The organism is Marinobacterium profundum, assembly GCF_001528745.1.
Classification (GTDB): domain Bacteria; phylum Pseudomonadota; class Gammaproteobacteria; order Pseudomonadales; family Balneatricaceae; genus Marinobacterium_A; species Marinobacterium_A profundum.
In genome coordinates this window covers 1-56741 of record NZ_BCNS01000080.1, presented here as the reverse complement: position 1 = coordinate 56741, position 56741 = coordinate 1, and the positions used below count along the sequence as shown (strand labels likewise).

Sequence of the window (56741 nt, the reverse complement as noted above, 5' to 3'; positions counted from 1 at the left end):
GCATCAAATATTCTACTGTTTGTTTTTGTGGTTGTACTTTGCCATCCGCCCATTCTGTTAATTGTTGGACCGAACATCCCGTAATATCTGAAGCGGATCTAAAGTCTCCCTCAAAATACTCATCAATTAAGTATTTAACTAGAATGTTCCTGGCTTCCATTTTTAAAATCTCATGATATTTTATTAATGATATAATCGAGCCGTAGATCAGGATTAAGAACGAATCCCAACATGCTCGGCGTCGTTGAGCTTTTTGTCACTCTCCAAACTGATCAGTCGGATTAAATATGATCCTTCTCCCCAGTCGACTGATAATAATCCTTCGATCACATAGTGATGAAAACTTGAGTATGGCCAGTCTCGGCAACGTTCTACGTAACCATGCTTTACGGGGTTATAGTGAATGTAATCTATATGGGCCCGGTAATCGTTGTCATCTCTAATCATGTGCTCCCAATACCGGCGTTGCCATATACCACGTTTACCATTTTTGTATCGGATTTTTGAGACACGCTCACCTTTTGGCAATGCTAGCGAAAAGGACGATTTAATAAGCCGCCATCGTTTCGCGTATTCCGCATCATCTTTTTGCATAGTTAAAACAGTATGGAGGTGATCGGGCAGGATAACAATGGCATCTATATTAAACGGATGCCGCTGCTTCACAAGGCGAAACGCTGAACGGAGCACTTCGATATGTGTAACCAACAGATCCTGCTTCCGTTCAGCGATATTGATGGTAAAGAAGTAAGTTCCCACAGCGTGCTGTGAGCGGCGATAGTTCATATCACCTTCATATGATACGCAGTCATTTTGGGCTTTTTCTTTAATGTTGGGATTCGTTCCTCATCCCAACCTACGTGCTTCAGCCCTTAGCTGCTACAAATTTTTAAAATAATACATCTTTAAACAAAATGGAGAGGCTCGTTATTGTAGGTATAAGCACTGCCAGCAAGCCAATAAACATATCTTTATATAAATAAATAATGCTCACTGTTTTTCTTTTTAAAAAAGAGTAGCTGTGTGTTTCTTTATATTCTTTTGAGTGGCTCGCTATAAAAAACTGATCATCTATTAGGTCATGATTTGTCGAAAATTTTTGAAGTAAATCATCGTAGGTATCAGATATATTTAGTAAGTCGGCAATGTTTCCGGAAGTAAATATGCGTTTATATACTCGGTCGATTTCAATGCCGCAACGATGATGAACTTCTGATAATAGCCCGTAGTTTTTACCGCCTTCGACTAGTCCATATACTAAAATAACGATTGAAACAATAATGGAGGAAAATGATATAAGACTATCTTGGCGTTCTGTTATTAATAAAACATTTGAAATTTGTAGGATTGACAGCGATATGAGATGAATGGATGATACGCTTGTAACAAAAACCACTAGGTTTTGTTTTTTATTCAAGCGTCTATGAGCATTAAATCTAGCTCCTTTAGTTCGCCATATTTTATCGTCAAGTTCCTTGCGAAGTTTTTTAAAATTATCATCCATGTATTATTTTCCAGCCTTAAAGAAGTCGCCCTTTAAAATCATAAGTAATCAATTCTGAAAATCTAAAGTTATCCAGATTAGAAACAGCTAGGCTGAGTGGTTACCAAAGCCAGTCATCTTGAGATGGTGACTAATGTACTCATTCTTAAAGAATAAGCACAGGGCGACTTCAAGAGATATTACCAACATCTAGCTCTAACTTCAATAGTTTTGATTTTTTTGCAGATATAAAAATTTTTTCTATTTCCTCATCGGAAAATGACTTGTCATCATAGTGAGCTATATATCCAAACTTAACAAGATAAGACAGTTTTTCAGCTCTGGTTTCATAAATGCTATAGTTGTGAATATATCCACCAAATAGGTCATGTCTTATGGCGTAATAGGTTCGCAATAAGCTGCAGAGCCCATTTATATTTTTTTTGCTTCTGTTTTCTGGTGCTTTTTTGGAAAATAAACTCAATCTACCGAATTGCTTTTTGATAATTCCATCAATTTTGTGAAGTAAATATATGTCGTTGATTTCGACAAAGTAGAACATCCATCCATATTTTTTATTCTCACTAATTGCTCCTGTGATTTTTTCATTAAGTTCGAGAATGAATATTTCTTTAATCTGCTCAATGTTTAAGAATTTTGATTCTTTCTCGCGGCGCTCAGCATTATTTTTGAAATTAGTAAACATAGAAATTATGGATTCAATATATCTATTAACTGTTGTATTTTTTACGGTAATGGAGGATGAGTTTATTTCATAACCCAAATATTGAAAGTTGTCTTTTATGCTCCCTTTTTCACTCTTCCTACTTCCGTCGTCATAATCATGACTATTTAAATCAATATCTGATAGTTTAGAGTAGATCTCTCCTTCAATTTTTTCTATTTCGTTAATGTCGGAAAATATTAATATATCATCGACGTATCTAAAGTAGCCTGTTCCCTTTTTTGAAAAGTGATCATCGAATTCTTTCATATATATTTCAGCAAGGATATTAGATATAGATAATCCTTGTGGAACTCCGGTTGCCGTCTTATATTTATGAGAATCCTTTTTATTATAACCTTTAGGTACCGTTTTGTTTAATAAAGCTCGTCTTACTAATGTAACGAATTCATCGTTCCCAGAAATTCCCTTTAAATTTAATAGGATTTTTTCTCTATTTAAATTATCATAAAATCCTTTTATATCTATTTTTAAGTATGCTGTTTTTTCGCAATCAATAATTTTAAATTTTTCTTTTATGTTTCTAATGTATGTGTTGGGTAACTTGTTAGGGATGCTGTCTGGAAAAAGTTTGTGTAGCTCTTCTTTTATTGCAAATAACACCAACTTGTCTTTGACTGTTGGTTTGGAAATTATTCTTGGTGTCTTTCCTCTTCCTTTAGATTTAATAACCTCGAGGTAAGGGGTATATCTATATTTTTGAGTGAAAACCTTGCTTGATATTGATTCTAATTTCTCTGGTAAATTTTCAGAAAAAGTTAATCCATTAACACCATCTATACCTCTGCCGGCAGATGTGCGTATGTTGTCTTGAAAGTAGGTGGTAAGTGTTTCTACTGAAAATGCAGTGTGCAAACTAACGGTTGGCATCGAAAGTCCTTTCAATAAGATAGTTATAAGCTTGTGTTTCGGACGCAGATGTACGAAAGGCGCGGGGTCATGTCTTTTGCTTTCTGCCACAATAGGAGGGTCAGACCATGCATCACTACTTTCCACCTGCCGAAAAACCACGCTACCGCCCGCACTGTTATGGAATGCTAGAGGCGCTGGGCGCGGGTCAGGGAGTTTGGAAGGGAAGTGGGGTGATGTACACCTGGCCTGGCTTCCGTGCTCGGCTGACGATTGTCGGTGGTGCTATTGCCGGGGCGCCTGCTCTTGTTACCGGTGCGCCTGGCGGTGTTTTGTGGCAGGGCGCATCCGCTGCGATGCCTGCTGACCGTCTACATCCTGGTTACTGAATGAGGACGGATTGACCGATGTTACAACAGAGACTGCTCTGTGCACAGATTTAGTACCGCTTGGCAACGAAATATCAGAGTGGCTCCGAATCCCCTTTGAACAGACAATTTATCCTGCATTTTCTGACTACAGGAGGCCATTCCTGGCCATAAGCTGGCGAAGACTGTACTCTTTCGGCGAATTGGCCCGGAGTAAATAACCGCAGATCGATCAGAACGCCTCCATATGATACGAGGTCATCTTGGTTTTTATGTAATGTTGGGATTCGTTCCTAATCCTGACCTACGTGCTGGAGTAAAATACAAGACTTTATTCTTGAAAACTGCCATTAATTTTTCTTATTCGTTGAAAGCTTATGATTTAATCACATTGTCTAATTCAAACTTGAACGGCTCAGCAGCGCTGCCAGGCCCACCACCGGTAACAACAATATCGGCAGACTTAATTCCCAATAAAGATATTTCAGAAGGCTTCGACGAAACGGCCGCAGATTCTATAGTATTACCTTCCTGAATATGTGAAACAGCACTTATATTAATTATCGGATTTAATTCAAATGTGACTTTTTGGTCTGGAGCCAAACTTGGGCTTGAGTTAAATAGCTTTGCATCTTTGTAAATCTTCGCTTTTATGGAGCCTTGCTCAAGGCGATTTTCGACCTTGAATGCATTTCCATAATTTTCTGTCCCTACATGTTGTATGACGTCACCAGTTTCATCCTTGATCATGGCAAATAGGTATCCCGGGTTTGCTCTCAACTGTGGCGTGTAATTTCCATAGCTATCTTCGACAGAAACGAAAAAATCGCTTGAATATACAAAAGAGTGAGTATCATCTTGACCAAGATTTCGAATCACCTTCCATGCAACTGATCTGTTATCAGAACCGCCGAAAGTATTCTTGGAAAATATTACAAATTCAGAGTTGTTTTGATCATTGGATTTATTGATGACGTTGAGTGTTATGTCCGACATTCTCTGCTCCCTATGGCAACAATATCGTGGGTCATTCGGCCAGGTCGTGTCTTTTGCCTTCTGCACAATGATAGGGCCAGGTCACGCATCACCACTTGCCACCAAACCGAAAAACCACGCTACCGCCCGCACTGTTATGGAATGCTAGAGGCGCTAGGCGCGGGTCAGGGAGTTTGGAAGGGGGAGTGAGGTGATGTATCACTTGGCCTGGCTTCCGTGCTCGGCTGACGATTGTGGTGGTGCTTGTGTCTGTATTACTGGGCGCGGGGCTCTTGTTGCCGGTGCGCCTGGCGGTGTTTTGTGGCAGGGCGCATCCGCTGCGATGCCTGCTGACCGTCTACTGCCTGTTACTAAAGGGAGACGGATCGACCGATGGTACAACAGGGACTCCTCAGTGCACAGGCTTAGTAACGTCAACGATGGACTTGCGACCAACTTTTGAACGGCTCTTATCCCCTAAGCAGCCGACGTGCACCGGGATTTTGCTCCGATCAGACCCGAAGGGAGTAGATCACAGCAGATCGATCAGAACGGCTCCCATCCCCTTATGAAGCCGGCGAGCACTGAGGCCATTCTGTGAATAGGCCCGAAGGGGCGATACAGGGACTGTATCGACGCCGATTCGCACATGGATGTGCGTTAGCGGCGCCCGCAGAATGGGCGTAGAGCGCAGCGAAAAGGCTTCATCGGGGGCGTGTTTCCTTTGCCTACTTTCCTTGTCACGTTACAAGGAAAGTAGGTCGCCGGGAGGCGAAATACGTGCTTCACGAAAACTACATATCTTCCCGTTTACTGACATGCCATCAACGGCAGCCCTCGCACTCTGAACTCTGAACGCGGCGAAAAGGCTTCGTCGCGGGGCGTGACTCCTACGGCCATCGCAAGCTTTCGCAGGGAGTCAGGCTGCGCAGGTTTCATTAAATCGCTCAAACTATCAGAACGGCTTTCATCCCCCTCAGCAGCCGACGAGCACTGGGATTTTGCTCCGATCAGACCCGAAGGGGCGAGACAGGGACTGTCGAGCCGCAGATTAGGCACAGGATGTGCCGTTAGCTGCGTCCGGAGCAAAGTTCCGGCGCGCAGTGAAGCCGTAGGCCGGCTGATGGGTGGCGTGCTTCCTTTGCCTACTTTCCTTGTCACGTTACAAGGAAAGTAGGTCGCCGGGAGGCGAAATACGCACTTCACCAAAGCCACATATCGACCTGTGTACCGATAATCATTCAAATAGCCGCTAAATCTGGATACCGAAACGGCAAACATTCGTTACCGACCAGACCCTGCCAAGTGAACCAATCCCCCCTGCGCATCCGTATAGCCCTCCCATGAAACCTGTAATTTTCTATGATGGCAGCTGCGGTCTGTGTCGCCGCGAGATTGCGCACTACCGGCGCCTGGACAGCCAGCACCGGATCGAGTGGGTCGACATAGTTGCGCAGCCACAGCGGCTGGCGTCGGTGGGGGTGGACTATCTGGCGGCGATGGCCCTGCTACATGGGCTGGATGAAAACGGGCGTCTGGTGACGGGCGTGGCCACATTCATGCTGATTTGGCAGCGGCTGCCGGGCTATCGGTGGCTGGCTAGCAGCCTGTCAGACTTGACCAATCTTAGCGAGGGAAAGTCCGTTTTGAGGCAGTTTTTGAGCTCTTTTGAGACGAATAGTGGTTCTATTTAACGAAAAAGAGCGCGAAAAATGACCAAAATCGGCTTTTTCGCAGTAGATTAGTGTTCAGTCCGACAGGCTGCCAGGTTACTGGTTTTTTTGCATCTGTTGCCAGCGTTGCAATGGGCGTATCTGCAGTTTGCCCGCTGGCGTTTTCACCGACGCATGGGCGCTGGCTGTCAACTACCGTAGGACGGGTTATGGAACATAGATTCAGTGTGGTCACGGCGCTCAAGGCGTTCAATGTCATTACGCAGCACGGCGAGAAAAGCGCAGAGGGTTATGTGCTGGATGGCATCACGGCCAGGGCCGAATATGATGGCTATACGGTATCCATGACCGATGGCCGGGTGACGCTTTATATCTATTTTCACAACAAGCACAAGTTTGATTTCGAACGTAGCGATGATCTGGACCGATTTATGGCAACCTTAGAGCGCTTGGGTGAGTGACGTTCTGCTGTGGCTAAGCCAGGCGCGGCGCTGCCTGATGTGCAGGGTCATGGGGCGGCTAGCTGCAACGGAGAGATTTTAACTCCGGCAGGGGCCTGCTTTGCAGGCACCGGACCGACCGTTTTCGCCACTTCAGACCGCGTCGGTGGGCCTGGCTGACGGGTGAAATACACGCTCGGAAAGGGTGTCTCAGGGGTACGGAAATTGCTTTGAAAACGAGGGTAAAAAGAGGATTTTTCCCTGGCTAGAATATTTTTGCGATCTTTGCAACTATTTCTGTTTTTGGCTATTGACGCACTGCACAAAAACTCTATAATCGCGCGCCTCAAGTCGTGACACGCCTCGCTCCAGACGGCATTTGCCGCCCTCAGTTCGTAGCTCCGACCTTCTTAAATTTAACTGTAACCGACAGGACTAAAAGGCCTCATGGCACACATGCAGCACCCATTTCACCTGGATATCGAACTCGTGGAAAAGCTTATTTACGGTGCAACTCTTATTACGTTTGGCATGATGCTGGTTCGCTGAAAGGCGCTACCTCCGTGCAGCTGTACCTCTGAGTATTCTTCGGTGTATCCGCCCCTGACGCTAGTTGGCAGCCTGTCGGACTTAACACTGATCTACTGCGGCAAAGCCGAATGTGGTTATTTTTCGTTCTCTTTTTTGTTAAATAGAACCACTATTTGCCTCAAAAGAGCTCAAAAACTAACTCAAATCGACCTTTCCCTCGCTACGACCGGTCAAGCCCGACAGGCTGCTGCTAGCGTCATCGGCGCCGCTGTCTGTTCTGACGCTGTCCGCGTTTTGCCGGTTTGTCGCCTGTCCGTTGAGTGCAGCTTGACCTGGATGGCCGAGCTGCGCTTTGCTAATCGCCTGTTACTGCAAGCCTGAGTATTGCGTTTCGCCCATGTCTGGTGAATGCTTGCGGCATCCTGATGCAGTCTGCGAGCGCTTTGATTCATGACCCTGTGGATACATATAGTTGCGGCACTCTGGGTGCTGCTTGCAGGCCTGGTACAGCTGTTGTTGCCCAAGGGCACCAGGCGGCATCGGGCGTTGGGCTGGTCCTGGATGTTGGCGATGCTTGTGGTGTCGCTGTCGTCCTTCGGAATACAGGGTTTTGTGGACTGGTTTTATGGCTATGGCCCCATTCACCTGCTGTCGATCTGGGTGCTGATTTGCGTGGCCGTATCCGTGGCCTCGGCGCGCCTTGGCAGTATACGCCGGCACAGGGCTTTTGCGCTGGGGGCTTATCTGGGTACGCTGGGTGCTGCCCTGGGCGCACTGCTGGTGCCGGGGCGCTTGCTGCATGGGTTGGTCTTCGGCTGATGGATGTTGGTGCGGGTGAATCGTGAGTCGTTATTGGTAACGCGTTAGCAGGCTTGCGCCTGCAATCCTGCTTAAGCATGAAGCTTCCCTGCTTCATCTGGTCGATTGTAATAATCGATCTGCTATCTGCTATCTGCTATCTGCTGTCTGCTGTCTGCTGTCTGATTAATAGGCGCCGGCGCCGTAGATCAGTTCATAGCTGTGGCTGTAGATTTCCAGAATGTTTCCAAACGGGTCTTCCATATAGATCATGCGGTAGGGCTTTTCGCCAGGGTAGTAGTAGCGCGGTTTTTCCATGCGCTTTTTGCCGCCGGCGGCGACGATGCGCTCGGCCAGTTCTTCGACATTCGGGTCCTGCACGCAGAAGTGGAATATGCCGGTCTTCCAGTATTCAAAATTGTTTTCAGGGTTAACCTGACCCTTGAATTCAAACAGTTCCACGCCTATGCGATCACCGGTTGAAAGGTGGGCGATGCGGAATCTGTCCCAGTTGCTGCCGAATACATCGGTGCACATCTCACCGATGGGGCTGTCGTCTTCAACGATTTCGGTGGGTTTCATAATCAGATACCAGCCCATCACCTGGGTATAAAACTCGACAGCTTTTTCGAGATCCGGTACGGAGATGCCGATATGGGAGAAATTGCGCGGGTAAACATTACTCATGGGATGCTTCCTGTTTTGAGTTCCAGCACAGGTTACAAATACCGATTGATTATGTAAAATTATCAAATATTATAATTTGAGTATTTTATGTAATGATTAATCCCGTCTGGCTTAACAGTTTCTGCCGCCTGGTTGAGGTCGGGCATTTCACCCGTACGGCCGATCAGCTGCACATGACGCAGTCGGGCGTGAGTCAGCATGTACGCAAGCTCGAAGAGCAGCTGGGGCGCCCGCTGCTGCTGCGCCAGGGCAAGCAGTTCACCCTGACCGACGAAGGGGAGCGGCTCTATCATGAAGGTCGCAGCATTATTCGTTCGCTGTCCGATCTGGAAGAGCTGGTCTGTGCCGATTCGGCGCACGAAGGGCTGGTAAAGCTCATATCGCCGGGCAGCGTGGGGCTCAAGCTCTATCCCCATTTGCTTGAGTTGCAGCGCCGCCACCCTGGGCTATCCATCGATTATCGCTTCGGGCCCAATTCCGGCGTTGAAACGGCCATCGCGGGTTTTGAGGTGCATATAGGTTTTATGACGCGGCCATCGTCTCTGGGGGAGGTCAGCAGTACCGCCGTTGGGCGCGAAGCCCTGTTGCTGGTAACGCCCGCCGAGGTAGAGATGCCCAGCTGGGATGCATTGCTGGCGCTGGGGTTTATAGACCATCCCGATGGCGCCCATCACGCCGCTTTGCTGCTGGGCGCCAACTACCCGGAATTTCAGCACACCGAGCAGTTCCGCCAGAGCGGCTTTTCAAATCAGATCAACCTGATCCTGGAGCCGGTGTGTCTGGGGCTGGGCTTTACCGTGTTGCCGGCGCACGCGGTGGATGCTTTCCAAAAACCGGAACAGATTCGGGTGCACCCGCTCGCCAACCCGGTAAATGAAACCCTCTACCTGTGTTATCACCGCAAGAAGCCAATCCCCAACCGTGCCAGAACGGTGATAGCTGAAGCAGAAAAGTGGATTTAACGGCGGCTAATGCAGGCGACACAACCCCCTGTGGGAGCCCGCTCCGCGGGCGAATAGGTTCGTAGGATGGGTGGAGCCGCCATCCGCGGGTATCGCCGAATAGCGACCTGGTTTGGGGCGGTGTAACCCATCTTGGGTGGAACGGGTTTTGGTGGCTGAGGCGCAGGCGACTGTTGGCCGGTATTTTTTGATGGGTTTCACCGCCATAAACTCCGGTGCCAGACGGTGATGCACGTCACTTGGGCGGTTCCACCGCATCCTACCCATTCCCGCCAAACCGCGGCTAATAAAAAGCCCGGCATCATGGCCGGGCTGTACGTATAAAGCCTACTGACTGTATCAGGCGGGCGCCTTGGCGCGGGACTTGTATTCGCCGGTACGGGTGTCGATTTCGATCCAGTCGTCGGTGTCGCAGAAGTCCGCGACCTTGATTTCGGTGCCGTTGGACAGCTTGGCAACTTTCATCACCTTGCCAGAGGTGTCGCCACGGGCGGAGCCTTCGGTGTAAGTGAGCTGGCGCACTATGTTGGTGGGCAGGTCGACGGAAATGACCTTGCCTTCAAAGAAGACGGCGGCGCAGGTGTCGGTCATGCCTTCAACGATAAAGGGCAGCACAGTTTCCAGGTCGTCGGCATTGAGCTCGTACTGGTTGTAGTCTTCGTCCATAAAGACATAAACCGAATCGCTGGAGTAGGAGTAGGTTACATCGACGCGATCGAGTATCACCTGCTCCATTTTGTCGTCTGCCTTGTACACGGTCTCGGTGGACGAGCCGGTCAGCAGGTTTTTCAGCTTCATTTTTACAATGGCGCTGTTACGACCCGATTTGGTGAATTCGGCCTTTTGTATCAGCCAGGGCTGGCTGTCGATCAGAGCCACACTATTGGGTTTCATTTCTTGTGCGGTTTTCATGGGAATGTCCAGGACAAAGGGGGTGGAGATAATTCAAGAAACCGCATCATAGCCATTTTCGAAAAAACTGCACTAGGGCCGTGGAAATATTTATCTGGGTACTTAGCTGGGTACACCAGGCATCGCTATGGGCTTCCAGCTCAGGCCAGACTTGCTGTAATTCCTGTTCGCTTTGCGCCATGTTCTGGCCGCTGTTCCAGGCGTGCCACTGGGCCCGCAGCGCGCTGCCTGCGGCCGGGCTCAGGTTCTGGCAGTAGAGCTTCAGGAAAGCATCGAGCTTTTCCAGATGGGCGTCATCCTGCTGTGGATAGATATGCCAGAGCAGCGGTTTTGCCGCCCACTGGGCGCGAACAAAAGAATCTTCGCCGCGCACAACATTTAAATCACAGCTCCAGAGCAGGCGATCGTAATCCGGCTGGCTTAAAAAAGGCAGCAGCTGCACTTTTAAAGCTCCACGTTGATGCAGATCCTTTTTCGATAATTGTTTTATACCGAGCCATTCTTGCAGCTCGGCAACAATACGACCCTGGGGTACCAGCAGGTGAGTGGGTTGGATGCCAGCTTCCAGAGTATCCAGCCAGCTAAACAGGCTTTTGTTTTCATAAGAGAAAAGCGACACCAGGCGGCTGTTGTCTTGCGGGAAGACACCCAGTGCATTTAAAAAGTGCTGGCGCGCAGCCGGGCTCTGCTGAAAGCGTCGGCGCTGTTCAATTAGCCTGGCTTCACGCAGAAGCCCACCGGTACCCTGGGTGAAGCCTGGGAAGAAGAAGTATTTTTGCAGCCCGCGGGACTGTAGCGAGGGCAGGCCATGACAAGCGGCGACCCAGTCTTCAGCGCTGAGGTATTCCAGGTTCAGCCAGAGTGAGGGCCGGGCACGCTGCACCATGGCCTCTATATAGTCGTCGGGCAGCTGGCAGCCAAACGCCTCTATCACCACATCCGCTGCCGTTACAGGTGGCGTGCCCTGGGGGGAAGGACTCTGCTGTGCTGGATTCTCTTGTAGCGAGCCATGCACCCAGTGCTGCACCAGTACGCCCTGGTGAGTCTGCTGCGCATCCCTGTTATTCGCTTCTGGGCACAGGCGACAGAAGCTCTCCAGATCATCGACCCACAGACGCACGCTCTGGTCGTGCTCGACCACCAGTTGTCGCGCCAGGCGCCAGCTAACACCTATATCACCGAAGTTGTCTATAACGCTGCAAAATATGTCCCAGCTCGCGCGCATGCCGAATCCGCCGTCAAAGGCTCAATGAATGGGCGTCATTATGCCTGATGCGTTGCTGCAGGGCTTAGAGCAGATTGACGGGGACCTTTATGTAACTGACACCGTTATCCTCAGGCGGAGGAAAGGCCCCGGCGCGGATATTGATCTGTACCGCAGGCACCATAAGCTTTGGCGTGGGCAGTGTCTTGTCACGGGCATTGCGCATCTGCACGAAGTCAGCTTCGCTGATGCCGTCTCGAGCGTGGATATTGCTGTGCCTTTGCTCCGCGACGGTGCTTTCCCAGCAAATGCTGTTGCGCCCATCAGGCAGGTAATCGTGATTAAGAAATATGCGGGTGTCTGGCGGCAGGGCGAAGACCTTATGGATAGAGCGGTACAGCGCCTGGGCATCGCCGCCGGGGAAGTCCGCCCGGGCGGTGCCATAGTCGGGCATAAAGAGGGTGTCGCCGACGAAGGCTGCATCGGCGATAAGATGGGTCATGCAGGCCGGTGTATGGCCTGGCGTATGCAAGGCCCTGGCCTCCAGTGAGCCGACCCTGTAGCTCTCGCCATCCCTGAAAAGGTGATCAAACTGGCTGCCGTCGATACGAAAGGCGGCTTCAGCATTAAAGAGTTTGGCGAATATCTTCTGTACCTGGGTGATCTGCTCGCCAATACCGGTGCGCCCGCCCAGTTTTGTCTTCAGGTAGTGGGCTGCAGACAGGTGATCGGCGTGTACATGGGTGTCGATAATCCACTGGGTTGTGAGGCCCTGGGCTTTCACATGGGCGATCAGCTTGTCGGCGGAGGCTGTTGAGGTGCGGCCGGAAGCGGCGTCATAGTCGAGCAGTGAGTCAATAATCGCGCATTTGCGGCTGTCGGGGTCTGTGACTATGTGGCTGACATTGTTGGTGGCTTCATCAAAAAAGGAAGTGATATCAGGCTTTTTCACGGGAACATCCTTTTGTAAATCCAGTGGGCTGCGCAGCAAGTAGCAGGCAGCCAAGTCTCAAGAACGCTGCAGCATGCGGGTTGCAAGCATGCCTGCCAGCATGGCGACGACGAAGATTGCAGCCTGCCCTGGGGCTGCGCCAAGCGCCGCGATGGCAGGGCCCGGGCACAAACCGACCAGGCCCCAGCCGATACCGAAAAGGATGGCGCCACTCACGAGCTTGCGGTCAATGACTGAGCCCTTTGGCAGGGAAAAGCTGGCCTCGAACAGGGGTTTTGGGCGCTTAAGAACAAAGCGCAAGCCGATGCCATATACAAGCACGGCTAAGGCCATAACGAAGGCCAGAGACGGATCCCAGTCGCCGAAAATATCCAGAAAGCCGATTACCTTGGCCGGGTTGATCATGCCGGAAATCATCAGGCCAGCGCTAAATAGCGCACCTGTGAGGAAGACCATTAACAGGCGCATGAGTTAATTCCCCAGAAGCTGTTTGCTGATGGTAACGGTCACAATGGCGCTGGCCATAAAGAGTCCCGTTGCAACCAGTGAGCGTTTAGACAGGCGTGAAACCCCGCAGACGCCATGGCCGGAGGTACAGCCATTGCCCAGGGTCGTACCCAGGCCAACGATGGCGCCGGCGATGATCAGCATGGGGGTGCTGGCGCTGATCTCTATGGCGGGCATGGGGCCGGACACTGCGCGCCAGGCCAGAGGCGCGGCGATAATGCCGGCGACGAAAGCTAGGCGCCATTGCCAGTCGCTGGCCAGCGGAGGCAGCAAGCGGCTGACAATGCCACTGATGCCCATGATCTTGCCGTGGCTGGCCATCAGGAGCAGGGCGGCGGCGCCGATCAGGATGCCGCCTATAGAGGCGGCTATATAGTCATGCATGGGTCAGGCTCCGGTTATATCCTGGCAAAAGGTGCTGTAGAGAAACGTCATGATTTGCCTGACGTCTTCGTCGACGATGCTGTAGTAGATAGTCTGGCCATCCCGGCGTGCCGCAATGGCACCCTCGCGGCGCAGTATGGCCAGCTGTTGCGACATGGCCGGCGGCTTCATGCCCACGGCATCACAGAGCGCCCCCACGGATTTTTCGCCCTCCACCAGGTGGCAGAGCGTCATGAGTCGCTGTCGCGTTGACAGCAGTTTCAAAAGTCCGGCGACGCGGTCGGCGGTTTGTTCCATCTGAGTAATTTGCATATTTCATAATATACGCAAGTATTGAAATAAATGCCAAGCGGAATAAGTGACGGCTTATATGCATGGCCGTTTGCTGAGAAGAAGGGAGTGGATGGGGGAATACTTGAGTGCGAACGCCAAGTTCGCACCTCGGCACTTGTATCTTTGGTCGCCAACTCTTACATTGCCGTCTCTTTCTACTTATATTGCTGGCGCCCCATGAATCGACGCAAAAAAATCAATCAGATCCTCGGTAAAAAGGCCAAGAAGGCCAACTTGAGGGAGAACCCGAGCCATCACAGGCCGCCTTATATATCCAAGGCCGAGCGTGAAAAGGCGCTGGCGGCGGAATCTGCTGAATCGACTGAAGTATCGCAGGATGCGGGTGTTGAAAACGCTGAGGTTGCAGAGGCGGGTGCTTCAGAGACTAGAGTTACAGACGCTGGCGCCAAAGGCTAAAAGCCCGCGTTGTTTGAGCGCCAGAGCAGGCATAGGGCGGTGCCAGGGCTCTGGCTGGCAGAGCCCGCTGTGTTTTAAGTTTTAGACGGCCTTCCTGAGTTTCAGTGCATTCACCGCGCAGTCGCCGGTGTGGCGCACGTGTTCCAGCATAATCTCGCCAGCTTTCACGCTGTCTTTCGCCTGCAGTGCTTCGAGCAGTGCCTGGTGTTCCTGTACCGACTCCTCCCAGCGATCTTCAGTGCCTATCGCCATGTAGCGACCGCGGCTGGCGCGCATCAGCAGCTGTTCGTGCAGGCTGGTGAGGGTGCTGTTGCGGGACATTGCAATGATCATGCGGTGGATGTCCTGGTTCAGCTCAAAGTAGTTGTGGCGATCTCCTGCGCTGTACAACGACTCCAGACGGGTCTGCATCTGTGCCAGCTTTTTCAGTTCGCTGTCGGTGGCGCGGCTCGCCGCCAGTTCTGCTGCCATGCGCTCAAGCCCGCCGATCAGCTCGAACAGTTCGGCAAATTCTTCCGGTGTCAGTACCGCCACGCGGGCGCCACGGTTGGGCTCAATCGAGACTAGGCCTTCGGAGTGCAATACCTTGAGGGCTTCGCGCAGCGGGGTGCGGGATATTTCCAGCTGTTCACAGAGGGCGCTTTCGTCGATGCGTTCGCCTTCGGGCAGCTCGCCTTCGATAATCATCGAACGCAGGTGATCGGAAATTTCCTCATGCAGCGAGCGTCGTTTCATCGACGTTTTCTTGCGGGGCAGGTTGCTTGTGGTCATGTCAGCCGTCTCTTGTTTTGGCCTGTGGCCTGACAGGGGCCGCAGCATTGGGCAGCGCAGTCTGCGCTGTCATCCAGTATCAGGAATACATAATTATAACGGCTTCGCGGCGGGAAAGCAGCGTGGTCAGGGGATCTTGCAGCAGGAACTTCAGACGCAGGGGTGGCCGAACGACGGCGAGAGAGCCGGTGCTTCTAGCCCAGGGCTGCGAAAGCGAACTTGAGGGCACCGGTGGTTACCAGCAGCAGCGCCAGGCCTGCGCCATAGCACAGGGCAAAACCACGCCAGCTCGGTGTAGGCGGTTGCTTGCCTGCCGGAAGCGGCTCCTGGGGATTGCTTGCAGTGTGCGTTGAAGTGTTAGCAGGGGTGCTCATGGTAATGGACCTTTGTTTGCTGTCTATTCCAAAACTTTTTGTTTAAAAAAACCGCCAGCCCAGGCGTAACGGGCTGACGGGTGCTTAATAAAGACAAGCCAGGGTGCAAAGAGTGAATAGGGTGTCGGACAGACTTTTATTGAACAGCCTTCGAGGAGGCTGCCCGATAATGCTGGCCGTAGCGAGAGCCTGCTGAATTGAGCTGGTTTTTGCGGTGTTTTAAGGCGAATAGTGGTTCTATTTAACGAAAAACAGCACGCAAATCAGCCAAACTCAGATGGTTCGCAGTAGGTTAAGTATTGTTGGGCAGTCTCCTAATAACCTTCCTCGAAATCTTCTACCTTGCCGCTGAAGATGCGGTAGCCCCAGAAGGTATAGCCACAGATCAGCGGTACGAAGATAAGTACGCCCGGCAGCAGGAACTCCAGGCTCGATACCGGCGCCTGGGCCTGCATAAAGGTCAGCTGTCGCGGTACCAGGTAGGGGAACAGCCCCACCACAAGACCGGCAAATCCCAGTACGAACAGGGCGACCGCGAGAAAGAACGGCCGTTGCTCATGCTGTTTATCACCCAGGTCATGGAACAGCAACCAGCCGGCACCCAGGCTCAGCAGCGGCAGTGGGCTGAGCAGCAGCAGATGGTAGCCGTCGAACCAGCGGGCGCGAATTTCGGGGGCTTCCATCAGGGTCCAGAGGCTGACCAGTGCCATGGCAACCATGACTGCGATCACCAGACGCCGACCCAGGCGCGCCGCCCGGTCGCGGATTTCGCCGCGGCTTTTCATTGCCAGATAGCAGCTGGCGAGCAGGGCGTAGCCGGCCATCACCGAAAAGGCGGTGAGCACCGAGAAAGGCGACAGCCAGTTAAGGCTCGAGGCGTCTATGGCATTGGCATCCACACCCTGTACCAGCGCGCCCAGCATCAGGCCCTGGCAAAAGGCCGCCACCGAAGAGCCAATGGCGAAGGCCTTGTCCCACCAGGGCTTGGAGCGGTGCGCCTTGAAGCGGTACTCAAAGGCCACACCGCGAAAGATCAGTGCGATCAGCATGATCATGATGGGCACATAGAGGGTCGAGAGTATGGTGGCGTAGGCCAGCGGGAAAGCCGCGAACAGGATAACGCCGCCAAACACCAGCCAGGTCTCATTACCGTCCCAGACGTGGGAGATGGAGCGCATCATGTGATCGCGCTGAGATTCGTCATCGAACCAGGGATAGAGGATACCCAACCCCAGGTCGAAGCCATCCAGCACCACGTACATGAGGATGGCAAAGCCCAGCAACAGGAAGTAGAAAAAAGCCAGTTCCATCAGTGCACCTTATCGTGAGCATCAAGCTGTTTCACCCAGGCCAGGGCATAGCCCGGTGCGTGAGTACCTATCACCTGTTCCGGCAGCGAGGCGAAGTCCGGCGGCCCCTTGCGGATCAGCTTGCGCATGAAATACAGATATACGCCCAGCAGCAGGGTATAGGTGATCACAAACAGGCTGAGGGAAAACAGCACCCGCTCCGCCGGCAGCGGTGACACTACATCCATGGTGCGCACCAGGCCATGCACCAGCCAGGGCTGGCGCCCGACTTCTACCACATACCAGCCGGCGAGCGTGGCCAGCACGCCCGCGGGTGTCAGCAGGGTGCAGGTTCGCAGCAGCAGCGGTGAGCTGTAGAGACGATCCCCCCGGCGCAGCCAGAGGCCGTAGAGTGCCACGGCAATCATCAGCACACCCAGACCGACCATGATACGAAAGCTGAAGAAGACCACGGCCACGGGCGGGCGATCTTCCGGCGGCACGGATTTGAGTCCCTGCAGTTCGCCGTCCAGTTCGTGGGTCAGGATCAGGCTGGCAAGCTTGGGTATGGCGATTTCAAAGTGGTTCTTTTCGTCTGCCTTGCTGGGTAATGCAAACAGCAGCAGGGGGGCACCGGCTTCAGTGGCGGGCCAGATACCTTCCATCGCCGCCAGTTTGATGGGCTGGTATTCCTTCACATTCAGGCCGTGCATGTCGCCGACAAATGCCTGCAGCGGAGCCAGCACCAGGGCGAACCAGAGCGCCATGGAAAAACCCTTGCGGGCCATGGGCTGGTACCGGCGCTTGAGCAGATAAAAGGCGCTAACGCCGGCCACCACAAAGGTACCTGTGATCAGGGCGGCCAGCAGCATATGGGTCAAACGGTAGGGCATGGAGGGGTTGAAGATAACCTCAGTCCAGTCGGCAGCATGAAAGACGCCATCGACGATTTCATAGCCCGCCGGGGTTTGCATCCAGGAGTTGGCGGCGATAATCCAGAAGGCCGAAATCCAGGTGCCCAGCGCCACCACGCAGGTCGCAAAGAAATGCAGCTTTTCGCTGACCCGCTGCCAACCGAACAGCATAACGCCCAGGAAACCGGCTTCAAGGAAGAAGGCAGTCAGTACTTCGTAGGCCATCAGCGGGCCCAGCACGGGGCCGACGATGCGGGAGAACTCGGAGAAGTTGGTGCCGAACTCGTAGGACAGCACTATCCCCGAAACCACGCCCATGCCGAAGGTAATGGCAAAGGGCTTGATCCAGAACTTGGCGAGCTGTAGGTAGACCGGGTTGCGGGTTTTCAGCCAGAGCCCTTCCCAGATGGCGATAAAGGTAGCCAGACCTATGGTCACGGATGGGAACAGAATATGAAAGCTGACGGTGAACGCGAACTGTAGCCGCGATAGCAGGGCGGCATCAAGCTCCATGGCTGCGTCCTGTACGCGTGCGCAGATGCTGCATGATGGCCGGAGCACAGGCGGTGCCAAGAACGGCGGCGAACATCAGGAACTCGGACATCAGGGCGGGCAGGTTCATGGGTGTATCTCCGGCAGTGGGTGGTGGTACCTATTCCAATGACTGGATATATGCAGAGAGCGTGCCAACACCTGAATGGCTGCAAATGCCTTGATTTCGGTCAATTGAGGGGCGAATATTGCCCGCAGGTGTAAACCTTGTAGACAGTAAACCTTACTGACCTGTAAACGGTGTTGACGGCTGATGAACTGGGTAATAGCGTTCGAACTCATGATGCTGGTCACCAGTGGCTGTGCTCTGGTGGTATCTGGCTGGTTGCTGCTGCAGGCCCGCAAGAGGCGCAGTCTGCAGGCGTTGGCTGGCTTTGGTCTGATGATGGCACTCTGGTGCGCGGGTCATATCGCCATCCAGCAGGGCTGGCACGGTGCCGGGGTGCTACTGATCCTGGCCAATCCACTGATGCCGACCTTCTTCCTGCACTTTGCGCTGCGTTTCGTACGCCCCGAAAGACCGCGAGTACCGGTTTGGCTGCTCTGGCTGAGCCGCCATATAGTCGCTATTTATGCCGCCAGTGTGGCGGTCATTCTGCTCAGCTGGGCCGGCCCCGGTGGCACAGTGGTGGCGCTCGGACCCTTCGCGGATTTCTTCGTATTCAAAGGACTTGGCTGGTTCAATATCGCCTATACGGTGGTGGTGGGCGTATTGGCACATCTGGTGCTGGTGTGGGGCCTGAGCGTACACCAGGGCAACCTGCGCCGCTCCATAGTGGCCATGTTTGTCGCCGGCGCCTGGGGCCTGCTGCTGGCCACCAGTTTTATCTTTCCCTCGCTGGGGTTCGACTGGTATCCCTATCCCATGCTGCTGCTGCCAAGCTACGTGGTGCTGCTGGTCTACGGCGTGGTGCGATATCAGATTCTGGAGGCCAACGATTTTGCCAAACGCACCTTGCCCTGGCTGGTGCTGATGGCGGTATTGCTGGTACTGATGGCGCTGCTGGGCGTGCTGGCGCGACACTTTGGCCTGGTACAGCTTGCCGCCGTACCCCTGTGGCAGCTGTGGATCTGCGCCTTGCTGGCGGTGGCCGTGGCGCTCTTGCTGCGTGGCCCGCTCACAACCCTGTCGGGTCTGCTGATTTACCCCGGCATGCGGCTGGATGAGGCCCTGCTGGAGCGCTGGCTGAGCCGGCTCAAGGCCGAGGACAGCTGGCAGGGGCTGCAGGCCCGTGCCGCCGAGCTGATTTCGGCTCAGGTTCGCAGGCCGGTGCATATCCAGCTACAGCACGAGGGGACAGGTGCACCGCTGCGCTGCGAAGGTGAGCTGAGTCTTCTGTGTCAGCATCAGGCACGGGGCTGGCGTTTTCGTCTGCAGGGCTGGGAGGATCTCAAGCCCGGCCTGCGCCTGACCGGCGAGGTCTTCGGCTCTCTGTTGTCGACCAGCTGTGGCCTGCTGGAGCGCTCCTTGCAGCTGGCCGAGGCCGAGCGCCGCCGTCTGGCCAGCGAACACCTGGTGGAGCTGGGCAGTCTGTCGGCGGTCATGGCCCATGAACTGCGCAATCCCCTGAATGTGATCTCCATGGCCACGGCGGATCTGCCGGCGGAAAGGCGCAGTCTTATTCAGACCCAGTTGCAGCGTGCCGACCGCCAGATTTCGGATCTGTTGCTCTATTCCGGCCGGCTGGAACTGCACCGCCAACCGGTACAGCTGCAGGCCCTGGTGGAGAGCCTGGCGCCGCTGTTCGACTGGCAGCAGACCCGCTTTGAAAGCGAGATTCCGCCGGGGCTGATACTGTCCGCCGATCCGCATCGCCTGCAGCAGGTCTTCACCAACCTGATCGAAAATGCCCTGAGCTTTGTGCGCAATCAGCCCGGCAGTCTGATCCGGGTCGAGTGCGACGACGATGGCCGTCGTGTTCGCATCCACAACAATGGCCCGGCCATTGACGCTAGCCTGCATGGGACCCTGTTCCATCCCTTTGTCAGTCGGCGTGCCGGCGGCAGCGGCCTGGGGCTGGCCATAGTGCGCAGGATCATGGATGCGCACGGGGGGTCAGTAATGCTGCGCGATGATCTCGGCTGGCCCGTGACCTTTGAATTGAGCTTTGAACTGGGTGTTGAGCCGAACCCAATACAGGACCCGACAACATGAGCAACGCCATGAGCAAGCCCCGTATCCTGCTGATAGACGATGAGCCGGCCTTTCGCTCACTGTGCGAGCAGTGGCTGAGTAATAGCGGCTACGAGGTGCGCGGCGGCGCCAGCCTGGAGGATGCGCGGCTGCAGCTGCAGAGCTTCGATCCGGACCTGTTGCTGCTGGACCTGTCGTTGCCGCCGCAGTTTGATCCGGCCCATACGCTGGCGGCCTTGCCGGAGTTTGCCGACCGGCCGGTGATCATCATGACCGGTCATGCCGACAGGACGCTGGCGCTGGAGGCCATTCAGCAGGGCGCCTGGGATTTTCTCGCCAAACCGCTGGATCCGGACATGCTGGCCGTGGTGGTCAAACGGGCGGTGACCAAGCACCAGCTCAGCCGCGAACTGCAGCAGCTCAAGCAGGCGCCGCGCGAAGCCACACCGCTGGCCCGGTTGATTGGCAGCTCGGCGTCCATGGCGGCGATACGGGTGCTGGTGGAGCGCATCGCGCCCACCGATGCTCGGGTGCTGGTCACCGGGCCCTCGGGCACTGGCAAGGAAGTCATCTCCCGCGCGCTGCATGACCTGAGCCTGCGGGCGAGCGGCCCCTTTATCTCGGTACACTGCGGTGCCATTCCGGCGGACCTGCTCGAAAGCGAGCTGTTCGGCCATGTGCGCGGTGCCTTTACCGGGGCGGATCGGGATCGCGATGGCCTGCTGAAGCTGGCCGACGGCGGCACCCTGTTTCTGGATGAAATCGGCGAGATGCCGCTGCCCATGCAGGTGAAGCTGTTGCGGGTACTGCAGGAGGGTACCTTCTATCCGGTGGGCGGGCGCAGCCAGCAGCAGATCAATGTGCGGGTGATCTCGGCCACCAATGCCAACCTGCCCGAGCGGGTGTCGCGGGGGGATTTTCGCGAGGATCTTTACTACCGCATCAAGGGCGTGACCATCGAAACGCGGCCTTTGGGGGAGCGTGCAGAGGATGTACCGCTGCTGGTGCGTCATTTCCTGCAGCAGCAGGCCAGTGACTCAGGTGCGACCGAGCTGCTGCTCGATCCCGCCGTGCTCGACTGGCTTATCCACAGGCCCTGGCCTGGTAATGTGCGGGAGCTGCGCAATACGCTGGAGAGTATATGTGCCCTGAGCCGTGGTGGGCGCGTTACGCTGGAGGATGTGGCGCTGCTGCACCCAGGCGTACAGCAGGACGGAGCTGCGCAGCCGGCCTCGGATGCACCGCTGGATGAGCAGGTGAAGGCGCTGGAAATTCGCCTGATTCGTGCCGCCCTGCGCCGCCACGACGACAATCGTACCCATGCAGCAGCCACGCTGGGGTTGTCTCGCCAGGGCTTGCTGAAGAAAATAGAGCGCTATGGGCTTTAAGCCATGTGCTTCTTAATGAATAACTGGATAGGGATAACACAGTGGGTGCAATTTCGACCAATAGTCATAGCAAATTGATGGGATACATACTCTGGATCCTGGGGTTTATGGGGGCGCACCGCTTCTATTTCGGGCGCCCGGTCAGCGGTACCCTGTATTTCTTTACCCTGGGGCTGTTCCTGATCGGCTGGATCGTGGATCTGTTTTTGATTCCCTCCATGGATCGCAGCGCCGATATTCGTTACCGTGATGGCGCTACCAACTACAACATTGCCTGGATTCTGCTGACGTTTCTCGGCATCTTCGGCCTGCACCGTTTTTACATGGGTAAATGGCTCAGCGGCCTGCTGTACCTGCTCACCGGGGGTCTGTTACTGATAGGCGTGATCTACGATTTCTGGACCCTGAACGACCAGGTCAGTGAAATCAATGACCAGACACCGGCATCCGGTTTTCGTTAAGTCGTTAAGCATTGGATTCTAGCCTCTAGCCCCTAGTGTAGTGTTGCACTCTTGGTGGTGCTTTAGAACGCGCTCATTTTTTCGCCAGCCAAGGCGTGAGGCAGAGTCATAGTGGGGCTACGGCGACAACGAACAACGCAGGATGGCGGAAAAAGGGGCCGTTATAAGCTTCATATAGCGTGAAACACTACACTAGTTTCACCGCTGATTAATGGCAGGTTCATGGTTCAAAACGGACAATCAGCAGCCTGTCGGGCTTGACCGAAGTAGATTAGCGTTAAGCCCGACAGGCTGCTGGCTCGGCAGGATCACCGGCCGAGCGTTGATTCGCGGCAATGCATCTGCGAAGCTGCGCATACGATTGGGCACGGGGCCTGATCGCTGTAACGGGGAAAGAGACCTGATGGACGTCAAGTATTCAGAACATCCGGCGATGTTCAAAAACAATCCGCTGGGCTTTCTGTTATCGATACTGCTGATACCGGTCGGGGTCGGCATCATTATCCTGCTGGCCTGGTACCTCAAGTGCAAATCCACCCAGCTCGAACTGGTGGGTGATGATCTGGTACTGGAGCGTGGTCTGCTGAGCAAGGATCGCACCGAGCTGTCGTTGAGCAGCGTGCGTACGGTGAATGTCTATCAATCCTTCTTCAACCGGATCTTCGGTGTCGGCAAGATCGCTATCTACACCGCTGGCGACGAAGCCGAAATGGAAGTGGCCGGCCTGCCGGATCCACACCGTTTGCGTGAGTTGATCAAAGAACGCCAGGACGCCTGAAATCTATGGCCGGGGATTCGGATTCAAAGGACAAGCGCGAGGCCCGCACGCTGGCAATAGCTATTGTCGTGCTGCTGGTACTTCTAGTGGGGGCGGCGTTATTGTTGTTGCCCCAGCTGGCGGAGATCAGCCGTGTCAGCCTGGAGCCTGGTTTGGGCCTTAAGGATGCGGCGGTTATTTCCTTCTTTGTCACCATCGCCCTGATGGTGGTATTTGCCATTGCCGCCGGTGATGGTTTCATCGGTGAAATTCAGTTTATGCTGGCGGGTTTTGCCAGTTTTTTCGTGATCATCTGGCTTATGCTGGCCTGGATCTTCTAGCAGCCTGTCGGACTTGGCCGATCGTAACGAGGGAAAGACCGATTTGCGGCAGTTTTTGAGCTCTTTTGAGGCGAATAGTGGTTCTATTTAACAAAAAAGAGCACATAAAATGACCAAATTCGGCTTTTCCGCAGTAGATCAGTGGTAAGTCCGACAGGCTGCTAGGTCGGCAGCTGATTCCTCTAAGTACATGATAAACAACTGTGTTTTGTGCCGGTCTGCGGACTTTTGCGCGCGGCGTCAGCGCGGCTGTGTTTGGACACCTATAGTTGAAGCAGGTAGACTCAGGCGGCCTGTATGGATGTATTTGAGTGCTCTGGCAGTCTGTCGGACTTGGCCGCAGTAAATTAGCGTTAAGCCCGACAGGCTGCTAAGCAACAGCCTGGGCGTCGTGCCGACAAAGGCTGATCAGGCACCCGAATCCGCCGCAGCCATCGCCGACCTGTAGGTAACTTTGCTTTATATGACAAATAATAATTTACCGGCGCAAGACTTTTGCTATGAGTCCCTGTGCAAGGTTTCGCGCAGTTTTTATGTCAATACGATGGCGCTGCGTAACCCTATCAGGGATTACGTCTGTGTGGCCTATTTGCTGTGCCGCATTGCGGACACCATCGAAGATGATCCGGGCTTGCCGGTGGATGCGAAGGAGCAGGGTTTTGTACTGTTCAAGAATGGTCTGAGCCAGGGGGCTCCAGTCGCACTCTGGAGCGACTTCGTTGCAACGCTCGATAGTAGCGCTGATGAACGGGAGCTCGCGCTCAAATTTGATACCGTACTGGCGCAGTTCTCGGTTTTTCCGCAAAAAATTCGCGATATTATCAGCAAGCATGTGGTCATCATGGCCGATGGCATGCTGCTGTACTGTAACAAGCTGGAAGGGCGGCGGGAGTCGATCGAAAACTTCAGTCAGCTGGATGACTACTGTTATTACGTCGCAGGTGTCGTGGGTGAACTGCTGACGGCGGTTTTTTCCGAAGAGATGGATATTCCCCCTGCCGCCCTGGCACAGCTGCAGAAAAATGCAGTAGCCTTCGGCCTGGCGCTGCAGTACGTCAATATTATCAACGACTATTCCACCGACAATGAGCGCGGTATTGTTTTCTGGCCGGACTCCTGTGTGCGCGATGGCGCTGATGCTCAGAAGCCGCTGCGGGAAATGTCCCGTCGCTGCCTGGATTATATCGTCGACTCATTCGAATACGTGCGTTACATCCCAAGAAAAGAGCGCACGGTGCGGGGTTTTTGCCTGCTGCCGCTGTTTTTCGCCGTGGCAACCCTGAAACAGATTAATCAGGACCGCAGCAGCCAGGGGCATCGACAGAAAGTGAAAATTTCGCGCAAGCGCGTGCGCTTTATCTTTTTCTTTGTGATGGCATTTTCACGCTTTGACTTTATTCTGGACGCCTATTTCAGGCGCAATGTTGCCTTCCTGCGCAAGTATCTCAGTGCCTGATGCCCCGCCGCGCCAACATGGGTACTTCATTACCGTCATTGTCCTGGTTCCCTGCTCATGAGCATTTTTGATCAGCCCAAGATTGACTGCCATAACCATATTCTGGATCCGGCGGTCTTTGCCTATGGCGCCGATACTCCTTATAGGCCCGGCGGCCACGAGATTGGTACCGCGGCGCAGTTTGCCGCCGTTCGAGAGGTCTATGGGGTCAAGCATGCGCTGATTGTGGGACCCAATTCCGGCTACAATGAAGATAACCGCTGTCTGCTGGATGCGATTGCACGCAGCAACGGGGGTTGCCGTGGCATTGCGGTGGTGCCTAACGACGTGCGTTGGGCAGAGCTGGAAAGGCTAAAGGCGGCGGGGATCGCCGGGGTGGCGTTTAATGCAACCTATCACAGTGTCGCGCACTATCTCGACACCACAGCACTCTTGCAGATGCTCGCGGAGCTCAATTTGTTTGTGCAGGTACAGGTGGAGGGAGATCAGCTGGTGGAGCTGGTGCCATTGTTGCTTGCGTCCCGCGTACGCATCCTGATCGATCACTGTGGACGACCGGTGCCGGAGCTGGGGCTGAATCAGCCAGGGTTTCAGGCGTTACTCGCGCTGGCAGATACTGGGCGCTGTTTCGTTAAATTATCTGGGCAGGCCAAGTTTTCCCGTCAGAGCTATCCATGGGGCGATACCCGAGCTTATGTGCAGGCGTTGCTGCAGAGCTTTACGCCGGATGCCTGCATCTGGGGTTCGGACTGGCCTTTCCTGCGGGCGCCTGAGCGCATGGACTACGGATTGTTGCTGAAGCTGCTTGAGGAGCTGATTCCGAATGCCGACGACCGACACTCTGTGCTGTGGCAGACGCCACGGCAGCTGCTGGGCTTTTAAGCGCGTTCTGAAAAGCAGGTTGGCCCCTGTTTTGACGCAGCAAGGTGCGCCAGGGGACGAGCCAGCGCTTGATTAAGCGTGGCTAACGTCCGCAGCGGTAGTGGTGTTTTTGCAGGCGCAAAACAGTGATTTAACTTTGCCGAACAGCTTATGCAGAGTATCGGAGATGTATTCGGCGCGGGCAGCTTCAGCACGCATGCGAATAACTTCGGTTTCGCTCATGCTGGACAGGTCAAGGCGATCCAGCAGTTCAACCAGGCTAGGGTTTTCGATATCGTGGCTCATAGTGTTTCTCCGGTAGCAGTGCGTCTGTGTATGGAGCCATAATAGGTGTTATGCCGCACTGCAACAAACGACAACTTTTAACTATATTGATGAATTTTATTAATCAATAGTCGCCTTATTTAAGCTATGTCGATGCTTTGTAATAAAAAAGGTGTGAATTAATCATCAAATGAGAGAGCAGAATCTTCCATGTCATGATGGGATTGTCGCACGGCGGTAAACGGACCTCGCCTGAACGCTGTGTTTTGCAGGCCTGAGAGTTGGTGTTGCTGCTGGGGTTATTACTGGCGTTGATGCGGAGAGTGCAATGCTGCAGAAAGAGAGGTGGCAGCTATGGGATCAGAGCGCTCGGTGGCGCTCTGATCCGGCAGCTGTTCTGGTGCTAGCGCTTGCTTTGAAACAACTCTGGGTCGAGCTCGTAGGGCAGATCCTGCAGCGTCAGGGCGGGGCCGCTCTGACTGCCAAGCAGAATGGGTGTGCTCTCGGCCAGATCCTTCACGATCACGGCCAGCAATTCGAACTCGCCTTCAGCGGCGGGCGCTGCCAGCACGACCTTGCCGACATTGTCCTTGTCGGCGCTATACAGCATAGTGCCTGGCACAGGGCGGCTGTCGCTCTTCACACAGGCCCGGTACATGGGGCGCTTGAGCTGGCCGCGGTGTTGCAGGCGGGTAACGATTTCCTGCCCGGTATAACAGCCCTTGGTAAAGCTGACACCGTGCAGCGCCTGCAGGTTGGTCATCTGGGGGATAAAGCCTTCAACGGTTTCGGTGCGCAGATCCGGAATGGCGGCGCGAATTTCCTCCAGCTCCCAGCCATCGGTGGTGCCCAGCGGGGCGAATTCAATCAGTTCCGACAGTAGTGTCAGGGCCTGCTCTTTGGGTAGCCAGATTTCAAAGCGCTTGCCGGGCACCCGTACCGCAAGGATACCTTCGCTGGCATAGACGCCATCGACTTCGCTCGGCACCTGGCCCAGCACTTTCTCTACCAGTACGGCGGCACCGGGGCCGCTGCAGCCAAGCCCGACCAGATCATCACTCAGATCGGTGGCCTGGGCCTTGGAAAACACCATGTATTTCTTCAGCAGCGCCTGGGTGTTTGGCAGCAGCTCACGCTGGCCCCGCAACCAGAAACCATCCTGGGTGCGCATTACGCGCACCAGGCTGTGCATGTGGCCCTTGATGTTGCAGTGGGCGCCCAGGCGACTGCCCAGGCTGCTGACGTCCTTCAGATCGCAGCTGAGCTGGCCCTGCAGGAATTTTTCGGCATCAGGCCCCAGCACGCTGAACACGCCCTGGTGTATCAGGGGAGTGAGTTTTGTATCTGATTCCCGGTCAGCGACATGCAGGATACGATCGCCGCTGTCATTGAGGGTTGCGCCCAGGGCGCGGATTTTATCCAGCCATTCACTCATCGATTTTTGTCTCTTGTTGTTCAGGCGTGCTCTGGCTGCCAATCTGCTGGCCAAGACGCAACCCGTGCTCGGCGGCAAGTCCCTGGCTCCACTGCATGGCTTGCGGGCCAAATAGCAGTATCACCGTGGAGCCCAATTTAAAACGACCCATCTCTGCACCCTGCTCAAGGTGGATGTTGGCCGCGGGCTGAGCATCGAAGCGGGTATGCAGCGGCTTCTTCAGTACCGGTGCTACCTGACCCGCCCAGACGGTTTCGATGCCAGCGACGACCATGGCACCCACCAGAATCATGGCCATGGGGCCTGCCTCTGTATCAAAAATTGCCACCAGGCGCTCGTTGCGGGCAAACAGCTGATCCACATTGGCCGCCGTAGTCTGGTTCACCGAGTACAGATCCCCCGGGATATACAGGGTTTCACGCAGGGTGCCGGCGATGGGCATATGTACGCGGTGATAATCCCTGGGTGCTAGATAGATGGTGGCGAACTGGCCATTTTTAAAGGGCTCGGCCATCGCCAAGTCCCCGCCCAGCAGGGTGCTGAGGCCATAGCCGCGTCCTTTGGCCTGGAAAATGCGTCCATGATCAATAGAACCGAGCTGGCTGACAGCACCGTCGGCCGGGCTAATGATGCCGCCGGGGCTTGTGTCCAGCACGCGGGCATCAGGCTTTAGTGCACGGGTGAAGAAGGCATTGAAGTTGGGGTAGGCACGCAGGTCTTCAATCTGTGCTTCCTGCATGTTGACGCCGTAGCGCTTGGCGAACCAGCCGATAAAGGTGTTCTTGACCCAGGGTGTGCGGCATTCCGCCAGAGCGCCGGTGAGGCGTGACAGCAGGTGCTGGGGCAGCAGGTGTTGCAGCAGGATAAACAGCTTGTCTTTCAACGTTGAAACGTCCTTATCAGGGAGAAAATATCAGGATTCTGTGGGTGTATCGTCGCGGTTGCCCCACTCGAACCAGGAGCCGTCGTAGCAGCGCACCTGCTCAAAGCCCAGGTGCTTGGCTACCAGATAGGTGAGGCCGGAGCGACGATGGGTCTGACAGTGGGTGATCACCTGATGTTCTGGGGTGATGCCCCGGGCACGCAGCGTTGCCAGCAGTTCGGCATCGGGTTTCAGGCGGGTGTCGTTCGGGCTGATCAGGCTGTCGGTCCATTCAAACCAGCGTGCGCCGGGAATATGGCCGCCTTTAGTGGCGTTAACGATTTTTTCGCCACGGTATTCCGCTTCGGTACGGGCATCCCAGATGCGCAGGTCCGCATCGCCCAGGTGCGCCAGTATGTACTCCAGATCGGCGACGAGAGAGCGGTCTATCCTTGCCTCGAACTGGCTGGCGCTGGCAGTGTTTACGCCGCTTTCCAGCGCCAGGCCGGCCTCTGTCCAGGCCTGCAGCTGGCCGTTGAGAAAGGAAACACGCTTGTGGCCAACGCAGTGCAGCGTCCAGACCATGCGCCCGGCCAGTGCGCCCATCTGGTCGTCGTACACCACCACCTGGCGTTCGGGCGTGAGGCCCAGGTTCGAAAACAGTGCGCTGAGCTGTTCGCGGCTTGGGAGCTTGTTGGGCACGGGCGCGGTGCCGCACAGTAACAGTGCCGGGTCTACATGCAGGGCATGGGGTATATGTCCCTGCTGGTAGGTTGCGACTTTGGATAGGTCGAGAATCAGCAGTGACGGGTCGTCCAGATTTGGCGCCAGCTGGGATGCATCGATCACGAGTGGGAGCGGGGTCATCTGTGCCTCCGTAAACTCTGGGGATTGGCGATCATATAGGTTTCATGGGGATTTTACATGCCGTGCTGGCAAATTGGGATCGGGGGCTTCAGGCCTGGCCTAACATGCGATCAAGGGCACCGCTGGCGGCCGTGCAGAGGTCGCGGAACTGGTCGCGGTGAAAGCTTTCCAGCGCTGCGATGGGCTTGCCGGCATCGCCACGATCCAGAGCGCCGTAGACCAGCGCCACCGGTTTGCCGTGGGCAAAGATGCACATCATCAGGCCATCCTGCTCTCCCAGCGCCTTGCGGTAGGACGGCGGAAGCATGGGCAGCAGGCGCGCACGGGTGCTGGCGCTGAACCAGATGCAGCCTGGGCGGGTGCAGAGTTGCTTGAGCAATAACGAACTGTCGAGCTCGGCTTCCAGCCGGGTGATGGGGTCGTCATCATTGATGCCTATAACCTGGGCCGTCTTGAGCTGCTGCTTTGCGCGTACCACTTGCAGCGCCAGTCGATTCAGTCCCAGTCCCTGTGACAGCCCGAGCAGTAGTCCCTGCAGAATATGTCCGGGACGCGTGTAGAGGTTGTAGCCGTGCAGCAGGCGCTGGTTGATCTGCCGATAGGCCAGGGCGTCGGCAAAGGTCGCCGCAGGGCGCAGGCCGGCAGGGTTGGGGGTGGGTAGGGGGGCAGGTTCCGGGTACAGGCCTTTGTATCGCTGCAGCTCTGGCGCGCCCAGGGTCTGGTCGAGCTGGCTGTCCGATGCAATGAATAACATCTCCGCGGCCGGCGCCAGGGTTCCGGGTACATGATATTGCTGCGCAGCCAGGGCGCAGTTCTGGTGGATCAGCGCGGTGGTTTGTGGCAGTTCCTTGCCCAGATAGTCATTGACGATGTCGTACATGCCCAGTGCCCGGGTGGTACTCCAGCCCAGCTGGGTCGTCTGCACCAGCCAGTTGGCCAGCTTCACCGGGAAAAAGTGCTGCTGCAGCAGATGGCTGAGGCTGCGCAGATCATCCTTGTTGAGACGCGGGTCACTCAGGCTGCGCCGGTGCAGCTTGTCGAGGGTACTGCGGGAGGGCGAGGTTTCGTTGTCCAGCGCAGCGATAATCAGCGGTGGCAGTTGCCAGACTTGTGCCAGGCCCAGTGATATTTGCTGGACGCTGCAGCCCAGGGTTTCGATCTGTGCCTCAACGGGGTCGAGGCCGTCACGGATGCGGCAGTGGATACGGTGCATATGCAGCGGCGCATGGCGCCACAGGGACCAGAAACCCACGCCGTAGCACAGGGCAGCGACCCAGCCTTTTTCGGCGTAGGTGGCATGGCGTGCCCGCAGCCACTGTGCGCACTGGGTGGCAGCGTGGTGGCTGTGGGCGATGGCACGAAAATACTGCAGCTCGGCGGAGCAGCTGGCATGCAGGCGCAGCGCCTCGCAATCCTTGGCCAGCTGTCCAAGGCGTTCCATGCCCAGGGAGCCTATGGCGTGATCGATACCGGTGACATCCGAGCCCTTGCTGGCATGCAGCGTCTGGGCCTGGCGTACTACGTGCAGACAGAGTACGGGGTCGGCCTTGATGATGGCGGTAATGCTCATCAGGGTGCCGCGATCCGATGCCGTTTCGCGTTTCAGGCGCTGCAGGCTGGACAGTCGGGTGGGCAGAGGGCGCTCGGCCAGATAGCTGGCCCAGGCCGTGGCACTGAACAGAGGCTGCTCAAGTGCCTGGCCGCTGTCTGCGCTGTCGTTGGCGCTGTCGTCTGCGGCGTCGCTGGACGGATCATGCATCGAGAGGCCCTGTTGTCAGTGACTGCTATTCGGTGCCAGCAAGGTCTGGCGGATATGCTGAAAGCTGCGTACCCGGGTGGCGCTGATTTCATTCTGCTCGATCGCGCCCTTGATGGCGCAGCCCGGTTCCTGCTCGTGGCGGCAATCCCTGAATCTGCAGAGGCCAAGGTAGGGGTGAAACTCGCGAAAGCCTTCGATCAGGCGTTCCGGCTCCAGATGCCAGAGGCCAAACTCGCGGATACCGGGGGAGTCGATCAGGTCGCCACCATCGGGGAAGTGAAACAGGCGCGCGGTGGTCGTGGTGTGGCGGCCCTTGCGGGTTTGGGTAGAGAGCTCGCCGACACGAATATCAACGCCCGGAAGCAGGGTATTGATCAGCGATGACTTGCCCACGCCCGACTGGCCGACAAAGACGCTGACGCGGCCGTCAAGCATGGCCTTGAGTTCGGTCAGGGCGTCGTCGCCATTGGCCGAGGTGGTCAGTATCTTGTAGCCAATGCGCTGGTAGGTGTCGAGCATGGCCAGGAGTTCGTCGCGGTTACCGTCATGCAGCAGGTCGGATTTGTTGAGCAGAATCACAGGCTCGATACCGCTGAGCTCCGATGCCACCAGGTAGCGATCGACCAGATTGGCATAGGGTGTGGGTTCTACTGCGATAGTGACGACGATAAAGTCGATATTGGCCGCCACCGGGCGCAGTTCGCCCTGGGGGTTGGGGCGCACAAGCTCAGTCTGGCGTGGCAGCTGGGCTACCACGACACCGCCTTCGGTGCCGGCGCGCCAGATGATGCGATCGCCGGTGACCAGTTGGCCGAGGTTGGTGCGCATATGGCAGCGGGTAATAATGCCGGCCTGTTCACCGTCCAGGCCTTCGACATCCACCTGACGGCCGAAGTGGGAAATGATCAGGCCGTGCTGTTCCTGTCCCAGCTCGCCACCTTCCAGTTGCTCGTCCACAACATCGTCGCGTTTGCTGGCGCGGGCGGTGCGTTCCTGCTGGATCTTTTCTACCCGCCAGGACTGGCGGCGGGTCAGTTTGCGTTTAGACATCAATCTCCTGGCTGCGCCCTGCGCCACGGACAAGGATGCGTGGCCTGCGGTGCAGCGCTTTCGTAGGTATTCGGATGGGACCTAAGGTATTCTATTCCCGAGCAAATTAGTAGTAGCCAGCGCAGGAGAGCGGCGTCCCATGAGCAATAGCAATCAGTCAGCCAGTACCCCTAACGACAGTAATTCACGCAGCACCAATCTGATCTGGATCGATCTGGAAATGACCGGTCTCGAGCCTGAATACGACACCATTATCGAGATCGCCACCATAGTGACGGACGCAAACCTCAATCTGATTGCCGAGGGCCCGAGCCTTGCTGTGCATCAGAGCGATACGGCGCTCGAGGCCATGGATGAGTGGTGCACGCGCCAGCACGGCCAATCGGGCCTTACCCAGCGGGTGCGCGAGAGCGTGCTTGGCGAGCGCGACGCCGAGCTGCAGACGCTGGCGTTTCTGCAACAGCATGTGGACCAGGGAGCCTCGCCGATGTGCGGAAACAGCATCGGCCAGGACAGACGCTTTCTGGACAAGTACATGCCGGAGCTCGAGGCCTTCTTCCATTACCGCAATCTGGATGTCAGCACCCTGAAAGAGCTGGCCAGACGCTGGAAGCCGGAGGTGCTGGAGGGTGTGAAGAAAAAGGGCTCGCACCTGGCGCTGGATGATATCCGCGATTCCATCAATGAGCTCAGCCATTACCGGCAGCACTTTATAAAGCTCTGAGTTTGGTGGTTCAGGGGCGACATCAGTCCGCCAGCTTGCGCGCGCGGGGGTGATCCAGGATGGGGTGTGCCGGATGTGCCTGAAGGCTTGCATCCTGTGCCCCATCTTTCGTGTCGGTGCCCGCGTTGGTGTCGGCACGCAGTTGCAGTTGCGCCAATGCCCACTGCACATGCTCCTGCACCAGAGGTGATGGGTCTTCGAGCCTGGCCTGCAGCGCGGCGAGTACTTTTGCGCCGCCGTTACTGTTGCCCAGCGCTATGGCAATATTTCGCAGCCAGCCCTGGTAACCGGTGCGCCTAATGGCCGAGCCTTCGGTCTTGTGCAGAAACTGGGCTTCATCCCAGCCAAAGAGCTCGGTCAGCTCAATATCATCCAGCTGGTGGCGGGGCTTGAAGTCCGTTTCAGTGCTGTGGCTGGCAAAGCGGTTCCAGGGGCAGATGAGCTGGCAGTCATCGCAGCCAAAGATGCGGTTGCCCATCAGCGGGCGCAACTCCGGGTCTATGCTGCCCTTGTACTCGATGGTCAGGTAGGAAATACAGCGCCTGGCGTCCAGCACATGGGGCGCCGGAAACGCCTGGGTCGGGCAGACGTCCATGCAGGCGCTGCAGCGACCACAGTGATCCTCGGTGTAAGGCGCATCCACCGGTAGCGGTATATCGATGAACAGCTCGCCCAGCAGAAACCAGGAGCCGGCTTCGCGATTGAGGATCAGGCTGTGTTTGCCCTGCCAGCCGATACCGGCTTCGCGGGCCAGTGGGCGCTCCAGCACAGGCGCGCTGTCGACAAAAGCGCGATACCCCAGGGTTTCGCAGGCCTCTTCGATGCGCTGGCCCAGGCGGGTCAGGCGCTTGCGCAGGGTTTTGTGGTAGTCGCGCCCAAGGGTGTAGCGGGCTATATAGGCCTTGTCGGGCTGCTTTAGGATTTTCAGTGTCTGGGTGTCGGGGGGCAAATAGTCCATGCGCACCGAGATAATGCGCTGAGTGCCCGGCACCAGCAGTGACGGATCCAGCCGTTTTTCGAAGTGGTTTTCCAGATAACCCATGTCGCCCTGATAGCCCTGGTCAAGCCAGGCCTGCAGCTTGGGCCCTTCGGCTGCAAGGTTGGTGCCGGTAATGCCGCACTGCTGGAAACCGAGTTCCTGTGCCCAGTTTTTTATCTGCAAGGCCAGTTGGCTGAGCTGTTCAGGTGAAAGCCGGTTCATGACGTGTATCGTCCGCCGGACGATCCTTTATAATGTGGCCAATTCAAGGAGATACCTATGCCTGTCATGAGAGCGGAACTGCCGGCCACATTATACACGGCACAACAAAGTCGCGCGCTGGATCAGACCGCTATCGAACAATACGGCCTGCCGGGGTTCAAGCTGATGCAGCGCGCCGGTCATGCGACCTTCGCGACCCTGCTGCACCATTGGCCGGCGCTGCGGTCGCTGAGCATCCTCTGTGGCAGTGGCAATAACGGTGGCGATGGCTTTGTGGTCGCGGGTCTGGCGCATCAGCGCGGGCTGGATGTGCAGCTGCTCTGTGTGGGTGATGATGATTTTGAGCGCAAACTGCGAGGTGAAGCTCTGGATGCCTGGCGCTGGAGTCAGGCTCTGGGCGTGGAAGCCCAGACCTATACGCCTGAGATTGAGCTGCGCGGCGAGGTGCTGGTGGATGCCATGCTCGGCACCGGCCTTGCGGGGCCGGTGCGCGGTGCGGCCGAACGGGCGATCCGGCACTGCAACCGCAGTCCGCAGCCGGTGCTGGCGGTGGATATCCCCTCGGGGTTGTGCAGTGACACAGGTGCGGTACTGGGGCAGGCAATACGCGCTGCCGTGACTATTACGTTTATTGGCCTTAAGCAGGGGCTTTTTACCCATCAGGCGGTGGATTATACCGGCCAGGTGGAGTTCGACGGCTTGCTGGTACCGGAAGCTGTATATGAAGATGTGCCGGTCAGTGTTTTTCGCACCCAGGCCGAAGATCTGGCTCAGGCGCTGGGGCCTCGTCGTCGCAGCAGTCACAAGGGCGATTACGGTCATGTGATGGTCATTGGCGGTGATCTGGGGTTTGGTGGCGCGGGTATTCTCGCCGCTCAGGCAGCGTTGCGCAGTGGCGCAGGGCTGGTCTCCCTGGCTACCCGGCCTGAATATATTTCGGCCGCGCTGGCGCGTCAGCCGGAGTTGATGGTGCACGGTGTAAATTCCGGTCAGGATCTGGAACCGCTGCTGGAACGGGCGGATATTCTGGTGATCGGGCCGGGCCTGGGGCGCAGCGCCTGGGGCGATCAATTACTGTTGCAGGCTCTGCAGAGTGAAAAACCTTTGGTGGTGGACGCCGATGGCCTCAATTTGCTGGCCGAGAAAAATTGGCTGCACGGTGCACGACGTGCCAACTGGATACTGACGCCCCACCCAGGCGAAGCCGCTCGACTGCTGTCCGATGATGTGGCTACGGTGAATCAGGACAGGTTCGCCTCGGTCGAGCGACTGCAGGCAAACTGTGGTGGGGTGGCGGTGCTCAAGGGCGCAGGAACCCTGAGCTGCGATGGTGATGCCCTGCATCTGTGCGCGGCGGGCAATCCCGGCATGGCGGTGGGTGGCATGGGAGACCTGCTGGCCGGTATCATTGGCGCTTTCTGGGCGCAGGGGCTCAAGCCCGTTGATGCAGCGCGCCTGGGGGTTTATGTGCACGCTCGCGCAGGCGATGTGCAAGCCGCTGAATCTGGTGAACGCGGTATGCTGCCGGGGGATCTGTTGCCGCGCATTCAGGCGCTGGTGAGCGGACTGCAAGAATAAAGTTATCCTGTCCGGGTGCAGGCTCAGGCTATTAGCGGATCAATACGATGACAGAACAGTTTGTATATGGCGCCAGGGATGAAAACGCCATGGTTAATTTTGGCGAGGCGCTGGGACTGGCCTGTGCAGGCCGCGGGGTTATTTTCCTGGAGGGAGATCTGGGCATGGGCAAAACCACGCTGTGCCGTGGGGTTTTGCGTGCCTATGGCCATCATGGATCGGTCAAGAGTCCGACCTATACTTTGGTGGAGCCCTATGATCTGGGGGGGCGCAGGTTGTATCATTTCGATCTGTATCGCCTGGCAGACCCTGAAGAACTTGAATATCTGGGGATCAGGGACTATTTCGAAGACGATGACCTCTGTCTGATCGAGTGGCCCCAGCGGGGCGCGGGCTGGTTGCCGCAACCTGATCTGGAGGTGAGCATCTCGGTCGAAGGCGAGGGGCGCACTATTGAATGCAATGCACAGACAGCGCGGGGACAGCAGATGTTGGCGTCTTTGCTAGCGGACAATGACCGGATCGCAAAACAGGGGTAACGCGGTTGAGGGGCAGGATGAAGGGGATTTTGGGGGTTCTGGCAGCGCTGCTGCTGGTCACCCCGGCGATGGCGGCTGAAATCAAGAATGTGCGCATCTGGCTTGCGCCGGATCACACACGTCTGGTGTTTGACCTCTCGGGACCGGTGAAACACAAGGTGTTTAGTCTGGATAACCCTGATCGCCTGGTGGTGGACATGGATGACTCGCGTCTGCTGGCGAATCTTGATCGGCTGGGGCTGCAGGATAGTCCGGTCAGCAGGATGCGCGAGTCTCGCCAGGCCGACGGTACCCAGCGCTTCGTGCTGGACCTGAACAGTACTGTAAAACCCCGCAGCTTCACGCTGGCGCCCAATGATCAGTATGGCCACCGGCTGGTGCTGGATTTGCTGAAAGTCGGTGTCGACAAGCCAGCCCCGGTGCCTGCGCCGCAGTCTGTCGAGGTTGTGGGCTCGCCAGGCGTATTGCGTGATGTGGTGGTAGTGATCGATCCCGGTCATGGGGGTGAGGACCCCGGTGCGCTGGGGCCGGGTGGTTTGCGTGAAAAAGACGTCGTTATTGCCATTGCCAAGGAAGTCTACCGGCGCCTGGATGCGACCCCTGGCTACAAGCCCGTAATGGTGCGCAAGAGTGACTATTACGTTAGTCTGCGCGGGCGTACCAAACTTGCGCGTGAGCACAACGCCGATCTGTTTGTGTCCATTCATGCTGATGCCTTCAAGGATCCCCGTGCCAATGGCGCGTCCGTCTGGGTGATTTCGGACCGTGGCGCCACCGGTGAAGTTGGTCGCTGGCTGGCTCAGAAAGAAAACAGTGTGGATGCCATCGGTGGTGTGGTCAGTCTGGATGACAAGGACGAAGTACTGGCCGGCGTGCTGCTGGATATGTCCATGACCTTCAGCATGGAAGGCAGTCGCCAGGTGGCTGACCGGGTGCACAAGAACATCGGCAAGTTTGCCCGCATGCACAAGCCCTTTGTCGAACAGGCGGGTTTCGTGGTGCTGAAATCGCCGGGCATTCCGTCGATTCTGGTGGAAACCGGGTTTATATCCAACCCGGATGAGGCTCGCAAACTTAAGTCAAGCAAGTATCAGAGCCAGATGGCAGTGGCCATCACCGAAGGTGTGAAGGACTACTTCTGGCACCGGCCGCCGGCCATGACGCACCTGGCTCACCGCAAGAATGGTGGCGGTCAGCTGGCATCGCTGTCTGATCGCACGCACAAGGTATCCCGCGGCGATACGCTGTCGGTGATTGCCGTACGCAATGGTGTTTCCCTTTCGGCGCTGCGCGCCGCCAATGGCCTGTCCAATGACAAGATCCGTATTGGTCAGGTACTCAAAATTCCGTCAAGCTAAGGACCCGTGTGGGTCTGGTCACAGCGCTCGTTTGTGGTCTGATCCGAGGCTCCCTAACCGGTAATGCATTTGTCTATGTCACGAATACAGTTGCTGTCGCCGCGTCTGGCCAACCAGATTGCGGCCGGCGAAGTGGTCGAACGTCCGGCGTCGGTCGTCAAGGAGTTGCTGGAAAACAGCCTCGACGCCGGTGCCACCCAGATTGAAATTGACGTCGAGCAGGGCGGCATGAAACTGATCCGCCTGCGGGATAACGGCGGCGGTATCGAGGAGCAGGATCTGCCGCTGGCGCTAAGCCGGCATGCAACCTCCAAGATACTGGTGCTCGAGGATCTGGAGGCGGTCAACAGTCTGGGCTTTCGCGGCGAGGCTCTGGCCAGTATCAGTTCGGTATCCCGCCTAACGCTCACCTCGCGCCGCAGTGATGCGCCCAGCGCCTGGCAGGTGCAGACCGAGGGGCGGGACATGGAGCCGGTGGTCAGCCCTGCAGCGCACCCCCAGGGGACCTGTGTCGAGGTGCGGGATCTGTTCTTCAATACGCCGGCGCGGCGCAAGTTCATGCGCACTGAGCAAACCGAATTCAAGCATTTGGAAGAGGTCGTCAAGCGCCTGGCTCTGAGCCGTTCCGATGTATCCTTTGTGCTGCGTCACAATGGTCGTGTGATTCATCAGCTGCGCCCTGCGCGCACCGAACAGGACCATGAACGGCGCATATCGTCGGTGTGTGGTCCGGCCTTTATCGATCAGGCCCTGTCGCTGGATATGTGCGCAGAAGCCAGCGGTCTGCGGCTCTGGGGCTGGATGGGACTGCCGACCTTTTCCCGCAGTCAGACAGATCTGCAGTACTTTTTCGTCAATGGCCGCATTATTCGCGACAAGCTGGTGGCCCATGCGGTGCGCCAGGCCTATCAGGATGTGCTCTTCCATGGCCGGCATCCGGCCTTTGTGCTCTATCTCGAGCTGGATCCGCGGCTGGTGGATGTGAATGTGCACCCAACCAAGCACGAAGTGCGTTTTCGAGAAGGCCGCCTGGTGCATGACTTTATCTTTCGTACGCTGCACCGGGTTATCGCCGATGTGCGCCCGGAAGCGGCTGTGTCGTCCGCCGCTGCGTCGCTGGACGGTGGTCAGGCGGCTGATCCGGCGCCAGGCATCCCGGGTATAAATGCGCAGCAGTTCGAGCAGGGGCGCATGCCGCTTGCTCAGGCGCCACTGGGAGGCTCTGCGGCGGCAGGTTCGTCATCGGGGAGCGGCTTTCAAAGTGACTATAGCCCCGCGGCTACTTCGCTGGGCGCGGTGCGGGATCAGATCAATGGCTACGGCGCCCTGCATGTGTCAGCTAATGGTGCCGGTGGCTTGGGCGGCCCGGGTGCGAATAGTGCGCAGGATGCGGCACTGGCTGCAGCCCAGGCTCAGGGTGAGGTCGCGCCGCCACTGGGTTATGCCCTGGCCCATTTGCACGGAATCTACATTCTGGCTCAGAACGAGCAGGGGTTGGTGTTGGTCGACATGCACGCAGCCCATGAGCGCATCGTCTATGAGCGCATGAAGCAGGCTTATGAGACCGAGGTGGTGCGCTCGCAGCCGCTGCTGGTGCCGCTAAGCATGGCGGTGAGTCAGAACGAGGCGGACTGTGCAGAGGAGCAGGCGGCTGTGTTTCAGCGTCTGGGGTTTGAACTGTCCCGCATGGGGGAAGAGAGTCTGGTGGTGCGTCAGGTGCCTGTTTCCCTGGCCCGCGGCAATATCGAGCAACTGATCCGGGATGTGTTGTCCGATATGCTCACCTATGGCCAGAGTCAGCGCATTGAAAATCATATCAACGAACTGTTGGGAACCATGGCCTGTCATGGTGCCGTGCGTGCCAACCGTCAACTCAGCGTACCTGAGATGAACGGCCTGCTGCGTGACATGGAAATTACCGAGCGCAGCGGACAGTGCAACCACGGTCGTCCGACCTGGACACAGCTGTCGCTGAATGAGCTCGACAAGCTGTTTATGCGGGGACGCTAGCACGATGATCGAATACCCGACTCCGGTGAAACCCGGGCTGCCGCCGGCCATTTTTCTGATGGGGCCGACCGCCGCCGGCAAGACTGCTCTGGCGATGGAGCTGCATGATCGTTTGCCCTGCGACATTATCAGTGTTGACTCGGCGTTGATTTACCGCGGCATGGATATAGGTACTGCCAAGCCCAGCGTCGAAGAGTTGGCGCGCTATCCGCACCGATTGGTGGATATTCGCGGGCCTGAACAGAGCTACTCGGCGGCGGAATTTCGCGAAGACGCGCTGGCTGAAATGGCGAAAATAACAGCCGCCGGGCGTATTCCGCTGCTGGTGGGCGGCACCATGATGTATTTTAATGCCCTGCAACAAGGGCTTGCCAAGATGCCTGAAGCAGATCCGGTGCTTCGGGCCAGACTGGAGGAAGAGGCGCGGCAACAGGGCTGGCCCGCCATGCACAGGCGCTTGGCCGAGGTCGACCCGCAGGCGGCGGCGCGCCTCAAGCCCAATGACTCCCAGCGGGTGCAGCGGGCGCTGGAAGTGTTTGAGTTGAGTGGCCGCTCCATGAGTGAGCATTGGCGCGACCAAGAGCAGACCGTTTTGCCTTATCAGGTGCATTCATTTGCCGTAATGCCGCCGGAGCGGGTGGAGTTGCACCAGCGCATTGAGCAGCGTTTTCAACGAATGCTGGAACTTGGGCTGGTGGATGAAGTCGAACGCGTGCTCTGGTCGCGGGGGGATCTTGAACTGTCGCATCCATCGGTGCGTTGTGTCGGCTACCGTCAGGTATGGGAATATCTGGCCGGGCGCTGGGACTATGAAACCATGGTGTTCAAGGGTATCGTAGCCACCCGGCAGCTGGCAAAACGCCAGATTACCTGGCTTCGTAGCTGGAATGATTTGCAGTGGTTGCAGACGAATGATCGGCAGTTGGTATCTAAAGCCTTGAAATTAGTGGAGTCAGCCATTATATAATGTTCGGCTGGCGCGCAATTGCAGTGGTGTGGATGGCGGTCGGAAGGCGGGGCTTTGGAGGGGATCTTTACGAAGTCCCGGCCTGAATGAACTATAACGATTTTCTGGAAGGAGTTTGCAATGTCAAAAGGGCAGTCTTTACAAGACCCTTATCTAAACGTTCTGCGCAAGGAGCGTGTGCCGGTTTCCATTTTTCTGGTGAATGGTATCAAGCTGCAGGGACAGATCGAATCTTTCGATCAGTTTGTCATCCTGCTGAAAAATACTGTCAGCCAGATGGTTTATAAGCACGCGATATCTACAGTCGTTCCTGCCCGTCCGGTGAAACTGCCGCAGGCCGACGAGAAACAGCCGGACTGAGGTCATATTGTTTTTTGAAAGACCCAAGTCTGGAGAGAAGGCTATTCTCGTGCACATCGATTTCGGTGACGAGAGCAAGGCTGAAAGTCCCCAGGAGCTTGAAGAGCTCGCACTCTCGGCAGGCGCGGATCCGGTGGAATTTCTCATCGGCAGTCGTGCCAAGCCGAGTTCCAAATTTTTTATCGGCACTGGCAAGCTGGCTGAGCTGATTGAACTGGTGACGCTGCATGAAGCAGAAATCGTTATCTTCAATCATTCTCTGTCACCGTCCCAGGAGCGCAACCTTGAGCAGCAGATCAAGTGTCGGGTGCTGGATAGAACCGGCCTGATACTGGATATCTTTGCTCAGCGCGCCCGTACCCATGAGGGTAAATTGCAGGTTGAGCTGGCGCAGCTCGACCACATGTCGACCCGCCTGGTGCGTGGCTGGACCCACCTTGAACGTCAAAAAGGTGGCATAGGTCTGCGTGGCCCGGGTGAAACTCAGCTTGAAACCGACCGCCGGTTGCTGCGTGCGCGGATGAAAAACATCGTCAAGCGGCTTGATCGGGTGCGCCGCCAGCGTGATCAGGGGCGCCGTGCACGACAGCGCGCCGAGGTGCCGACCGTTTCGCTGGTGGGCTATACCAACGCGGGCAAGTCGACGCTGTTTAACCGCCTGACCGAGTCCAGCGTTTATGTGGCCGATCAGTTGTTTGCGACTCTGGATCCGACGCTGCGCAAGATTCAGCTGGCGGATGTGGGGCCTGCGATTCTGGCGGATACGGTTGGGTTTATCCGGCATCTGCCGCACAAGCTGGTTGAGGCGTTTCGTGCCACCTTGCAGGAAACCTCTGAGGCGGATCTGCTGCTGCATGTGATCGACTGCTACGACGATGAGCGTGGCGGGCACATTGAGCAGGTCAAGCATGTGTTGCAGGAGATCGGTGCCAGCGAAGTGCCTGTGCTGGAGGTCTACAACAAGATCGACATGATGGACGGGCAGGAGGCGCGGATTGACCGTGATGACGAGGGGCGGCCCTGGCGCGTCTGGGTGTCGGCTGTCACCGGTGAGGGCAGTGAACTGCTCTATCAGGCGGTGAGTGAGCGCTTGTCGGATGATATTTTCCATCAGACATTGAGCCTGCCCGCCAGTGCCGGTCAGTTACGGGCGCAGCTTTATGCGCTCAATGCGGTCTTGCGTGAAAGTGTTGATGCCTCCGGGCAGATGCAGGTTGAAGTCCGATTGCAGAAGAAAGACTTGTTGCGGCTGCTCAGCCGACTCGGGATTCCATCCGAGTCGTATCTGGTGCAGGCTGCGTCTTGAGAAACTTGACTCAAGCTTGCGTGGGCCCCAGTGGCTATCTACAATTTTTTGAGTTGAATCAAGCGTTTTCTAACGGAGAGCACTATGGCTTGGAATGAGCCCGGCGGAAGTGGGGATGGTAAGAACCATGATCCCTGGAATGGCGACAAGCGCGGCGGACCTGGTGGACCTAAAGGTGGTGGGGATCAGGGACCACCTGATCTCGACGAGGCGTTGCGCAAACTGCAGGAGAAGCTTAACAGCATCTTCGGCAAGGTAAGCTCAGGTGGTGGTGGCGGTTCTTCGTCATCGGGTTCCGGCTCCGGCTTCCTCTGGGTGCTGCTGGCTGTAGTCGTGGTGGGTTGGGCGGGTATGGGTTTCTATACCGTCGATCAGCAGGAACGCGGTGTCGTGTTGCGTTTGGGTAAATACTACGAAACGGTTAATCCGGGTCTGCAGTGGAACCCGCCGATGATTGACGAAGTCACCAAGGTCAATGTGACCCGGGTGCGTACGCTTGATCATCGCGCTTTGATGCTGACTGAAGACGAGAACATCGTTGATATCGATGTAACCGTGCAGTATCTGATCATTGATCCCAAGGCGTACCGGCTGAATGTGCGCGATCCTGAAGGCAGCCTGGCAAATGCGTCCGAATCTGCACTGCGCCAGGTTGTTGGTAGCTCGGAAATGCATTCCTTGCTGACCGAAGGTCGTGAGGCGCTTGGTTTCTCCGTGCTGGATCGCTTGCAGGGTTACATGCAGAGCTATGGTACGGGGCTGAGCATCTCCAAGATTAACGTCAAGAATGCGCAGGCGCCGAGTCAGGTGCAGGATGCGTTTGATGACGTGATCAAGGCGCGGGAAGACGAGCAGCGTGTCAAGAATGAGGCTGAATCCTACGCCAACGGCATAGTGCCGGAAGCGCGCGGTGAAGCGCAGCGCATGCTTGAAGAAGCCAATGCCTACCGTGAAGAAGTGCTGGCCCGGGCGGATGGTGAAGCCAAGCGATTCATCGCCCTGCTGGGTGAGTATCGCAAGGCACCGGACGTTACGCGCGAGCGTCTTTATCTGGACATGATGCAGTCCGTGCTGGAAAACAACCCGAAAGTCCTGATCGACGTTGAGGGTGGTAATAACATGATGTATCTGCCGCTGGACAAGTTGATGCAGAACAGCAACGAGCGTCGCGATTCAAGCCGCGGTGCGCGCCTGGATGATCAGGGCCTTCGGGACCTGACGGACAAGGTGGTTGATGAGATGCGTGTGCGCCAGAGTACCGTTACGCGTAGGGAGGGCCGATAATGAAGCCTAGATCAATGCTTGTACTGGTCCTGCTGTTGCTAGTGTTCATGGTGGGTTCCAAGTCGGTATATATCATCAGCGAAACCGAACGTGCGGTACTGCTGCGCTTCGGTGAAATCGTCAATGATGATGTTACCCCGGGTCTGCATTTCAAGGTGCCTTTCGTCAACGTGGTGCGCAAGTTTGATGGCCGCCTGCTGACGCTGGATGCCCGGCCGCAGTCCTTCCTGACACTGGAGAAGAAGCGTCTGATCGTGGATGCCTTCGTCAAGTGGCGTATTCAGGATGTTGGCAAGTACTACACGGCGACCTCGGGTGACGAGTTCCGCGCCGGTGATGTCTTGCTGTCCCGTGTGGAAAACGAACTGCGTAACCAGTTTGGTGCCCGTACCCTGAATCAGGTGGTGTCTGGTGAGCGTGAAGAGCTGATGGACGAAGTGATTCAGCAGCTCAGTCAGATTGCACAGAATGAGTTGGGTATTAACGTCCTCGATGTCCGCGTCAAGCGTGTCGAGCTGCCGGCCGAAGTATCAGAGTCGGTATACCAGCGCATGCGTACCGAACGTGAGCGTGAAGCGCGTGAGTTGCGTTCCCGTGGTAAGGAGCTTGCTGAAGGTATTCGGGCTGATGCAGATCGTCAGGTGACTATCGTCAAGGCGAACGCCTACCGTGAAGCAGAGGAGACACGAGGTGAGGGCGATGCGTCCGCTGCCAGTGTTTATGCCGATGCATTTAGTCGCGATCCGGAGTTCTACTCATTCTCGCGCAGTTTGACAGCCTATCGGGCATCATTCGGCGGAGACAGTGGTGACGTACTCTTGCTCAAGCCGGACAGTGACTTCTTCAAGTATCTGTCCAAGCCAACAGGGCCCTGATTCGACCCTGATGAGGCTGTAATGCAGCGGAACGGGTGCAAATTTGCACTCGTTCCGTGCTAGAATCCGCACACCGGGCCAAGACCCGGTTTTTTTGTGGCAGTGGGCTGCCTGGGATGGGGTAGTTTATGTCTTCTGGGTTATGGCGCGAGCTATTGATCGGCTTCTGTTTGATGCTGGTTCTGGAAGGTGTTTTGCCCTTTTTGTACCCGCAGCGCTGGCGCCTTATGGTGCAGCAGCTGTCACTGATCAATGATGCAACGTTACGTGTGTTCGGTCTGCTAAGTATGCTGGCCGGTGTCGCGTTGCTGTATTGGGTCAACTGAATCAGATTACCAAGATTGTATTTTGGAGTAGTGCATGGCATTGGCAGATCGCTGGTTGTTGCCGGATGGCGTAAAAGACATATTGCCGCCACGGGCGCGCCAGATTGAGGCATTGCGCCGTCGTCTGCTCGATCTCTATGACAGCTGGGGCTATGAGCTTGTCATGCCGCCACTGATGGAACATCTGGAGTCTCTGCTTACGGGTGTCGGGCGGGACCTGGACATGGTTACCTTCAAGCTGACCGATCAGGTCAGTGGGCATCTGCTCGGTATTCGGGCGGACATTACGCCCCAGGTCGCCCGTATCGATGCGCACCGCATGCGCACCGAAGGTGCCAGCCGGCTGTGTTATTGCGGCTCGGTATTGCAGACGCGTCCGGCCAATATGCTGGCCTCGCGTAATCCGTTGCAGGTGGGGGCGGAGCTTTACGGTCACGCCGGCATTGATAGCGATGTTGAGGTGATCAGTCTGATGCTCGAGACGCTGCTGGCGTCCGGCATAGAGGCGCCGCTGAGCCTGGATTTGGGGCACGTCGGGATTGTACGCAACTTGATGGCGGCTGCGGGTCTGACTGCGGCGCAGGAAAGCCTGTACCTTGAAAAGCTGCAATTGAAGGCCTTGCCGGAAATTGAGACGCTGCTGGCTGAGCTGGATCTCGATGCACCTACGCTTGCGCTGCTGACTGAATTGCCGCGTTTGCATGGTGGCGCCGAGGTGCTGTTGCGCGCTCGCGATTTGTTTGGCGATGGCCAGGCTGCGGTACTGGATGCGGTGGCGTATCTTGAAGAGATCGCGCGACAGGTGAACCTGCGTTATCCGCAGGTGCGTTTGTACTTTGATCTCGGTGAGCTGCGAGGCTACAACTACCATACGGGTATTGTGTTTGCAGCCTATGCAGCGGGCTTCGGTCAGGCGATTGCAAAGGGTGGTCGCTACGATGAGATTGGGCGGGATTTTGGCCGGGCACGCCCGGCAACAGGATTCAGCGCTGATTTGAAATGCCTGGAAGATCTGGCAGTTGCAGGGCTTGAAGCCCGTGGCAGCGCCATTCTTGCGCCGGCGGGGCAGGCCCCGTCGCTGCTGGCTCGAATCAGCGAACTGCGTGCTCAGGGAGAGCGCGTTATGCAGCAGTTACCGGACGTGACGCTGGCGAATGCGTCCAGTTGCGACCGTCAGTTGCTGCAACAAGGGGATACGTGGGTCGTGACGGCCCTGTAAGCGAATTTTTCGATTAACGCTAGACATCACTAGAGACAACAATGGGTAGAAACGTAGTTGTTTTAGGCACGCAGTGGGGCGACGAAGGCAAAGGCAAGATTGTCGACCTGCTGACCGAGCGAGTTGCAGCGGTAGCACGCTTTCAGGGTGGGCATAACGCCGGCCATACACTGGTTATTGATGGCAAGAAGACGGTTCTGCACCTGATTCCATCCGGCATTCTGCGCAAAGGCGTGCAGTGTCTGATCGGTAATGGTGTAGTGCTGTCGCCGGAAGCGCTGCTCAAGGAGATTGAGGGCCTTGAGCAGGCGGGTGTGACGGTGCGTGAAAGCCTGCGCCTGAGCCCGGCTTGTCCGCTGATTCTTCCATATCACGTGGCGCTGGATCAGGCGCGTGAGCTTGCGCGTGGCGAATCCAAGATCGGTACTACCGGTCGTGGCATTGGCCCGGCGTATGAAGACAAGGTCGCGCGTCGCGGTCTGCGTCTGGACGACCTGATGCACCCTGAGCGTTTTGCCGTCAAGCTGAAGGAAGTGATGGCCTATCACAACTTCGCGCTGGAGCATTACTACAAGGTTGATCCGATCGACTATGACACTGTATTGCAGCAGGCGCTGGAAATGGGTGAGCAGCTGCGGCCCATGGTTGCTGATGTGACCTCGATTCTGCACGGTCTGCGCAAGCAGGGTGCCAGCATCATGTTTGAAGGTGCGCAGGGTTCGCTGCTGGATATCGATCACGGTACCTATCCCTTTGTGACCTCGTCCAACACCACGGCCGGCGGCACTTCCACGGGTTCCGGCTTCGGTCCGCTGTACCTGGATTACATCCTGGGCATCACCAAGGCTTACACCACGCGTGTGGGTGGTGGTCCCTTCCCGACGGAACTGGGTTGTGACGTGGGCCGTCGTCTGGCAGAGCGTGGTCACGAGTTCGGTGCCACCACGGGTCGTGCGCGTCGTTGTGGCTGGTTTGATGCGGTTGCGCTCAAGCATGCGATTCAGATCAACTCGATTTCGGGTATCTGTCTGACCAAGCTGGACGTGCTGGACGGTCTGGAAACGATCAGTATCTGCATTGGTTACCGTGATCAGCAGGGCAACCTGGTTGAATCCCTCAGTGGTAGCGAAGATTACGACAAGGTCGAGCCTGTTTACGAGGAGATGCCGGGCTGGAGTGACTCCACGGTCGGCGCTCAGTCCATTGATGCGCTGCCGGCGAACGCCATTGCCTACATCAAGCGTATTGAGCAGTTGATTGAAGCACCTGTGGATATCGTTTCCACCGGTCCTGATCGTGCTGAAACCATCGTTCTGCGCGACCCCTACGAAGCCTGATTTCTAGGGGCTTTGCAGGCAGCTTGAGAAAACCCGGCATTTGCCGGGTTTTTTGTGCGCGCGGCTGTGCTCTCTGTCTGTCGAGCTATGCGTCTCGGTGCAGCTAGACTGCCAGGTAACTTGGCTTTCGCTGCAGGCGCTGCTGTTTTATATCCTGGGCTTGGCGTATAATGCCGCGTTTAAATTTTGATCTATCCTTACTTGGGGAATTTCCATGGCTGTCGAACGTACTCTGTCCATCATCAAGCCTGATGCTGTTGCTAAAAATGTCATCGGTCAGATCGTTGCTCGCTTTGAAGAAGCTGGTCTGAAGGTTGTTGAAATGCAGATGAAAAGCCTGTCCAAAGAAGAAGCTGAAGGCTTCTACGCTGAACACAAAGAGCGTCCTTTCTTTGGTGATCTGGTTGCTTTCATGACATCTGGTCCTGTTGTTGTACAGGCGCTGGAAGGTGAAAACGCTATCCTGGTTAACCGTGAACTGATGGGCGCTACCAATCCGAAGGATGCTGCTGAAGGCACTATCCGTCGTGATTTCGCTGAATCTATCGATGCCAACGCTGTGCACGGTTCGGATTCCGCTACTTCTGCTGCACGTGAGATCGCTTACTTCTTCGGCAAGTAAGCTGTAAACCTGTGCCGGGGTTTCGGCTGCGCCGAGGCTCTGGCACAACGATTTAATACTGAGTGACTTTGATGACTGAATCCATTACCAAAACCAATCTACTGGGGTTGTCTCCTGCCAAGCTTGAGGCGTTTTTTGCTGAGCTTGGGGAAAAGCGCTTTCGCGCCACCCAGGTATTGAAATGGATTCATCAGCTGGGTGCCGAAAGTTTTGATGAGATGACAAACATCAGCAAGGCGCTGCGCGAGAAGCTTAATGCTGTCGCGGAGATCCGGCCGCCCGAAGTGGTCTCTCAGGATATTTCCAAAGATGGTACGCGCAAATGGGTTATCCGGGTGGAGGGCGGCTCCTGCGTGGAAACCGTGCTGATCCCTGAAGGTACCCGCCGTACACTCTGTATTTCATCCCAGGTTGGCTGCTCCCTGAACTGCAGTTTCTGCTCTACAGGCAAACAGGGCTTTAATCGTAACCTGACTGCGGCCGAAGTCATTGGCCAGGTCTATATCGCTATCAAGTCTTTCGGTCCGATGGATCCCAACGGTGAGCGCCAGGTGACCAACGTGGTACTGATGGGCATGGGCGAGCCCCTGATGAATTTTGACAATGTCGTCGACTCCACGCAGTTGATGATGGACGACAACGCCTATGGTCTGTCCAAGCGGCGTGTCACCCTGAGCACGGCGGGTGTTGTGCCGGCAATCGATAAACTGCGGGAAGTCAGTGATGTTTCCCTGGCGATCTCGCTGCATGCGCCCAACAATGAGCTGCGCGATGTGCTGGTTCCGATCAACCGTCGCTATCCTATTGATCAGTTGATCGATGCCTGCAACCGCTACCTCGAAGGTCTGAGTGACAAGCGCGTTATTACCATCGAGTACACCATGATGGCGGGCGTGAACGATCAGCCCCATCAGGCGCGTGAACTGGTCAAGGTGCTGCGCCGTCTGCCCTGCAAGCTCAACCTGATTCCGTTTAACCCCTTCCCAAATTCCGGTTACGAGCGTCCGTCCGATGCGGCGATTCAGACGTTCAAGCAGATCATGGTGACGTCGAATATTATTACCACTGTTCGACGCACCCGTGGCGACGAGATTGATGCGGCCTGCGGGCAGCTGGTCGGTCAGGTGCAGGATCGCACCCGCCGTAGCCAAAAAATCATTCCCGTGGTACAAGAGGAGCCCGGTCTATCCACGGATCGAAGCGCCTAGGAGATATAGTTTGAGCGGAATTCGCGCAGCACTATGGACGATTGTCATGTTGTTAGTGGTGGGCTGCACCAGTTCACCGGGGCGTCAGAATTCAGCAGAGGTGTCTCCAGAAAAGGCTCTTGAAGCTTATACTCAGCTTGGCTTGCAGTATCTGCGAGCCGGTGATCTGGTCAGTGCCAAGGATGCCCTGCAGCGAGCTGTAACCATCAGTGACAAGCATGCCGGTAGCTACAATGCGCTGGCGCTGGTGTTTCAGGTGGAGCAGGAGTACGTTCTGGCGGAACAGAACTTCCGCAAGGCTGTGGATCTGGAGCCGGAGACGGCGTCCTACCACAATAACTTCGGTGCCTTCCTCTATGCGCAGGGTCGTTACAGCGAAGCCTGCACCGAGCTGGAGCGGGCGACGGAAGATCCGTTTTACACCCAGCGTGCCCAGGCGTTTGAAAACCTGGGGCGGTGCTTTCGCGTTATTCAGCGTCCGGAAGCGGCACAGCATGCTTTCGAGCGAACGCTCAGGCTGTCCCCCAACCGTCCGTTGGCCCTGCTGGAGCTGACGGCCGTGCAGTTTGAGGCCGGTCGCTTGCCGGAAGCCCGGCAGTATTTTGATAAATTCTCCACGCTGATTGAGTCGCGGCAGGTGGAGCACAGCGCCCAGAGCCTCTGGCTGGGGATTCAGCTGTCGCGTGAAGGTGGCAGCAGCACCCGGGGTGCTACCTTCGCGCTCTTATTGAAAAATCTTTTCCCGCAATCCGCGGAATATGCCAATTACAAGGAGTCACTGCAGTGAACCAGGTGTCCCAGGCTGAGTCTGAATCGAGTGCGGCCGTGTCGTCACAGTTCAGTCTTGTTCAAATGCGTGAGAGCCAGGGACTGTCACTGGAGCAGGTGGCAACATCTTTGCGATTGCCTGTGGCACAGGTAAAGGCGCTGGAGGAGGGGGACTATGGCAAGCTGTCGAGCGTTGTATTTACCCGCGGCTACCTTAGATCCTATGCCCGTCTGCTGGGTGTAAATGGCGACGATCTGGTACTTGAATTCGACAAAAACTATGGCGGAGGTCAGGCTTCCGCGTCCATTCGCTCGATCACTCGGGTGCAGCCTTCGGGTTCATCGGGCCCCGGTGTCAGTCTTTCGATGTTGCTGCTCGTCGTCGTTATAGTCGCGACCACCTTCTGGTGGTGGAAGACGCAGTATGGACATGAAGTTGTACTGACCAGCCCGCCAGAAAGCACGGTGTCGGTGGATACAGCCAATGGTGAAACCCTGGTGCTGTCCGCTGGCGAGCCTGAGCCTGATTTTGCAGAACCTGAGCCAGGTCTCGATAAAACTGCGCCGCAGTTGTCGTCTGGCGAGGCTGCGGTGTCGACCGAAGCGGCTACAGTCCAGGCTGAGGCCGCTTTGAGTGCAACCGGTGTTCCACCGGCGGTTACGGCAGTAGCAGATGTGGCTACGGTAGGCGCAGCGCAAACCGTTGTTGCGACGGCTACCCAGGAGGCGCCTGCGCCTGACGTGGCTGCTGACCCTGAGTCAGATGTGGCGGCTACTGATGCTGCAGGCACGCCGGCTACGAGCGGGCTGCTGATTCGTTTCAGCGATGATTGCTGGGTCACGATCAAAAGTGCCACAGGCAAGACGCTGTTTAACAACCTGCGCAAGGCCGGTGAAGAGTTGCGTATCGACCAGGCGGGACCCTTGAATATATTGCTGGGTCGCACCAATGCGGTGAGTGATATCAGTTTTGATGGCGCTGCAGTTGACCTTGGGCCCTTCAACAACAAGAATGTTGCCCGGTTAACGCTTCCGCTTAATTAATACGTCGCCGTTCAGATTTAGTAGGGTTTTATTTTGGCCAAGATCAAAGCCATTCGTGGTATGAATGACATCCTGCCGCAGGCAACTCCGGTGTGGCAGTACCTGGAACAGCATGTGCAGACCGTCCTCGGTGCTTACGGTTACGCTGAAATACGCATGCCAATCGTCGAGCAGACCGATCTTTTCAAGCGCTCTATTGGTGAAGTGACCGATATCGTCGAAAAAGAGATGTACACCTTCGAAGACCGCAATGGTGACAGCCTGACGCTGCGTCCCGAAGGGACGGCGGGTTGCGTGCGCGCCGGTGAGGAAAATGGCCTGCTCTACAATCAGGTGCAACGGTTGTGGTACAAGGGTCCCATGTTCCGCCATGAGCGGCCACAAAAGGGGCGCTATCGTCAGTTTCACCAGATTGGTGTCGAGACCTTTGGCATGCAGGGGCCAGATATCGATGCCGAGCTGATTCTGCTGACTGCCCGTCTCTGGCGTCAGCTGGGCTTGCTGGATGCGGTCACCTTGCAGCTGAATACCATTGGCAGTGCCGAGGCACGCGCCCGCTACAAGGAAGCGCTGGTGCAGTACCTGCAAGGGTGCAAGGAGCAGCTGGATGAAGACAGTCTGCGTCGTCTGGATACCAACCCCATGCGTATCCTCGATAGCAAGGATGCGACAACCCAGGCATTGCTGAACGATGCGCCAGATTTCCATGAATATCTGGATGCTGAGTCCCTCGAGCATTTCGCAGCGCTTAAAGCCCTGCTTGATCGTGCTGGCCTCACCTATGAGGTGAATCCGCGCCTGGTGCGTGGGCTTGATTACTACTGCAAGACGGTTTTCGAGTGGGTCACCGACAAGCTCGGTTCCCAGGGTACCGTCTGTGCGGGTGGTCGTTATGATGGCTTGGTGGAGCAGCTTGGTGGCAAGGCGACGCCGGCGGTGGGTTTTGCCATGGGCATCGAACGCCTGGTGCTGCTGCTCGAAACCCTGGAAGTCGTGCCGGATGCCGCGCGCCAGACGGTTGATCTGTATATAGCTTCAATGGGTGCCGATGCGGCCAGTCAGGCACTGCTGCTGGCGGAGCGTCTGCGTAATGAAACAGATCTTCGAATCCAGCTCCACTGCGGTGGCGGTAACTTCAAGAGTCAGATGAAGAAAGCCGATCGCAGCGGTGCCAGCGTCGCCCTTATTCTGGGGGATGATGAAGTCGCGCATCAGGTGGCGACAGTCAAGTCGCTGCGCAGTGATGCGGAACAAAAACAGATAGGTTGGTCGCAGCTTGCGGCTGAGCTTACAAATATTATCAACGTTTGATCGACAGGGCATAGGGAGTCGTACGTGGCTGAGATGCGCACAGAAGAGGAACAGGTAGAAGCGCTTAAGCGTTGGTGGCAGGAAAACGGCAAGACTTTGCTGCTGACCCTGGCGATAGCGCTGGCGCTGGTGTTTGGCTGGCGGACCTGGCAGGAGCGTCAGGCCACAGAAGCCGCAAACGCTTCGGCGATGTATCAGAACCTGGTACAGGCCGTAAGTCTGTCCCTGGCCGCTGAGGGCACTGATGCTCAGGTCGCGACGGCCGAGCACCTGGCGAGCGGACTCAAGACTGACTACGAAGGCAGTGCCTACGCCACCCTGGGTTCGCTGTTGATGGCTCGCGTGGCGGTCGAACAGGGTCAGCTGGATGAAGCCCTGGCGCAGCTCGAATGGGTTTTGAGTCACGAGCCCAGCGATGCTCAGCGGACTGTTGCCATCATGCGCAAGGCGCAGATTATGGGGCAACAGGGTCAGTCGAGTGAAGCGCTGGCGTTGCTGGATGCATTGGAGCCTGGCAGCTTTGACGCCAGCTATCAGGAGCTGCGTGGCGATTTGCTGCTGTCTGCCGGTAAAGCTGTAGAAGCGCGGGATGCCTATCGTCTGGCGGCCGAGGCGGCCGAAACTGCCGGTGTGCGCCCACTACTGACCATGAAGCTTGAAAATCTCACGGCTGAGGAAGGTTAAATGAACAAGCTGTTCCGTGTTCTGGCTACGAGTGCGCTGATTGCGTCCGTGAGCGGCTGCAGCCTCTGGAGTTCGAATGACGAAGTCGAACCCAATGAGCTAGTCGATTTCAAATCCGAGCGTTCGGTTGATGTGCTCTGGAGTGCTCGTGTGGGCTCTGGCCTTGGCAAGAAATTCCACCAGTTTGCGCCAGCGTCCGATGGTGTGCGCATCTATGCGAATGACGCTGAAGGCACGGTAGCGGCGTTTGATCTTGCGACCGGCAAGAAAGCCTGGGAAGTCGAACTCGAAACAGCGCTGGGCGCGGGGGCCGGTGTAGGGCCTGCGTCTGTAGTCGTCGTCACCGAGTCGGGTCTGGTTGTCTCTCTGGACAGTGGTAGCGGTCAGGAACTCTGGCGCCGCCAGGTGTCCTCCGAAGCCGTGGCGCCGGCGCAGCTTAACCGCGATCTGGTGGTGGTGCAGTTGGTTAATGGCAAGGTGACAGCGCTGGATAGCACATCCGGTGAGCACCGCTGGACCTACGACAGTCAGGTGCCAAGCCTGAGTCTGCGTGGTACTGCGGCACCTATCGTTGCGGCGGATGTCACCTTTGCAGGCTTTGCCAGCGGCAAGCTGGCGGCGCTGACCAACAGTAATGGCAACATGCTGTGGGAACAGCGCATTGCCGAGCCCCAGGGGCGTTCCGAGCTGGAGCGCATGGTGGACATCGATGGTCGTCCGTTACTGGCCAATCAGATGCTCTATGTGTCCAGTTATCAGGGGCGTCTGGTGGCGATCAATCCGTTTGATGCGCAGATTCAGTGGGCTCGAGACAGTTCCAGCTACCGTACGCCGGCTGCAGGTTTCGGCAACGTCTATGTGGTAGAGGCTAACGATTACGTGCAGGCCTACGATGCGAGCAGTAGTGCTAGCGTCTGGACTCAGCCAGCATTGGAAAACCGCACGATATCAGCCCCTGCGGTGCTGGGAAATAACTTGGTGGTAGGCGATGTGGAAGGTTATTTGCACTTCATGTCGCAGGTTGATGGCCACTTTGTCGCACGCTACCGCGCTGACTCAAAAGGCGTAGTGGGCGACATGCTCGCGATTAATGATGTGCTCTATGTGCTGGGTAATGACGGCCGTTTGCTGGCATTGCGCCTAAACTGAGCATGAGTGATTTTCACAGGCGGCTATTTGCGTTTGCGAGTAGCCGCCGTTTTCGTTGTGGTAAATAGAGAATGGTACCGGTTATAGCGCTCGTGGGCCGACCCAATGTCGGCAAATCTACACTTTTTAATCGACTGACACGCTCGCGGGACGCATTGGTGGCCGATCTGTCGGGCCTGACCCGTGACCGCAAGTATGGCGAAGGCAAGGTCGGCGATGCTCGGTTTATCGTTATCGATACCGGCGGCATCAGTGGCGACGAAGAGGGTATCGATTCCCTGATGGCCAAGCAGTCCCTGATGGCGATCGAAGAGGCGGATATCGTTCTGTTTTTGGTGGACGGTCGTGCCGGTCTGAATCCGGCCGACGAGATGATTGCTGATCATCTGCGCCGCTCCGAGAAAAGCAGCTACCTGGTGGTCAACAAGACTGACGGCATGGACCCGGATGTCGCTATTTCCGACTTCTTTGGTCTGGGTCTGGGACAGCCTTTGCCGATCGCGGCATCGCAGAACCGCAGTGTGACGCTGCTGATCGAGGAAGTGCTCAGCGAGCTACCTGAGCAGGAAGCCGATGTACTGCCGGAAGAGTTCAAGTTCAGCACCCGGATCGCGGTGGTCGGTCGGCCCAATGTGGGCAAGTCGACACTGGTTAACCGCATGCTGGGTGAAGACCGCGTTGTGGTTTTCGATCAGGCCGGTACCACACGCGACAGTATTTATATTCCCTATGAGCGCGATGGTGAGCCTTACATACTGATCGACACCGCGGGTGTGCGTCGTCGCAAGAATATCACTGAAGCGGTGGAAAAATTCTCGATCATCAAAACGCTGCAGGCTATCGAAGATGCCAACGTAGTGGTGTGCGTGATCGATGCGCGTCAAGGGGTGACCGATCAGGATCTGCACATGCTTGGTTTCGTGCTTGATGCCGGTCGCTCGCTGGTTATTGCGCTGAACAAGTGGGATGGCATGCCCGAAGAGCAGAAGCTCAAGGTCAAGGAGCAGATTCAGCGTCGTCTCGAATTTGTAGATTTCGCCCGTATTCATTTTATCTCTGCGCTGCACGGCAGTGGAGTGGGTGAGATGTATCGCTCAGTGGACGAGGCCTATGCCAGTGCCATGGCCAAGTGGCCGACTAACCGCCTGACCCGTCTGCTTGAGGATGTGGTGGCAGAGCATCAGCCGCCGATGGTGAATGGTCGTCGTATCAAAATGCGCTATGCCCATCAGGGAGGCTCGAACCCGCCGATTATTGTGGTCCATGGTAATCAGCTGGATAACCTGCCGGCGTCATACAAGCGTTTCCTGCAAAACAAGTTCCGTCAGGTGCTTGGCATCAAGGGCACGCCGGTGCGGTTTGAATTCCGCGTGGGTGACAACCCGTTTGAAGGTCGCCCGAATCAGCTGACCCCTCGTCAGTTGGCCAAGAAGCAGCGCTTCAAGTTGCACGTGCAGGACTTGAAGAAAGATAGCAAGCGTAAATCGCGCAAGAAAAAATGAGTGAGCAGCAAGAGCGTCGGCGTCTGCCTATAGGTGTGTTTGATTCGGGTGTTGGCGGTCTGACGGTGCTGAATGAGTTGCGTCGCCAGTTGCCCTGCGAAAATCTGATTTACCTCGGGGATACCGCGCGGGTGCCCTATGGCACCAAGAGTTCACTCTCGGTTATGCGCTATGCAGAGCAGGCGGCGCGGCTGCTGATCGAGCGCAAGGTCAAGCTGCTGGTGATCGCCTGCAACACAGTGTCAGCGGTAGCTGTGGAGCCACTGCGTCTGCGCTTTCCGGGCGTTCCGGTAGTTGGCGTGGTTGAGCCGGGGGCTGAAGCCTGCTGTGCGCAAACCCGTAACGGTCAGGTGGGAGTTATCGCCACCGAGAGTACGGTAAACAATCAGGCTTATCAGAAGGCGATCATGTCGCTGCGCCCGGATATCAGAATTCGGGCTCAGGGCTGTTCACTCTTTGTTTCTCTGGCTGAAGAAGGCTGGCACGAGGGTGATCTGGTCGAGCAGATAGTCGCGCGCTGCCTGGCGCCACTGCTGGATGAGGCGGAGGGTGACTCCGGCATTGATACTCTGGTGCTGGGGTGTACTCATTTTCCGGCGCTAAAGGGTGCCATTGCCAAGGTGGTAGGGCCTGATGTCAGCCTGGTGGACTCGGCGGTGACGACCACGCGTGTGGTCAAGCAGCAGTTGCTGGAAGCCAACCTGATGCGAGAGGGTGATGCGCCTGGGCATGTGTCTTTCCTGGTAACCGATGGGCCTGAACGCTTCGTGCGCGTTGCGTCTTACTTCTTTGAGGGGGCAGTGAGCGCGGCTCAGGTCGAACTGGTTGATCTGCAGCATTACGTTGTCGCCTGAGAGTGGTTCTGTGAGTGCAATGTTGCATGTCATCCAGTTGCACAGTCATCTATAGGTAGCGGCTCTTTATGATTGGGGCCGTCCTGTAGCTGGCTACTGGTTTTAATGGTTAGAAACAACAAGGGCGCCTTCTTAGGCGCCTTTGTTGTTTGTGGCTTTCGAAACATGATTTTTTCCTGTTGTGAGTCCTTCGGATTAATAATGCCGGTGAGCCCAGGATCAGAGTTGGCTGTTTATTAATCAGGGCTGAGTGATTTAAATGTGCACTGCTGGTTGCCGGGTGATCTATATTGCCGTCTATCAGCCGTTTTGGAGTTTGATTAGCCTCTTTTTGCACTTATTCGTTAATAATTTCAAAGGGGCTGTTGACTCTGATCGGGGGCAATGTAGAATGCGCACCTCGCTTAGGGAAAGCGGCTTTAACAGCCACCGACCAGAGCGAGCAAGTCGGAAGTAAGTGGTTGATTTTCAAGTGTTTAGCTTGATGAATTGGCCGGCAGTATCGGCTTGTGAGTCACTCGTTTTTCTCCTCGGCTTCGGTCGAAAATGTTGAAAATAAGAGTTGACTTAAAACACCGAGACGCTAGAATATGCGCCTCACTTGAGACACGGGATCAGCGGTAACGATCCTCGAGTCCAAACGCTCTTTAACAGATTGATCAGATAATTCGTGTGGGCGCTTGTCAGGATAAGGCATAAATAGCTTTATCAAGGTAAGCAACCTTCATGTGAATTCATT

Annotated in this window: 57 protein-coding genes (1 of these 57 running past the window's edge); 34 read left to right on the top strand and 23 right to left on the bottom strand. The window is 56.2% G+C overall.

Annotated features, from left to right (window positions below):
* The 5 genes from MPRO_RS03870 to MPRO_RS03850 form a co-directional block, all read right to left on the bottom strand.
* On the bottom strand, window positions 1-160 hold the 5' end (the start) of the coding sequence (locus MPRO_RS03870) for a GIY-YIG nuclease family protein (protein WP_067287224.1). The gene continues 419 nt to the left of window position 1, outside the view; only the first 160 of its 579 coding nucleotides appear in the window; it begins with the start codon at window positions 158-160; its stop codon lies beyond the left edge, outside the window.
* A 53-nt stretch (window positions 161-213) separates the two neighbouring features.
* On the bottom strand, window positions 214-786 hold the full coding sequence (locus tag MPRO_RS03865) for an REP-associated tyrosine transposase (protein ID WP_067287222.1): 573 nt from the start codon (window positions 784-786) through the stop codon (window positions 214-216).
* A 103-nt stretch (window positions 787-889) separates the two neighbouring features.
* Window positions 890-1504 (bottom strand): SLATT domain-containing protein, encoded by a 615-nt coding sequence (locus MPRO_RS03860; protein WP_067287220.1) that lies wholly within the window; start codon window positions 1502-1504, stop codon window positions 890-892.
* 169 nt (window positions 1505-1673) lie between these two features.
* Window positions 1674-3224, bottom strand: a complete 1551-nt coding sequence (locus MPRO_RS24985; RefSeq protein ID WP_158651745.1) for a reverse transcriptase domain-containing protein — start codon at window positions 3222-3224, stop codon at window positions 1674-1676.
* A 596-nt stretch (window positions 3225-3820) separates the two neighbouring features.
* Window positions 3821-4441, bottom strand: coding sequence for a hypothetical protein (locus MPRO_RS03850; RefSeq protein WP_067287216.1), 621 nt, complete (start codon window positions 4439-4441; stop codon window positions 3821-3823).
* Between the two features lie 1322 nt (window positions 4442-5763).
* On the opposite strand from MPRO_RS03850, the gene MPRO_RS03845 reads away from it, so the two are divergent.
* The 3 genes from MPRO_RS03845 to MPRO_RS03835 all read left to right on the top strand — a co-directional run bounded on the left by MPRO_RS03845 (window position 5764) and on the right by MPRO_RS03835 (window position 7883).
* Window positions 5764-6114, top strand: coding sequence for a thiol-disulfide oxidoreductase DCC family protein (locus MPRO_RS03845; protein ID WP_082708427.1), 351 nt, complete (start codon window positions 5764-5766; stop codon window positions 6112-6114).
* Window positions 6115-6302: 188 nt separating this feature from the next.
* Window positions 6303-6554: a DUF3081 family protein gene (locus MPRO_RS03840; protein WP_067287214.1), complete on the top strand. Its 252-nt coding sequence runs from the start codon at window positions 6303-6305 to the stop codon at window positions 6552-6554.
* 960 nt (window positions 6555-7514) lie between these two features.
* Window positions 7515-7883: a DUF2306 domain-containing protein gene (locus MPRO_RS03835; RefSeq protein ID WP_067287212.1), complete on the top strand. Its 369-nt coding sequence runs from the start codon at window positions 7515-7517 to the stop codon at window positions 7881-7883.
* A gap of 165 nt (window positions 7884-8048) precedes the next feature.
* On the opposite strand, the gene MPRO_RS03830 is transcribed toward MPRO_RS03835, so the two are convergent.
* Entirely contained in the window at window positions 8049-8549 is a 501-nt protein-coding gene (locus MPRO_RS03830) for a lactoylglutathione lyase family protein (protein ID WP_067287210.1), read from the bottom strand.
* A 92-nt stretch (window positions 8550-8641) separates the two neighbouring features.
* Here MPRO_RS03830 and MPRO_RS03825 point away from each other — a divergent pair, with 92 nt between their 5' ends.
* Window positions 8642-9511, top strand: coding sequence for a LysR family transcriptional regulator (locus MPRO_RS03825; protein ID WP_067287208.1), 870 nt, complete (start codon window positions 8642-8644; stop codon window positions 9509-9511).
* A 339-nt stretch (window positions 9512-9850) separates the two neighbouring features.
* Here MPRO_RS03825 and efp read toward each other — a convergent pair whose 3' ends face one another.
* From efp to MPRO_RS03795, 6 genes are all read right to left on the bottom strand, one after another.
* Complete coding sequence (gene efp, locus MPRO_RS03820; RefSeq protein WP_067287204.1) at window positions 9851-10423, bottom strand: elongation factor P; 573 nt, start codon at window positions 10421-10423, stop codon at window positions 9851-9853.
* Between the two features lie 46 nt (window positions 10424-10469).
* On the bottom strand, window positions 10470-11648 hold the full coding sequence (earP, locus tag MPRO_RS03815; RefSeq protein ID WP_067287201.1) for an elongation factor P maturation arginine rhamnosyltransferase EarP: 1179 nt from the start codon (window positions 11646-11648) through the stop codon (window positions 10470-10472).
* Between the two features lie 64 nt (window positions 11649-11712).
* Entirely contained in the window at window positions 11713-12579 is an 867-nt protein-coding gene (locus MPRO_RS03810; protein ID WP_067287197.1) for an MBL fold metallo-hydrolase, read from the bottom strand.
* Window positions 12580-12636: 57 nt separating this feature from the next.
* Window positions 12637-13047 carry a DUF6691 family protein gene (locus MPRO_RS03805; RefSeq protein ID WP_067287194.1) on the bottom strand — a complete coding sequence of 137 codons (411 nt, stop codon included), beginning with the start codon at window positions 13045-13047 and terminating at the stop codon, window positions 12637-12639.
* Window positions 13048-13050: 3 nt separating this feature from the next.
* Window positions 13051-13470, bottom strand: a complete 420-nt coding sequence (locus MPRO_RS03800) for a YeeE/YedE family protein (RefSeq protein ID WP_067287191.1) — start codon at window positions 13468-13470, stop codon at window positions 13051-13053.
* A 3-nt stretch (window positions 13471-13473) separates the two neighbouring features.
* Window positions 13474-13767, bottom strand: a complete 294-nt coding sequence (locus MPRO_RS03795) for an ArsR/SmtB family transcription factor (RefSeq protein WP_067287186.1) — start codon at window positions 13765-13767, stop codon at window positions 13474-13476.
* Between the two features lie 45 nt (window positions 13768-13812).
* On the opposite strand from MPRO_RS03795, the gene MPRO_RS26285 reads away from it, so the two are divergent.
* Window positions 13813-14220, top strand: a complete 408-nt coding sequence (locus MPRO_RS26285; protein ID WP_245635021.1) for a DUF2986 domain-containing protein — start codon at window positions 13813-13815, stop codon at window positions 14218-14220.
* 81 nt (window positions 14221-14301) lie between these two features.
* Here the strand turns inward: MPRO_RS26285 and MPRO_RS03785 are convergent, their stop codons facing one another.
* The 4 genes from MPRO_RS03785 to MPRO_RS03770 form a co-directional block, all read right to left on the bottom strand.
* On the bottom strand, window positions 14302-14991 hold the full coding sequence (locus MPRO_RS03785; protein ID WP_067287183.1) for a GntR family transcriptional regulator: 690 nt from the start codon (window positions 14989-14991) through the stop codon (window positions 14302-14304).
* Window positions 14992-15185: 194 nt separating this feature from the next.
* Window positions 15186-15365, bottom strand: coding sequence for a hypothetical protein (locus MPRO_RS03780; RefSeq protein WP_067287180.1), 180 nt, complete (start codon window positions 15363-15365; stop codon window positions 15186-15188).
* Between the two features lie 314 nt (window positions 15366-15679).
* Window positions 15680-16675 carry a cytochrome d ubiquinol oxidase subunit II gene (cydB, locus tag MPRO_RS03775; RefSeq protein ID WP_067287177.1) on the bottom strand — a complete coding sequence of 332 codons (996 nt, stop codon included), beginning with the start codon at window positions 16673-16675 and terminating at the stop codon, window positions 15680-15682.
* The gene (locus MPRO_RS03770) at window positions 16675-18081 is read right to left on the bottom strand and encodes a cytochrome ubiquinol oxidase subunit I (protein WP_067287174.1); all 1407 of its coding nucleotides are present in this window, start codon (window positions 18079-18081) and stop codon (window positions 16675-16677) included. Before MPRO_RS03770 ends, cydB begins: the two co-directional genes overlap by 1 nt.
* Before the next feature lie 292 nt (window positions 18082-18373).
* On the opposite strand from MPRO_RS03770, the gene MPRO_RS03765 reads away from it, so the two are divergent.
* The 7 genes from MPRO_RS03765 (at window position 18374) to MPRO_RS03735 (ending at window position 25539) form a co-directional block, all read left to right on the top strand.
* Complete coding sequence (locus tag MPRO_RS03765; RefSeq protein ID WP_067287171.1) at window positions 18374-20275, top strand: sensor histidine kinase; 1902 nt, start codon at window positions 18374-18376, stop codon at window positions 20273-20275.
* Window positions 20272-21642: a sigma-54-dependent transcriptional regulator gene (locus tag MPRO_RS03760; RefSeq protein WP_369406723.1), complete on the top strand. Its 1371-nt coding sequence runs from the start codon at window positions 20272-20274 to the stop codon at window positions 21640-21642. The genes MPRO_RS03765 and MPRO_RS03760 overlap by 4 nt, the downstream gene beginning before the upstream one ends.
* Window positions 21643-21683: 41 nt before the next feature.
* Complete coding sequence (locus MPRO_RS03755; protein WP_281177130.1) at window positions 21684-22103, top strand: NINE protein; 420 nt, start codon at window positions 21684-21686, stop codon at window positions 22101-22103.
* 403 nt (window positions 22104-22506) lie between these two features.
* Entirely contained in the window at window positions 22507-22881 is a 375-nt protein-coding gene (locus MPRO_RS03750) for a PH domain-containing protein (protein WP_067287168.1), read from the top strand.
* 5 nt (window positions 22882-22886) lie between these two features.
* Window positions 22887-23201, top strand: a complete 315-nt coding sequence (locus MPRO_RS03745; protein WP_067287164.1) for a hypothetical protein — start codon at window positions 22887-22889, stop codon at window positions 23199-23201.
* Window positions 23202-23664: 463 nt separating this feature from the next.
* Window positions 23665-24657, top strand: a complete 993-nt coding sequence (locus MPRO_RS03740) for a squalene/phytoene synthase family protein (protein ID WP_067287161.1) — start codon at window positions 23665-23667, stop codon at window positions 24655-24657.
* Window positions 24658-24714: 57 nt separating this feature from the next.
* Window positions 24715-25539, top strand: coding sequence for an amidohydrolase family protein (locus tag MPRO_RS03735; RefSeq protein ID WP_067287158.1), 825 nt, complete (start codon window positions 24715-24717; stop codon window positions 25537-25539).
* 72 nt (window positions 25540-25611) lie between these two features.
* Here the strand turns inward: MPRO_RS03735 and MPRO_RS03730 are convergent, their stop codons facing one another.
* The 6 genes from MPRO_RS03730 to rsgA all read right to left on the bottom strand — a co-directional run bounded on the left by MPRO_RS03730 (window position 25612) and on the right by rsgA (window position 31776).
* Window positions 25612-25824 carry a hypothetical protein gene (locus tag MPRO_RS03730; RefSeq protein WP_067287154.1) on the bottom strand — a complete coding sequence of 71 codons (213 nt, stop codon included), beginning with the start codon at window positions 25822-25824 and terminating at the stop codon, window positions 25612-25614.
* A gap of 382 nt (window positions 25825-26206) precedes the next feature.
* Window positions 26207-27238, bottom strand: coding sequence for a CAF17-like 4Fe-4S cluster assembly/insertion protein YgfZ (ygfZ, locus tag MPRO_RS03725; protein WP_067287151.1), 1032 nt, complete (start codon window positions 27236-27238; stop codon window positions 26207-26209).
* Entirely contained in the window at window positions 27231-28121 is an 891-nt protein-coding gene (asd, locus tag MPRO_RS03720; protein ID WP_067287149.1) for an archaetidylserine decarboxylase, read from the bottom strand. The genes ygfZ and asd overlap by 8 nt, the downstream gene beginning before the upstream one ends.
* A 30-nt stretch (window positions 28122-28151) precedes the next feature.
* Window positions 28152-28967 carry a sulfurtransferase gene (locus tag MPRO_RS03715; protein WP_067287148.1) on the bottom strand — a complete coding sequence of 272 codons (816 nt, stop codon included), beginning with the start codon at window positions 28965-28967 and terminating at the stop codon, window positions 28152-28154.
* Between the two features lie 88 nt (window positions 28968-29055).
* Complete coding sequence (locus MPRO_RS03710; protein ID WP_067287146.1) at window positions 29056-30726, bottom strand: HDOD domain-containing protein; 1671 nt, start codon at window positions 30724-30726, stop codon at window positions 29056-29058.
* Window positions 30727-30741: 15 nt separating this feature from the next.
* Window positions 30742-31776 (bottom strand): small ribosomal subunit biogenesis GTPase RsgA, encoded by a 1035-nt coding sequence (gene rsgA / locus MPRO_RS03705; protein WP_067287144.1) that lies wholly within the window; start codon window positions 31774-31776, stop codon window positions 30742-30744.
* A 139-nt stretch (window positions 31777-31915) separates the two neighbouring features.
* Here rsgA and orn point away from each other — a divergent pair, with 139 nt between their 5' ends.
* Window positions 31916-32500 carry an oligoribonuclease gene (gene orn, locus MPRO_RS03700; protein ID WP_067287141.1) on the top strand — a complete coding sequence of 195 codons (585 nt, stop codon included), beginning with the start codon at window positions 31916-31918 and terminating at the stop codon, window positions 32498-32500.
* 22 nt (window positions 32501-32522) lie between these two features.
* Here orn and queG read toward each other — a convergent pair whose 3' ends face one another.
* Entirely contained in the window at window positions 32523-33701 is a 1179-nt protein-coding gene (gene queG, locus MPRO_RS03695; RefSeq protein ID WP_082708425.1) for a tRNA epoxyqueuosine(34) reductase QueG, read from the bottom strand.
* Between the two features lie 57 nt (window positions 33702-33758).
* On the opposite strand from queG, the gene MPRO_RS03690 reads away from it, so the two are divergent.
* The 21 genes from MPRO_RS03690 to murI all read left to right on the top strand — a co-directional run bounded on the left by MPRO_RS03690 (window position 33759) and on the right by murI (window position 56002).
* On the top strand, window positions 33759-35279 hold the full coding sequence (locus tag MPRO_RS03690) for a bifunctional ADP-dependent NAD(P)H-hydrate dehydratase/NAD(P)H-hydrate epimerase (RefSeq protein ID WP_067287137.1): 1521 nt from the start codon (window positions 33759-33761) through the stop codon (window positions 35277-35279).
* A 47-nt stretch (window positions 35280-35326) separates the two neighbouring features.
* Window positions 35327-35818 (top strand): tRNA (adenosine(37)-N6)-threonylcarbamoyltransferase complex ATPase subunit type 1 TsaE, encoded by a 492-nt coding sequence (gene tsaE / locus MPRO_RS03685; RefSeq protein WP_067287133.1) that lies wholly within the window; start codon window positions 35327-35329, stop codon window positions 35816-35818.
* Window positions 35819-35835: 17 nt separating this feature from the next.
* Window positions 35836-37176 (top strand): N-acetylmuramoyl-L-alanine amidase, encoded by a 1341-nt coding sequence (locus MPRO_RS03680; protein ID WP_067287129.1) that lies wholly within the window; start codon window positions 35836-35838, stop codon window positions 37174-37176.
* Between the two features lie 75 nt (window positions 37177-37251).
* Window positions 37252-39186 (top strand): DNA mismatch repair endonuclease MutL, encoded by a 1935-nt coding sequence (gene mutL / locus MPRO_RS03675; RefSeq protein ID WP_067287126.1) that lies wholly within the window; start codon window positions 37252-37254, stop codon window positions 39184-39186.
* A 4-nt stretch (window positions 39187-39190) separates the two neighbouring features.
* Window positions 39191-40153: a tRNA (adenosine(37)-N6)-dimethylallyltransferase MiaA gene (miaA, locus tag MPRO_RS03670; protein ID WP_067287123.1), complete on the top strand. Its 963-nt coding sequence runs from the start codon at window positions 39191-39193 to the stop codon at window positions 40151-40153.
* 120 nt (window positions 40154-40273) lie between these two features.
* Window positions 40274-40513 carry an RNA chaperone Hfq gene (gene hfq / locus MPRO_RS03665; RefSeq protein WP_020683734.1) on the top strand — a complete coding sequence of 80 codons (240 nt, stop codon included), beginning with the start codon at window positions 40274-40276 and terminating at the stop codon, window positions 40511-40513.
* 7 nt (window positions 40514-40520) lie between these two features.
* The gene (gene hflX, locus MPRO_RS03660; RefSeq protein ID WP_067287121.1) at window positions 40521-41819 is read left to right on the top strand and encodes a ribosome rescue GTPase HflX; all 1299 of its coding nucleotides are present in this window, start codon (window positions 40521-40523) and stop codon (window positions 41817-41819) included.
* 84 nt (window positions 41820-41903) lie between these two features.
* On the top strand, window positions 41904-43103 hold the full coding sequence (hflK, locus tag MPRO_RS03655; protein WP_067287118.1) for an FtsH protease activity modulator HflK: 1200 nt from the start codon (window positions 41904-41906) through the stop codon (window positions 43101-43103).
* Entirely contained in the window at window positions 43103-43978 is an 876-nt protein-coding gene (hflC, locus tag MPRO_RS03650; protein WP_067287115.1) for a protease modulator HflC, read from the top strand. Before hflK ends, hflC begins: the two co-directional genes overlap by 1 nt.
* 128 nt (window positions 43979-44106) lie before the next feature.
* Complete coding sequence (locus MPRO_RS03645; RefSeq protein ID WP_067287113.1) at window positions 44107-44304, top strand: DUF2065 domain-containing protein; 198 nt, start codon at window positions 44107-44109, stop codon at window positions 44302-44304.
* Window positions 44305-44338: 34 nt separating this feature from the next.
* Window positions 44339-45523, top strand: coding sequence for an ATP phosphoribosyltransferase regulatory subunit (locus MPRO_RS03640; protein WP_067287110.1), 1185 nt, complete (start codon window positions 44339-44341; stop codon window positions 45521-45523).
* A gap of 41 nt (window positions 45524-45564) precedes the next feature.
* Window positions 45565-46860 (top strand): adenylosuccinate synthase, encoded by a 1296-nt coding sequence (locus MPRO_RS03635; protein ID WP_067287107.1) that lies wholly within the window; start codon window positions 45565-45567, stop codon window positions 46858-46860.
* Window positions 46861-47074: 214 nt separating this feature from the next.
* Entirely contained in the window at window positions 47075-47482 is a 408-nt protein-coding gene (gene ndk, locus MPRO_RS03630) for a nucleoside-diphosphate kinase (RefSeq protein WP_067287104.1), read from the top strand.
* Between the two features lie 71 nt (window positions 47483-47553).
* A complete protein-coding gene (gene rlmN, locus MPRO_RS03625) occupies window positions 47554-48690 on the top strand; it encodes a dual-specificity RNA methyltransferase RlmN (protein WP_067287101.1) in 1137 nt (378 codons plus the stop codon).
* Window positions 48691-48700: 10 nt separating this feature from the next.
* Entirely contained in the window at window positions 48701-49477 is a 777-nt protein-coding gene (gene pilW / locus MPRO_RS03620; protein ID WP_216821232.1) for a type IV pilus biogenesis/stability protein PilW, read from the top strand.
* Entirely contained in the window at window positions 49474-50502 is a 1029-nt protein-coding gene (locus MPRO_RS03615; RefSeq protein WP_067287094.1) for a RodZ domain-containing protein, read from the top strand. The genes pilW and MPRO_RS03615 overlap by 4 nt, the downstream gene beginning before the upstream one ends.
* Window positions 50503-50535: 33 nt before the next feature.
* The gene (gene hisS, locus MPRO_RS03610) at window positions 50536-51813 is read left to right on the top strand and encodes a histidine--tRNA ligase (RefSeq protein WP_067287091.1); all 1278 of its coding nucleotides are present in this window, start codon (window positions 50536-50538) and stop codon (window positions 51811-51813) included.
* A 33-nt stretch (window positions 51814-51846) separates the two neighbouring features.
* Entirely contained in the window at window positions 51847-52497 is a 651-nt protein-coding gene (locus tag MPRO_RS03605) for a YfgM family protein (protein ID WP_067287088.1), read from the top strand.
* Window positions 52498-53646: an outer membrane protein assembly factor BamB gene (gene bamB, locus MPRO_RS03600; RefSeq protein ID WP_067287085.1), complete on the top strand. Its 1149-nt coding sequence runs from the start codon at window positions 52498-52500 to the stop codon at window positions 53644-53646.
* Window positions 53647-53717: 71 nt separating this feature from the next.
* Window positions 53718-55148: a ribosome biogenesis GTPase Der gene (gene der, locus MPRO_RS03595; protein ID WP_067287083.1), complete on the top strand. Its 1431-nt coding sequence runs from the start codon at window positions 53718-53720 to the stop codon at window positions 55146-55148.
* Window positions 55145-56002 carry a glutamate racemase gene (gene murI / locus MPRO_RS03590; protein WP_067287081.1) on the top strand — a complete coding sequence of 286 codons (858 nt, stop codon included), beginning with the start codon at window positions 55145-55147 and terminating at the stop codon, window positions 56000-56002. Before der ends, murI begins: the two co-directional genes overlap by 4 nt.
* Window positions 56003-56741 lie beyond the last annotated feature (739 nt).

Bases quoted from the DNA above. Each gene is read 5' to 3' on its own strand.
- MPRO_RS03795 (WP_067287186.1), bottom strand. From the start codon at position 13,767: ATGGAACAAACCGCCGACCGCGTCGCCGGACTTTTGAAACTGCTGTCA.
- ndk (WP_067287104.1), top strand. From the start codon at position 47,075: ATGGCTGTCGAACGTACTCTGTCCATCATCAAGCCTGATGCTGTTGCT.
- ygfZ (WP_067287151.1), bottom strand. From the start codon at position 27,238: ATGAGTGAATGGCTGGATAAAATCCGCGCCCTGGGCGCAACCCTCAAT.
- orn (WP_067287141.1), top strand. From the start codon at position 31,916: ATGAGCAATAGCAATCAGTCAGCCAGTACCCCTAACGACAGTAATTCA.
- MPRO_RS03840 (WP_067287214.1), top strand. From the start codon at position 6,303: ATGGAACATAGATTCAGTGTGGTCACGGCGCTCAAGGCGTTCAATGTC.
- earP (WP_067287201.1), bottom strand. From the start codon at position 11,648: ATGCGCGCGAGCTGGGACATATTTTGCAGCGTTATAGACAACTTCGGT.
- MPRO_RS03745 (WP_067287164.1), top strand. From the start codon at position 22,887: ATGGCCGGGGATTCGGATTCAAAGGACAAGCGCGAGGCCCGCACGCTG.
- MPRO_RS03730 (WP_067287154.1), bottom strand. From the start codon at position 25,824: ATGAGCCACGATATCGAAAACCCTAGCCTGGTTGAACTGCTGGATCGC.
- MPRO_RS03785 (WP_067287183.1), bottom strand. From the start codon at position 14,991: ATGACCACAAGCAACCTGCCCCGCAAGAAAACGTCGATGAAACGACGC.
- efp (WP_067287204.1), bottom strand. From the start codon at position 10,423: ATGAAAACCGCACAAGAAATGAAACCCAATAGTGTGGCTCTGATCGAC.
- MPRO_RS03860 (WP_067287220.1), bottom strand. From the start codon at position 1,504: ATGGATGATAATTTTAAAAAACTTCGCAAGGAACTTGACGATAAAATA.
- MPRO_RS03680 (WP_067287129.1), top strand. From the start codon at position 35,836: ATGAAGGGGATTTTGGGGGTTCTGGCAGCGCTGCTGCTGGTCACCCCG.
- miaA (WP_067287123.1), top strand. From the start codon at position 39,191: ATGATCGAATACCCGACTCCGGTGAAACCCGGGCTGCCGCCGGCCATT.
- MPRO_RS03765 (WP_067287171.1), top strand. From the start codon at position 18,374: ATGAACTGGGTAATAGCGTTCGAACTCATGATGCTGGTCACCAGTGGC.
- murI (WP_067287081.1), top strand. From the start codon at position 55,145: ATGAGTGAGCAGCAAGAGCGTCGGCGTCTGCCTATAGGTGTGTTTGAT.
- MPRO_RS03865 (WP_067287222.1), bottom strand. From the start codon at position 786: ATGAACTATCGCCGCTCACAGCACGCTGTGGGAACTTACTTCTTTACC.
- MPRO_RS03825 (WP_067287208.1), top strand. From the start codon at position 8,642: ATGATTAATCCCGTCTGGCTTAACAGTTTCTGCCGCCTGGTTGAGGTC.
- MPRO_RS03740 (WP_067287161.1), top strand. From the start codon at position 23,665: ATGACAAATAATAATTTACCGGCGCAAGACTTTTGCTATGAGTCCCTG.
- MPRO_RS03835 (WP_067287212.1), top strand. From the start codon at position 7,515: ATGACCCTGTGGATACATATAGTTGCGGCACTCTGGGTGCTGCTTGCA.
- MPRO_RS03850 (WP_067287216.1), bottom strand. From the start codon at position 4,441: ATGTCGGACATAACACTCAACGTCATCAATAAATCCAATGATCAAAAC.
- MPRO_RS03635 (WP_067287107.1), top strand. From the start codon at position 45,565: ATGGGTAGAAACGTAGTTGTTTTAGGCACGCAGTGGGGCGACGAAGGC.
- MPRO_RS03780 (WP_067287180.1), bottom strand. From the start codon at position 15,365: ATGAGCACCCCTGCTAACACTTCAACGCACACTGCAAGCAATCCCCAG.
- rlmN (WP_067287101.1), top strand. From the start codon at position 47,554: ATGACTGAATCCATTACCAAAACCAATCTACTGGGGTTGTCTCCTGCC.
- MPRO_RS03805 (WP_067287194.1), bottom strand. From the start codon at position 13,047: ATGCGCCTGTTAATGGTCTTCCTCACAGGTGCGCTATTTAGCGCTGGC.
- MPRO_RS03715 (WP_067287148.1), bottom strand. From the start codon at position 28,967: ATGACCCCGCTCCCACTCGTGATCGATGCATCCCAGCTGGCGCCAAAT.
- MPRO_RS03830 (WP_067287210.1), bottom strand. From the start codon at position 8,549: ATGAGTAATGTTTACCCGCGCAATTTCTCCCATATCGGCATCTCCGTA.
- bamB (WP_067287085.1), top strand. From the start codon at position 52,498: ATGAACAAGCTGTTCCGTGTTCTGGCTACGAGTGCGCTGATTGCGTCC.
- MPRO_RS03640 (WP_067287110.1), top strand. From the start codon at position 44,339: ATGGCATTGGCAGATCGCTGGTTGTTGCCGGATGGCGTAAAAGACATA.
- mutL (WP_067287126.1), top strand. From the start codon at position 37,252: ATGTCACGAATACAGTTGCTGTCGCCGCGTCTGGCCAACCAGATTGCG.
- MPRO_RS03605 (WP_067287088.1), top strand. From the start codon at position 51,847: ATGCGCACAGAAGAGGAACAGGTAGAAGCGCTTAAGCGTTGGTGGCAG.
- MPRO_RS03760 (WP_369406723.1), top strand. From the start codon at position 20,272: ATGAGCAACGCCATGAGCAAGCCCCGTATCCTGCTGATAGACGATGAG.
- hfq (WP_020683734.1), top strand. From the start codon at position 40,274: ATGTCAAAAGGGCAGTCTTTACAAGACCCTTATCTAAACGTTCTGCGC.
- MPRO_RS03770 (WP_067287174.1), bottom strand. From the start codon at position 18,081: ATGGAGCTTGATGCCGCCCTGCTATCGCGGCTACAGTTCGCGTTCACC.
- der (WP_067287083.1), top strand. From the start codon at position 53,718: ATGGTACCGGTTATAGCGCTCGTGGGCCGACCCAATGTCGGCAAATCT.
- MPRO_RS03645 (WP_067287113.1), top strand. From the start codon at position 44,107: ATGTCTTCTGGGTTATGGCGCGAGCTATTGATCGGCTTCTGTTTGATG.
- MPRO_RS03800 (WP_067287191.1), bottom strand. From the start codon at position 13,470: ATGCATGACTATATAGCCGCCTCTATAGGCGGCATCCTGATCGGCGCC.
- MPRO_RS03690 (WP_067287137.1), top strand. From the start codon at position 33,759: ATGCCTGTCATGAGAGCGGAACTGCCGGCCACATTATACACGGCACAA.
- tsaE (WP_067287133.1), top strand. From the start codon at position 35,327: ATGACAGAACAGTTTGTATATGGCGCCAGGGATGAAAACGCCATGGTT.
- MPRO_RS03735 (WP_067287158.1), top strand. From the start codon at position 24,715: ATGAGCATTTTTGATCAGCCCAAGATTGACTGCCATAACCATATTCTG.
- MPRO_RS03750 (WP_067287168.1), top strand. From the start codon at position 22,507: ATGGACGTCAAGTATTCAGAACATCCGGCGATGTTCAAAAACAATCCG.
- MPRO_RS03710 (WP_067287146.1), bottom strand. From the start codon at position 30,726: ATGCATGATCCGTCCAGCGACGCCGCAGACGACAGCGCCAACGACAGC.
- queG (WP_082708425.1), bottom strand. From the start codon at position 33,701: ATGAACCGGCTTTCACCTGAACAGCTCAGCCAACTGGCCTTGCAGATA.
- MPRO_RS26285 (WP_245635021.1), top strand. From the start codon at position 13,813: ATGCCAAGCGGAATAAGTGACGGCTTATATGCATGGCCGTTTGCTGAG.
- MPRO_RS03845 (WP_082708427.1), top strand. From the start codon at position 5,764: ATGAAACCTGTAATTTTCTATGATGGCAGCTGCGGTCTGTGTCGCCGC.
- hflK (WP_067287118.1), top strand. From the start codon at position 41,904: ATGGCTTGGAATGAGCCCGGCGGAAGTGGGGATGGTAAGAACCATGAT.
- cydB (WP_067287177.1), bottom strand. From the start codon at position 16,675: ATGGAACTGGCTTTTTTCTACTTCCTGTTGCTGGGCTTTGCCATCCTC.
- hflC (WP_067287115.1), top strand. From the start codon at position 43,103: ATGAAGCCTAGATCAATGCTTGTACTGGTCCTGCTGTTGCTAGTGTTC.
- rsgA (WP_067287144.1), bottom strand. From the start codon at position 31,776: ATGTCTAAACGCAAACTGACCCGCCGCCAGTCCTGGCGGGTAGAAAAG.